The organism is Halomonas sp. 72 (assembly GCF_052379785.1).
In the GTDB taxonomy this organism is placed as follows: domain Bacteria; phylum Pseudomonadota; class Gammaproteobacteria; order Pseudomonadales; family Halomonadaceae; genus Vreelandella; species Vreelandella citrativorans.
Genome location: NZ_JBQSYY010000006.1, coordinates 113,075 through 160,012, shown reverse-complemented (window position 1 = coordinate 160,012; position 46,938 = coordinate 113,075). Strand labels below are relative to the sequence as shown.

General features: G+C 52.8%; 44 protein-coding genes, 1 tRNA gene and 1 pseudogene (1 of these 46 running past the window's edge). 20 read left to right on the top strand and 26 right to left on the bottom strand.

What is annotated here, in order from left to right:
• Positions 1 to 120: 120 nt before the first annotated feature.
• Genes ACT3T6_RS08880 through ACT3T6_RS08865 form a run of 4 tightly spaced genes read left to right on the top strand, consistent with a single transcriptional unit; the run spans position 121 to position 4,235 of the window.
• Positions 121 to 1,797, top strand: coding sequence for a carbon starvation CstA family protein (locus ACT3T6_RS08880; RefSeq protein ID WP_193053477.1), 1,677 nt, complete (start codon positions 121 to 123; stop codon positions 1,795 to 1,797).
• Between the two features lie 16 nt (positions 1,798 to 1,813).
• Positions 1,814 to 2,092 (top strand): cory-CC-star protein, encoded by a 279-nt coding sequence (locus ACT3T6_RS08875; RefSeq protein ID WP_087105546.1) that lies wholly within the window; start codon positions 1,814 to 1,816, stop codon positions 2,090 to 2,092.
• Between the two features lie 33 nt (positions 2,093 to 2,125).
• On the top strand, positions 2,126 to 3,133 hold the full coding sequence (locus ACT3T6_RS08870) for an ArsA family ATPase (protein WP_193053478.1): 1,008 nt from the start codon (positions 2,126 to 2,128) through the stop codon (positions 3,131 to 3,133).
• A 28-nt stretch (positions 3,134 to 3,161) separates the two neighbouring features.
• Positions 3,162 to 4,235, top strand: coding sequence for a tRNA-queuosine alpha-mannosyltransferase domain-containing protein (locus tag ACT3T6_RS08865; RefSeq protein ID WP_193053479.1), 1,074 nt, complete (start codon positions 3,162 to 3,164; stop codon positions 4,233 to 4,235).
• Here ACT3T6_RS08865 and ACT3T6_RS08860 read toward each other — a convergent pair.
• The 12 genes from ACT3T6_RS08860 to ACT3T6_RS08805 form a co-directional block, all read right to left on the bottom strand.
• The gene (locus tag ACT3T6_RS08860) at positions 4,232 to 5,302 is read right to left on the bottom strand and encodes a carboxysome shell carbonic anhydrase (protein WP_193053480.1); all 1,071 of its coding nucleotides are present in this window, start codon (positions 5,300 to 5,302) and stop codon (positions 4,232 to 4,234) included. The genes ACT3T6_RS08865 and ACT3T6_RS08860 overlap by 4 nt on opposite strands.
• Before the next feature lie 22 nt (positions 5,303 to 5,324).
• Complete coding sequence (gene nth / locus ACT3T6_RS08855; RefSeq protein ID WP_193053481.1) at positions 5,325 to 5,963, bottom strand: endonuclease III; 639 nt, start codon at positions 5,961 to 5,963, stop codon at positions 5,325 to 5,327.
• A 15-nt stretch (positions 5,964 to 5,978) separates the two neighbouring features.
• Positions 5,979 to 6,680, bottom strand: a complete 702-nt coding sequence (locus ACT3T6_RS08850; protein WP_193053482.1) for an electron transport complex subunit E — start codon at positions 6,678 to 6,680, stop codon at positions 5,979 to 5,981.
• Positions 6,677 to 7,312 carry an electron transport complex subunit RsxG gene (gene rsxG, locus ACT3T6_RS08845; protein WP_193053483.1) on the bottom strand — a complete coding sequence of 212 codons (636 nt, stop codon included), beginning with the start codon at positions 7,310 to 7,312 and terminating at the stop codon, positions 6,677 to 6,679. Before rsxG ends, ACT3T6_RS08850 begins: the two co-directional genes overlap by 4 nt.
• A complete protein-coding gene (locus ACT3T6_RS08840; RefSeq protein ID WP_193053484.1) occupies positions 7,309 to 8,349 on the bottom strand; it encodes an RnfABCDGE type electron transport complex subunit D in 1,041 nt (346 codons plus the stop codon). Before ACT3T6_RS08840 ends, rsxG begins: the two co-directional genes overlap by 4 nt.
• On the bottom strand, positions 8,346 to 10,019 hold the full coding sequence (rsxC, locus tag ACT3T6_RS08835; protein ID WP_193053485.1) for an electron transport complex subunit RsxC: 1,674 nt from the start codon (positions 10,017 to 10,019) through the stop codon (positions 8,346 to 8,348). Before rsxC ends, ACT3T6_RS08840 begins: the two co-directional genes overlap by 4 nt.
• Complete coding sequence (rsxB, locus tag ACT3T6_RS08830; protein ID WP_193053486.1) at positions 10,003 to 10,611, bottom strand: electron transport complex subunit RsxB; 609 nt, start codon at positions 10,609 to 10,611, stop codon at positions 10,003 to 10,005. The genes rsxC and rsxB overlap by 17 nt, the downstream gene beginning before the upstream one ends.
• Before the next feature lie 9 nt (positions 10,612 to 10,620).
• Entirely contained in the window at positions 10,621 to 11,202 is a 582-nt protein-coding gene (gene rsxA / locus ACT3T6_RS08825) for an electron transport complex subunit RsxA (RefSeq protein ID WP_193053487.1), read from the bottom strand.
• Between the two features lie 308 nt (positions 11,203 to 11,510).
• Entirely contained in the window at positions 11,511 to 13,547 is a 2,037-nt protein-coding gene (gene metG, locus ACT3T6_RS08820; protein ID WP_193053488.1) for a methionine--tRNA ligase, read from the bottom strand.
• A gap of 128 nt (positions 13,548 to 13,675) precedes the next feature.
• Positions 13,676 to 13,957 carry a hypothetical protein gene (locus ACT3T6_RS08815; protein WP_087105533.1) on the bottom strand — a complete coding sequence of 94 codons (282 nt, stop codon included), beginning with the start codon at positions 13,955 to 13,957 and terminating at the stop codon, positions 13,676 to 13,678.
• Positions 13,958 to 14,078: 121 nt separating this feature from the next.
• Entirely contained in the window at positions 14,079 to 15,263 is a 1,185-nt protein-coding gene (locus ACT3T6_RS08810) for a 1-acyl-sn-glycerol-3-phosphate acyltransferase (protein WP_193053489.1), read from the bottom strand.
• A gap of 56 nt (positions 15,264 to 15,319) precedes the next feature.
• Positions 15,320 to 16,258, bottom strand: coding sequence for a recombination-associated protein RdgC (locus ACT3T6_RS08805; protein ID WP_193053490.1), 939 nt, complete (start codon positions 16,256 to 16,258; stop codon positions 15,320 to 15,322).
• Between the two features lie 166 nt (positions 16,259 to 16,424).
• On the opposite strand from ACT3T6_RS08805, the gene ACT3T6_RS08800 reads away from it, so the two are divergent.
• The 9 genes from ACT3T6_RS08800 to ACT3T6_RS08760 all read left to right on the top strand — a co-directional run bounded on the left by ACT3T6_RS08800 (position 16,425) and on the right by ACT3T6_RS08760 (position 28,818).
• Complete coding sequence (locus tag ACT3T6_RS08800) at positions 16,425 to 16,859, top strand: acyl-CoA thioesterase (protein WP_193053491.1); 435 nt, start codon at positions 16,425 to 16,427, stop codon at positions 16,857 to 16,859.
• A gap of 145 nt (positions 16,860 to 17,004) precedes the next feature.
• Positions 17,005 to 19,710, top strand: coding sequence for a DNA gyrase subunit A (gene gyrA / locus ACT3T6_RS08795; RefSeq protein WP_172116546.1), 2,706 nt, complete (start codon positions 17,005 to 17,007; stop codon positions 19,708 to 19,710).
• On the top strand, positions 19,694 to 20,797 hold the full coding sequence (gene serC / locus ACT3T6_RS08790; protein WP_193053492.1) for a 3-phosphoserine/phosphohydroxythreonine transaminase: 1,104 nt from the start codon (positions 19,694 to 19,696) through the stop codon (positions 20,795 to 20,797). The genes gyrA and serC overlap by 17 nt, the downstream gene beginning before the upstream one ends.
• Before the next feature lie 5 nt (positions 20,798 to 20,802).
• Positions 20,803 to 21,894 (top strand): prephenate dehydratase, encoded by a 1,092-nt coding sequence (pheA, locus tag ACT3T6_RS08785; protein WP_172116548.1) that lies wholly within the window; start codon positions 20,803 to 20,805, stop codon positions 21,892 to 21,894.
• Between the two features lie 5 nt (positions 21,895 to 21,899).
• Positions 21,900 to 24,179, top strand: a complete 2,280-nt coding sequence (locus ACT3T6_RS08780; protein ID WP_193053493.1) for a bifunctional prephenate dehydrogenase/3-phosphoshikimate 1-carboxyvinyltransferase — start codon at positions 21,900 to 21,902, stop codon at positions 24,177 to 24,179.
• Positions 24,172 to 24,861, top strand: a complete 690-nt coding sequence (gene cmk / locus ACT3T6_RS08775; protein WP_193053494.1) for a (d)CMP kinase — start codon at positions 24,172 to 24,174, stop codon at positions 24,859 to 24,861. The genes ACT3T6_RS08780 and cmk overlap by 8 nt, the downstream gene beginning before the upstream one ends.
• A 195-nt stretch (positions 24,862 to 25,056) precedes the next feature.
• Positions 25,057 to 26,733 (top strand): 30S ribosomal protein S1, encoded by a 1,677-nt coding sequence (gene rpsA / locus ACT3T6_RS08770; protein ID WP_172116551.1) that lies wholly within the window; start codon positions 25,057 to 25,059, stop codon positions 26,731 to 26,733.
• 293 nt (positions 26,734 to 27,026) lie between these two features.
• Positions 27,027 to 27,404, top strand: coding sequence for a histone-like nucleoid-structuring protein, MvaT/MvaU family (locus ACT3T6_RS08765; RefSeq protein WP_172116552.1), 378 nt, complete (start codon positions 27,027 to 27,029; stop codon positions 27,402 to 27,404).
• Positions 27,405 to 28,479: 1,075 nt separating this feature from the next.
• Positions 28,480 to 28,818 carry a hypothetical protein gene (locus tag ACT3T6_RS08760; RefSeq protein ID WP_193053495.1) on the top strand — a complete coding sequence of 113 codons (339 nt, stop codon included), beginning with the start codon at positions 28,480 to 28,482 and terminating at the stop codon, positions 28,816 to 28,818.
• A gap of 8 nt (positions 28,819 to 28,826) precedes the next feature.
• On the opposite strand, the gene ACT3T6_RS08755 is transcribed toward ACT3T6_RS08760, so the two are convergent.
• The 6 genes from ACT3T6_RS08755 to pilB form a co-directional block, all read right to left on the bottom strand.
• A complete protein-coding gene (locus ACT3T6_RS08755) occupies positions 28,827 to 29,702 on the bottom strand; it encodes a DNA replication terminus site-binding protein (RefSeq protein WP_193053496.1) in 876 nt (291 codons plus the stop codon).
• 33 nt (positions 29,703 to 29,735) lie between these two features.
• Positions 29,736 to 29,969: a DNA gyrase inhibitor YacG gene (yacG, locus tag ACT3T6_RS08750; RefSeq protein WP_172116555.1), complete on the bottom strand. Its 234-nt coding sequence runs from the start codon at positions 29,967 to 29,969 to the stop codon at positions 29,736 to 29,738.
• Positions 29,970 to 30,000: 31 nt separating this feature from the next.
• The gene (gene coaE, locus ACT3T6_RS08745; RefSeq protein ID WP_193053497.1) at positions 30,001 to 30,591 is read right to left on the bottom strand and encodes a dephospho-CoA kinase; all 591 of its coding nucleotides are present in this window, start codon (positions 30,589 to 30,591) and stop codon (positions 30,001 to 30,003) included.
• A gap of 131 nt (positions 30,592 to 30,722) precedes the next feature.
• Positions 30,723 to 31,583, bottom strand: a complete 861-nt coding sequence (locus ACT3T6_RS08740; RefSeq protein ID WP_193053498.1) for a prepilin peptidase — start codon at positions 31,581 to 31,583, stop codon at positions 30,723 to 30,725.
• Positions 31,584 to 31,600: 17 nt separating this feature from the next.
• Positions 31,601 to 32,833: a type II secretion system F family protein gene (locus ACT3T6_RS08735; RefSeq protein WP_193053499.1), complete on the bottom strand. Its 1,233-nt coding sequence runs from the start codon at positions 32,831 to 32,833 to the stop codon at positions 31,601 to 31,603.
• A gap of 3 nt (positions 32,834 to 32,836) precedes the next feature.
• Complete coding sequence (pilB, locus tag ACT3T6_RS08730; protein ID WP_193053500.1) at positions 32,837 to 34,531, bottom strand: type IV-A pilus assembly ATPase PilB; 1,695 nt, start codon at positions 34,529 to 34,531, stop codon at positions 32,837 to 32,839.
• A gap of 228 nt (positions 34,532 to 34,759) precedes the next feature.
• Between pilB and ACT3T6_RS08725 the strand changes: the two genes are divergently transcribed.
• From ACT3T6_RS08725 to ACT3T6_RS08710, 4 genes are all read left to right on the top strand, one after another.
• Positions 34,760 to 35,161: a pilin gene (locus ACT3T6_RS08725; RefSeq protein ID WP_287076489.1), complete on the top strand. Its 402-nt coding sequence runs from the start codon at positions 34,760 to 34,762 to the stop codon at positions 35,159 to 35,161.
• A 125-nt stretch (positions 35,162 to 35,286) separates the two neighbouring features.
• Complete coding sequence (locus ACT3T6_RS08720; protein WP_193053501.1) at positions 35,287 to 35,739, top strand: anti-virulence regulator CigR family protein; 453 nt, start codon at positions 35,287 to 35,289, stop codon at positions 35,737 to 35,739.
• Between the two features lie 94 nt (positions 35,740 to 35,833).
• Entirely contained in the window at positions 35,834 to 36,643 is an 810-nt protein-coding gene (locus tag ACT3T6_RS08715) for an inositol monophosphatase family protein (RefSeq protein ID WP_193053502.1), read from the top strand.
• A gap of 95 nt (positions 36,644 to 36,738) precedes the next feature.
• Positions 36,739 to 36,815, top strand: a tRNA-Pro gene (locus ACT3T6_RS08710).
• Positions 36,816 to 37,682: 867 nt separating this feature from the next.
• Here the strand turns inward: ACT3T6_RS08710 and ACT3T6_RS08705 are convergent.
• From ACT3T6_RS08705 to ACT3T6_RS08680, 6 genes are all read right to left on the bottom strand, one after another.
• Positions 37,683 to 38,144, bottom strand: coding sequence for a YgaP family membrane protein (locus ACT3T6_RS08705; protein WP_193053503.1), 462 nt, complete (start codon positions 38,142 to 38,144; stop codon positions 37,683 to 37,685).
• 136 nt (positions 38,145 to 38,280) lie between these two features.
• The gene (locus tag ACT3T6_RS08700; protein WP_039857564.1) at positions 38,281 to 38,694 is read right to left on the bottom strand and encodes a DUF6691 family protein; all 414 of its coding nucleotides are present in this window, start codon (positions 38,692 to 38,694) and stop codon (positions 38,281 to 38,283) included.
• Entirely contained in the window at positions 38,691 to 39,152 is a 462-nt protein-coding gene (locus ACT3T6_RS08695) for a YeeE/YedE family protein (RefSeq protein ID WP_039857566.1), read from the bottom strand. Before ACT3T6_RS08695 ends, ACT3T6_RS08700 begins: the two co-directional genes overlap by 4 nt.
• Positions 39,153 to 39,157: 5 nt before the next feature.
• Positions 39,158 to 40,924: a SulP family inorganic anion transporter gene (locus ACT3T6_RS08690; RefSeq protein ID WP_193053504.1), complete on the bottom strand. Its 1,767-nt coding sequence runs from the start codon at positions 40,922 to 40,924 to the stop codon at positions 39,158 to 39,160.
• Positions 40,925 to 40,931: 7 nt separating this feature from the next.
• Positions 40,932 to 41,378 (bottom strand): TIGR01244 family sulfur transferase, encoded by a 447-nt coding sequence (locus tag ACT3T6_RS08685; protein ID WP_193053505.1) that lies wholly within the window; start codon positions 41,376 to 41,378, stop codon positions 40,932 to 40,934.
• Positions 41,379 to 41,398: 20 nt separating this feature from the next.
• A complete protein-coding gene (locus ACT3T6_RS08680) occupies positions 41,399 to 42,313 on the bottom strand; it encodes an MBL fold metallo-hydrolase (RefSeq protein ID WP_193053506.1) in 915 nt (304 codons plus the stop codon).
• Between the two features lie 167 nt (positions 42,314 to 42,480).
• On the opposite strand from ACT3T6_RS08680, the pseudogene ACT3T6_RS08675 reads away from it, so the two are divergent.
• Positions 42,481 to 42,699, top strand: a pseudogene (locus ACT3T6_RS08675) (transposase); the annotation flags it as partial.
• 701 nt (positions 42,700 to 43,400) lie between these two features.
• Here the strand turns inward: ACT3T6_RS08675 and ACT3T6_RS08670 are convergent.
• Entirely contained in the window at positions 43,401 to 44,306 is a 906-nt protein-coding gene (locus ACT3T6_RS08670; RefSeq protein WP_226912021.1) for a L,D-transpeptidase family protein, read from the bottom strand.
• Positions 44,307 to 44,595: 289 nt separating this feature from the next.
• Between ACT3T6_RS08670 and ACT3T6_RS08665 the strand changes: the two genes are divergently transcribed.
• Together ACT3T6_RS08665 and ACT3T6_RS08660 are read left to right on the top strand one after the other, a co-directional pair.
• Positions 44,596 to 45,273: a response regulator gene (locus ACT3T6_RS08665; protein WP_087108432.1), complete on the top strand. Its 678-nt coding sequence runs from the start codon at positions 44,596 to 44,598 to the stop codon at positions 45,271 to 45,273.
• On the top strand, positions 45,270 to 46,577 hold the full coding sequence (locus ACT3T6_RS08660) for an ATP-binding protein (RefSeq protein ID WP_193053508.1): 1,308 nt from the start codon (positions 45,270 to 45,272) through the stop codon (positions 46,575 to 46,577). Before ACT3T6_RS08665 ends, ACT3T6_RS08660 begins: the two co-directional genes overlap by 4 nt.
• Before the next feature lie 11 nt (positions 46,578 to 46,588).
• Here ACT3T6_RS08660 and dsbG read toward each other — a convergent pair whose 3' ends face one another.
• Positions 46,589 to 46,938, bottom strand: partial view of a thiol:disulfide interchange protein DsbG gene (gene dsbG, locus ACT3T6_RS08655; RefSeq protein WP_226911995.1) — the end only. The gene runs 433 nt beyond the window's last position; the window shows 350 of its 783 coding nt (coding positions 434-783); its start codon lies beyond the right edge, outside the window; it ends in the stop codon at positions 46,589 to 46,591.

Sequence of the window (46,938 nt, the reverse complement as noted above, 5' to 3'; positions counted from 1 at the left end):
TAAAGAGATTTAGACATAGACGTAATCAAGAAGCCGTACCAACATATAAACAGAAACACCTAACCTATACGTGCCTTGGTTTTAATAATAAAGAACAATCTTGCCAAAGGAGCCGCGCATATGAGTGCTGTTATCTTGCTGTTAATCGGACTTGGGGCAATGGCGTTAGGATACGTGTTGTATTCTAAATTTATTGCTCAAAAGATCTATCAGTTAGACCCTGATTTCAAAACCCCTGCCCATGAGTTTGAGGATGGCATCGACTATGTGCCGACCAACCGTTTTGTGCTCTGGGGGCATCACTTTACCTCAGTAGCGGGAGCGGCACCCATAGTAGGGCCTGCCATTGCGGTGATATGGGGCTGGGCACCTGCTTTTTTATGGGTGGTGTTCGGCACCATCTTTTTTGCCGGTGTACACGATTTTGGCGCTATATGGGCCAGCGTACGTAATAAGGCCAAGTCGGTAGGCGCTTTAACGGGCGATGTAGTCGGCAAACGGGCACGCAGCATTTTTATGATCGTTATTTTCCTTGTGCTGCTCATGGTTAATGCCGTGTTTGCCGTGGTGATTGCCGGATTAATGATGAACTTTCCTAGTGCAGTGGTACCGGTCTGGGGAGCGATTTTTGTGGCACTGATCATTGGCCAACTGATCTACCGGCGGATACTGAGCCTAACTGTGGTATCGGTATTAGGCGTCATTGCTCTTTATGCGCTGATTGGTATTGGCCCGATGGTGCCTGTTCAAATGCCTGCTGAAGTCGCTGGGCTGTCGGGTAACGCTATCTGGATTGTGATTTTGTTTGGCTATGCAGCCATTGCTTCGCTATTGCCCGTATGGATGCTGCTGCAGCCACGAGACTATATCAATGGTTTACAGCTATTTATCGGTCTGCTGATTCTTTATGGAGCGCTGGTGCTGCTTAACCCAACGCTGGTCGCGCCTGCCTTTAACAGCAATGTACCTGCCGGCACGCCTTCGATGATTCCGCTGCTTTTTGTAACGATTGCCTGTGGGGCAATATCGGGTTTCCACGGGCTGGTATCTTCCGGTACTACCTCCAAACAGCTTAATAAAGAAACCGATGCGCGGTTCGTGGGCTACTTTGGGGCGGTAGGCGAGGGGATGCTAGCACTAGCGGCTATTTTGGCCGCGACGGCAGGGTTTGCGACATTTGGCGATTGGCAGGCCATGTACAGCGCCTTTGGCCAGGGCGGCGTTAACGCCTTTGTGGAAGGGGGCGCATTTATTATTCATAACGGTATTGGGCTGCCTGAGGCTACTGCCGCGACGCTGCTTACGGTCATGGCCGCGCTTTTTGCAGGTACCACCATGGATACTGGCTTACGCTTGCAGCGTTATATTTTCCAGGAGTGGGGTGATATTTATAACCAGCCGTGGATGAAAAAACCGGCACTTGCGACAGGTCTGGCGGTGGGAACCTGCCTGTTGTTGGCGTTCGGGGCGGGTGGTGCGGATGGTTCTGGCGGTTTGATTATCTGGCCGCTTTTTGGCACCACCAACCAGTTGCTTGCCGGGTTAACGCTGCTGATTATTACTGTCATGCTGGTACGTCTGCGGCGGCCCATGTGGTACACCCTGGCGCCCCTGTGCTTTTTGCTGGTAATGACCATATTGGCATTACTCATTCAGCTTCGCACTTTCTGGGACCAAGGCAACATGTTCCTGCTGGTGATGGATATTGTGGTGCTGATGGCGGCCATTCTCGTCGCGATGGAGTGTGCCGCGGCGCTTAAACGCTCGCGTGCCGAAATGGCAGCCCAAGGTGACTAAATAAGAGGGCATCATAATGTCATCCAAGCGTGATACGTTGCGGGCCTGGCTAGGCCAGGCCCGCTTTTTTACCGAAGAGGTCTATAGCGCGCGCTATCGAGGGGCGATTGCGCGGGCGCGCCGTGATGAAGATGACCTGTTCATGCTGCTGGTTTTTTCAGAAATGATGGGTGTACCCAACCCCGCCGCCTATTACACACTGGAATTGCAGCCGCTGCTGCTTGAACGTTTTCATGACTGGCATACGCGAATGGGCATGGAGCATTCGCCGCTGGACCATTTTCGCTGTTGCTAGCCCCCTAAATAAGCCCATGGATAGGTGTAACCTATGCAATCAGTTCTCAACCGCCGCCTGCTGTGGGTAGGCGGTAAAGGCGGCGTGGGTAAAACAACCGTCGCGGCCTCTTTGGCAATTCTTGCGGCCAAGCGTAACAAGCGCGTGCTGGTGGTTTCAACTGACCCCGCCCATAGCCTGGGCGATGTGTTTGATCAAACGTTAGGCGATACGCCGTGTCGCTTGCTGCCTAATCTGGATGCCATGGAGATTGATCCTGATAGTGAGGTTGAGGCGCATTTAGATAGAGTCACCCAGCAAATGCGCCGCTTCGCCGCGCCTGAAATGATGCAGGAGCTAGAGCGGCAAATGCGCCTGACGCGTCAATCCCCTGGCACTCAGGAAGCGGCCCTGCTTGAGCGGCTGGCGCGGCTGATTCTGGATGACGATGCGCCTTATGACTTGGTGATTATCGATACGGCGCCCACTGGACATACGCTGCGCCTTTTAACCCTGCCCGAAGCCATGGCGGCCTGGACGGATGGGCTGCTGGCACATAATCGCAAATCGGCTGAATTGAGCGGTGTGCTTAAGCATCTCACTCCATCACGTGGGCAGGATGTGGCTACTCCCTTTGATAACCCCACAGAAGATGCGCTTTCCGGTCTGGATGAGCGTACCCGCGAGGTGGCGGAAACGCTGATCAACCGTCGGCGGCTGTTTCACCAGGCACGGCGTCGTATAGAGGATGCCAAGGCGTGCAGCTTTTTATTCGTCATGACGCCGGAGCGACTGCCTATCCTTGAGACGCAGCGAGCCGTCAGCGCCTTGGAAGAGGTTAATATCAACGTGGCGGGCGTACTGGTTAACCGGGTGATACCTAAAGAAGCGGACGGTGCCTTTTTGCAGGCACGACGTGTGCAGGAGGCCACTTATCTTGAACGCATTGATACGTTATTTAAGCAATTTCCCCGCCCCACGCTGCCGTGGTTAGCGACCGATGTACAAGGGATCGACGTGTTAGAATCGCTGGCTGATAAGCTGGAGTACCAGGGTTTTTAATGTCAGAGCTTTTAAAACAAGGGTTTTAATGCGCGTTTTATTACTTTCAGCGTACGAAGCGGTGAGCCACCGTTACTGGGCAGACAGTTTAATGGCCCATCTCCCTGAGATAACGTGGCAAACATTAAATTTACCGCCGCGTCACTTTGCCTGGCGAATTCGCGGAAACCCGCTTAGCTGGTGGCTAAAAGAGCATGACACACTTAGCCAAGCCTATGACGTTGTATTGGCAACGTCGATGGTGGATTTGGCGACGCTTCTGGGGCTTTTCCCTCATTTGGGTCAGGCCAGAAAAATTGTCTATTTTCACGAAAACCAGTTCGCCTATCCGGAATCGATTGACCAGATGCCTCAGGTAGAGGCAAAAATGGTCAATCTCTATGCAGCGCTTGCCGCCGATACCGTTGTTTTTAACACCGCCTATAACCGCGACTCGTTTTTTACCGGCGTGCGGGCATTCTTAAAGAAAATGCCCGAAAACCTGCCCGCGGCCAAGCCGCTTGAGGCATTACGCTCACGTGCTCGCGTACTGCCCGTACCGATTTCACCGCTGGCCGAAACGCATACTGATGGTCGGGTTTCACGGCGTATTGTGTGGAACCATCGCTGGGAGTATGACAAAAACCCGGATGACTTTTTCAATACGTTAATAGCGCTAAGCGAGCAGGGCATTGATTTTGAGTTAGCCGTATTGGGTCAGCGTTTTCGGCAAACACCGCCTATTTTTGATGTCGCCCAGGAGAAACTAGCTGCGCATAGTGTGGCCTGGGGCCCGCAGCCGGAACCGCAATACCGCGAGCTGTTGGCGACCGCCGGGATTGTAGTCTCGACGACCTGGCATGAGTTTCAGGGCTTGGCCATTATGGAAGCTGCCCAGCGCGGAGCATTACCGCTAGTGCCTGATAGACTCTGTTTTCCTGAGCTATATCCAGATGCTTACCGTTATGATGGTACGCCAGATGGCCTTTATAAGCGTTTGCATGCGTGGCTTAGCACACCCGATTCACGGCCTGGGGAGATAAACACGCAGGCCTGGGAGTGGCCCGCCTGGCGTGATGCGTACCGCGCACTATTACAGCCAGGCTTATCGCTACCGCGCTAGTCCAGTGAATCCAGCCGTCGGGTTGGCCAGTGAACGACAGCCGTATGGCGGCGCATTTTTTGGGCAAGGTGCGGATGCTCCCGCCGAATGACGTGCTCGGCGAACTCGGATAAAAAACGCGACTTCAGCATCGCCCGGGCACGATCCACACCGCTATGCTGATACGGCGTTGAGGCAAGCAGCATAAAACCATCATCGGGGATCTTGCCGGCCTGCATATTGGCTTCAATAATCGTGGCGGCCGTACCAATCGGTTCAGCCAGGTCGGGCCCGTAAGGCCCAATAATCAGTGCTGTATTAGGCAAGTGCAAAAAGTCGAACCCACGCCCAATACAGATTGCCCACTCGCGATGCTCGATATCCAGTTCGCGTTCAACGCCCTGAAGGTCATTGACATGCGCCAGGTTACCTTTCAATAAAGGCAGTAAATCCCGGCGTATGTCCGCAGGCATATCAGGGAAAATAGCCTGTAGATGCGCGGTGAGCGCTTCTATAGGCTGCCCAACCCATTCGCGCACATCCAATACTGCGTCGTCCTGACCGTGAAGGATGAGAGCGTCGCTATCCGTTTCAAAGCCACACACTAACGGGTACACCTGCTGATGATCTTCACCAAATAGCTGACCGGCCTGGTGGGCAATCGTATGCGCGTGTGCTTTGGCGGCTTGGGTGTCGCAAGCGAATCCGGCGCATCCCCGCGCTGGGTTGCCCTCGGAAAAGTGGTAAGTAATCAATAAAAGCGTGGCTCGCCCCGCGTTGGCGGCTTCAATAACGGTGTCGGTAAGTAACTCACCCAAATACGGCCAACCCAAATCGAAAATCCCCCCAAGGTTACGAAATGGGGTAATAATGCCGAGCGGTGTGCGGGTGGCGTGTGGGATATGAATACGTCCATCCATACATTTCATAACCACAATCGACGTAGGGTGTTGCGCCAGGTAGCGTTGGCGTGAAAGCCAGGCGCCTGCACTGCCAAAGTGGTCAGCGTGCTGGCGGGAGAGCGCAAATAGCGCGTCAATACGCTGCTCAATGGGTTGGTCATGTAGCAAAGTGGCAGGCATCGGCATAGGAGTCTCCTGTTAACGTAAGCTAGGCGAGTTCGATTTTGTCGGGGTACTCGCACAGGTCTTCTATAATACAGCTTCCGCAACGAGGTTTGCGCGCAATGCAGGTGTATCGACCGTGGAGAATCAACCAGTGGTGAGCATCCTGCTTAAACTCCTTGGGCACATGGCGTATTAACTTCTGCTCGACTTCAACGACATTTTTGCCTTTGGCGATGCCGGTACGGTTCGATACACGAAAGATATGCGTATCGACGGCAATGGTTGGCTGCCCGAACGCCGTATTCAGAATTACATTGGCGGTTTTACGCCCAACCCCTGGCAGTGCTTCTAACGCACTGCGCGTGTCGGGCACGACGCCGCCGTGCTGGTTGACCAGAATATGGCAAGTCTTCATCAAGTTCTCTGCTTTGGTGTTATACAGGCCGATGGTCTTGATATGCGCTTTAAGCTGATCAATCCCCAAGTCAATAATAGCCTGGGGCGTATTGGCAACGGGGTAGAGCCGTGCGGTGGCTTTATTGACACCGACATCGGTGGCTTGTGCGGAAAGTAAAACCGCCGCAAGCAGCTCAAAAGGGGTCGTCCAGTTGAGCTCTGTTGTCGGGTGCGGGTCTGCTGCCTGAAGGCGAGCAAAAATTTCATGACGCTTTTGGGCATTCATAGCGTGTCTCTACGGTTACTTGATGATGCCGGTGACCCGGACGCGGCGCTCTGTTCGTGGGGTGGCCGCTGAAGGCAAGGCGCGTGCGGCGCGTCGCTGGTCTATCACGTTTTTTAGCGCGATCAGCATCCCGGCCACAAAAAATGCGCCAGGTGGCAACACAAAAAACAGAAATTGATAGTCGTCTACCAGAGTGAGTTGCCAATTGGCCGCGATAGGACCAAGCAGCAGCGCCATATCACTAAACAGCGTGCCTTGGCCCAATAGCTCACGCAGCCCGCCAAGCAGCACTAAAACGCTACCGAAACCAACGCCCATCATCAGGCCATCAAGCGCTGCAAGTCCTACCGGTTGGCGGGAGGCAAACGCATCGGCACGCCCTAAAATGGCGCAGTTGGTGACGATTAGCGGAATAAAAATACCCAGCAGTTGATAGAGCGGGTAGGCAAAGGCGGCCATCAATAGTTCAGCACAGGTAACAAACGCCGCGATGATCATGACAAAGGCCGGTAGCCGAACGGCATTCGGCACCTGGTGACGCACAAGCGATACGGCGGTGCTGGCGCCTACCATGACAAACAGCGTGGCGATGGCTAACCCTAGTGAGTTAACCACGGTTGTGCTGATGGCCAGCAGTGGACATAACCCCAGCAATTGTACTAATGCCGGATTATTGCTCCAAAGCCCGTCACGGGTCAGCGCTTGCCATTGGCTCATCGAATCGGCTCCTCAATGTTACCCGGTAGCGGCGTATCGGCGGCGTACTCTAAAGCGTTATGAACGGCCTCAATAACGGCGCGAGGTGTAATGGTTGCGCCGGTAAAACCATCAAACTGGCCGCCCTCTTTTTTAACGGCCCAGGCATTTGGTGGCAGTTCATCAAGACTTAATCCGTTAAAGCGGGTAATCCAGTCGCTGCGCTGGCGCTCAATCTTGTCACCGAGGCCTGGGGTTTCCTGATGGTAGGTCACGCGCACACCGCTAATACGCTGCTGCTCATTTATCCCTACCAGTAAATCAATTTCTCCACTGTAACCCTGGCGCGTGATCACTGGCAGAACAGTAACGCGGTGATCCCCACGACTGATTTGCCAGCCTGTCACTGGCGTTCGGTGGCCCAGGGCGGCGGCATTGGGTAAGTTGAAGGCACTGTTTAGCACTTGATCCGTCGGTGTATCAGCTAATGCTTGAGGCAGTACCGCTTGCAGCTGGCGGAGCTGGTAGGTTTGCTGATGCTGGGTAATGCGTTCAGAGGTCAAGGCCCGGGTAACCGCGACGCTGCCTGCCGTAACGAGCGCGAAGATACCCAGCGTTAAAGCGCCACGCCGCATGGCGATAATGGGCGTCATCGTAATGCTCCTGGCGCGCCTTTTGAGTGGCCTTGAGGGCGTGGCACGGTGTACAGGTCAATCAATGGGACGCACAGGTTCATCAACAAAACGGCAAAAGCCACCGCATCCGGATAGCCCCCCAAGTTGCGAATCACCACGATCAGCACCCCCATGCCCATGCCGTACAGCAATTTTCCGCGCTGGCTGGTCGCCGCGGATACCGGGTCGGTGGCAATAAAGAAAGCCCCAAACAGCGCCGCACCGGTTAGCAGGTGAAAAAGAGGCGATGCAAAACGGTTAGGATCAAGTAGATGAAACAGTGTTGCCAACGCTACCAGACTACCTAACAGGGCGATGGGGATGTGCCAACTAATAATCCGTTTAAACAGCAGCAGTACCCCGCCCGCAAGCCAAGCCAGGCTGATACTGTACCAGGCAGCAAGCGTTTGTTCGGGTAGCGGTGCGCTTAACCAGAACTGCTCGGCAGAGAGCCCTTCGGCTTTATGTTTGAACGCATCCAATGGCGTTGCACCGCTAAGCGCATCAAGCTGTGACGTAGGCAGTGTCCCAAGAATTTGCGCCCAAAGCGTATCGCTAATGAGAGGCTGAGGCGGCGCCCATAGCGTCATGTACGTAGGGAATGAGACCAGCAATAGCGCATAGCCCACCATGGCCGGATTAAACGGATTATGCCCTAGGCCACCATACAGCTGCTTGGCAATCACCACGGCGGCTATCATGCCGACCCCGATTAGCCACCAAGGGCTTGCCGGAGGGAGCGAGGCACCCAGCAGTACGCCAGTAAGTAGGGCGCTGGTATCCGTTAAGGCTGGCGCGATGGGGCGGCGGCGAAGGCGCAGCATGCCCGCCTCCAGAAACATGCCCATAATGGCCGCCAAGGCAATATTGCTGAGTACGCCCAACCCAAAGTAATACGTCATGGCCAACACGCCAGGCAGTGTGGCGACCACCACCCAGCGCATTAATGACGCCGTTGCTGGTGTTGTTGACTTGGCAGAGGAGGCGCTTACTTGTGATGCGTGAAACATACTCATGGGGTGTCCTCCGCGGTCGGTGCTTTAGCACTTTCACGCGCTTGCGCCAGCTGCAAATCGGCGGCCTTAAGGTTTTCCTGGGCGGTCGCCAACAGCGTTTCCAGGTCTTCATGGGAGTGCTGTGGCTCTTGCTGAGCTGCCCGTGTGAGTACTTTCTCGGCTTTTCTAACCGCTGCCTTGGCCGCCGTTTGGGCAATACGCAGGCTGCGCAAGTCGGCTGGAGGCGCGCTGGTGCTCTCGTTACTGGCGTTGCCGTCGGTGGGCTTGTTGTGCGCTAGCCGGGCCTGGCGGCGCGCTTGTTTTTCTGTCTCTTCTCGGGCCAGGCGTGCCTGGCGAAACTCGAAGCGATGCTTGGCATGTTCGGCCTTGGCTGCTTCAATTTGTTGGTAGCGAAGGCGACGTTTGGCGTCGCGGTAATCATCGACCAGCGAAATATGGCTAGGGCAAACATAGCTACAGGCGCCACATTCGATGCAGTCAAACAGGTGGTGGCTCGTTAGCTTGTCGTCGTCCTGGGCGCGGGCGTACCAGTGCAACTGCTGAGGAAGCAGCTGGGCGGGGCATACGCTTTCACACGCTCCGCAGCGGATACAAGGGGATTCCCTCGGCGCAGACGGCAATTCGTCAGGCGTTGCCGCAATCAGGCAGTTCGTCGTTTTGATCACGGGCGCTGTGAGCGACTCAAGCGAGCTGCCCATCATCGGGCCGCCCTGAACAACGCGACCAAGCTTGGCATTATCAAGGCCTGCATGAACCAGCAGGTTCTCAATGGACGTTCCTAAGCGCACCCAGTAGTTGCCCGGTTGGTTAATCGCTTCTCCGGTGAGCGTCACCACGCGCTCAACCAACGGTTGGCCATCACGCACTGCGTGAAGTGCTGCCAGTAGCGTGCCGGGGTTGTGGCAAAGCACCCCAACATCTGCCGGTAGGCCTTGGCTGGGTACGGTTCGGTTCAACAACTTTTTAATTAACTGTCGCTCGCTACCACTTGGGTAGCGAGTAGGGATAACGGCCAGCGTCACGCGGGCTGGCTGGCTGTCTGGAAGGATATGCTCCAAGGCGGCAATGGCCTCGGGCTTATTATCTTCAATGCCGATGATGATCTGTTGGGCACCGCATAAGGCAGAGATGAGCTGTGCGCCTTCCAGCACGTCGCCTGGATAATTCCGTAATGTGAGGTCATCGGCCGTAATGTAAGGCTCGCATTCGGCGGCGTTAATCACCAGCGTGTCGATAGCATGGCGCTCAGTCACGCGAGCCTTGATATGGGTCGGGAAACCGGCACCACCTAACCCGACCACACCGCTGTCATCCAGCCGCGTAAGCAGCGTTGGTGCATCCGTCGTGCGCCAATCGAGCGGGGGGAGATATTGCCAGGTATCCTGGCCATCGCTGTCTATGTGAATAGCGTCGCTATCCACTTGGCTAACCGTGCCACTCACTGTCGCGTGAACATCCGCAGATATCAAACCATCGCGCTTGGCGATTAGGCTGCCAACGCGAACATGATCGCCCCGGGCCACACAGGGGGTGGCGGGGCGGCCGCTATGCTGGCACAGCGGAAGGATGACCTGCGACGGTAACGGGGCACGTCGCAACGGTGATTGCGTTGAACGGTCCTTTCGCTCCGGTGGGTAGATGCCGCCTGGGAAATCAAATGGGTGTGCCATCTGGCCCCCTTGTTGCTGGTGTACGGTCGCTTGCAATGACGCCAGTGGGTAAAACAACGGGCTGCCACTGGCCAAGCGGCGTGCTCCGGGGCAGCATGTCGATACAGTCTACCGGGCATGGGTCAACGCATAAGTCACAGCCTGTGCACTCATCTTCAATCACGGTGTGCATCTGTTTGGCCGCGCCAATAATGGCATCCACTGGGCACGCCTGAATGCACTTGGTGCAGCCAATGCACTCGACTTCGCGGATATACGCCACGTTGGCTTCGCTGGGCGCTTCGCCATCAAGTGGCTCAGGCTCACGGCCGAGTAGATCTGCCAAGGCATGAATGGTGGCCTCGCCACCGGGCGGGCACTTGTTGAGTGCGTCGCCCTCATTAATCGCTTCGGCGTAAGGGCGGCAGCCTGGGTAACCGCATTGGCCGCACTGAGTTTGGGGCAGCAGCGCATCAATTTGCTCAACAAGAGGGTGCTCGTCCCCCTTAAAACGTTCACTAACCGCCCCCAGTAGGGCGCCAAAACCGATGCCAAGCCCCGTCAAGATGCCAATTGAACTGACAATCCCCCAGAGAGAAAAACCATCACTCATGGTAGAAAATTACCCTTGAGTTAAACCAGAAAAACCAAGAAAGGCGAGCGACATAAGGCTGGCAGTGACCATGGCAATAGCGGCCCCTTTGAAAGGCCTGGGGACATCCGCGCCAGCCAAGCGCTCGCGCATGGCGGCAAACAGGACCAACACCAGCGAGAAGCCGAGCGCTGCCCCCAGCCCATAGAGTGTGGTATGAAAAAAGCCAAGCTCACGGTTGAGCGAGAGCAGAGCAACACCCAGTACGGCACAGTTGGTCGTAATCAGGGGCAGAAAGATGCCCAGCACTTGATGTAGCAACGGGCTTAAATGGCGCACCATGATTTCGGTGAATTGCACGACGGCAGCAATCACCACTATAAAGCTGATGGTGCGCAGGTAAGTAACATCCAAAGGCACCAACAAGCCATAATAAACGACGTAGCTTGCTGCAGAGGCGAGGGTTAATACGAACGTCGTTGCCAGCGACATGCCCATGGCAGATTCCAGCTTATTGGAAACCCCCATAAACGGACAGAGCCCCAAAAACTGCACCAAGACAAAATTATTGACCAGCGCGGTGCTGATCAAAATGATGAATAACTCACTCATAGCGACGTATCGTGGCTGACAACAGAAAAATCAGCGTTAGGCAGTGTGAATATCTTGACCTGATGATGTACTGCCGCTTTGGCATTATAAAGCACTTGATCGGCGATGCTCATCATGACTAACGAGCATAGTGCGAGCAAGAGCACACCACTCAACGCTACTAAAAATTGAAAACGCAGTGATTGAGAGAAGTGCCGACGCATAATCAGGCCTAAACGGAGAGTCTTATAAAAGGTTTATTAAGCAATCCACGTAAGAAGGGGGTAGAGCTTGGTCGTCTCTACCCCCCGGAAGTGCTTGAAGGTCGGCTACATTACACGTTGGCCGGGTTCGGCACCAGCGTCAGGTGAAAGCAGATAAATGCCGTCTTTATTGGCAGAGGCAAGTACCATGCCTTCGGAAAGGCCAAAACGCATTTTACGCGGCGCAAGGTTGGCTGCCATGACGGTAAGACGTCCCTCAAGCGCCTCAGGCGCATAGGCGCTGCGAATGCCGGAGAAAACGTTGCGGGTTTCACCGCCTAAATCCAGCGTTAACTGCAGCAGCTTGTCCGCGCCCTCTACGTACTGTGCCTTGGTGATCCGGGCAATGCGCAGGTCTACCTTGGCAAAGTCGTCAAAGCTAATTTCGGCGGCAATGGGGTCATCTGCTAGAGGCCCTTTGGGAGCTTCTTTAAGCTTTTGCTCTTCCACCAGATCCTCCTTGGAGGCTTCAATCATGGCGTCAATTTTGTCACGCTCTACGCGGGTCATAAGAGGTTTGAATTTCTCCACCTCATGATTAACCAGCACATTATGGCGGCTTTCCCAGTTAAGTGAATCAAGCTTCAAGAAGGCTTGTGCCTGAGTGGCCATGGTGGGTACCACGGGGGCTAAGTACACCATCAACTGGCGGAAGAGGTTGATGCCGACTGAACAAATCTCGAGCACTTCTTGGTCACGGCCATCTTGCTTAGCGAGCGCCCAAGGCTCTTTCTCGGCAATATAGGTATTGGCTTCATCCGCCAGCTCCATGATTTTACGCATGGCACGGCTAAATTCGCGTGCTTCAAAATCATCGGCAATGTCATCGCCCGCGGCGATAAATCGGGCGACCATCTGCGGTTCGGCGCAGTGCGCTGAAAGGGTGCCGCCACCTAACTTTTTAACGAACCCGGCGCAGCGGCTGGCAATGTTAACCACTTTGCCCACGAGGTCTGAATTAACCCGTGCGGCAAAATCATCCAGGTTGAGGTCCAGGTCGTCCACTTTGGACGTCAGTTTGGCAGCGAAGTAATAGCGCAAGTACTCGGGATTCAAGTAATCGGCATAGGTCGAAGCCTTGATAAAGGTGCCGCGTGACTTCGACATTTTGGCACCATCTACGGTCAGAAAGCCGTGGCAATTTACCGCGGTGGGCGTGCGTAAATCAGCGCCATGCAGCATGGCTGGCCAGAAAAGTGCGTGGAAATAGACAATGTCTTTCCCAATAAAGTGGTAGACCTCGGCGTTGGAGTCTTTATTCCAGTAGCTATCGAAATCAATGCCGTCACGGTCACACAAATTCTTGAAGCTGGCTAAGTAACCGATAGGGGCATCAAGCCATACATAAAAGTATTTGCCCGGCGCGTCGGGGATTTCAAACCCGAAATAGGGCGCATCACGGGAGATATCCCATTCGTTAAAGCCTGATTCAAACCACTCCATCAGCTTGTTACGAATCTGTGGCTGTACGTGGCCATCGTTGATCCAGCGCTGCAGGAACTCGGCAAAGTCCGGCAATTTAAAGAAGTAATGGGTTGAAGAGCGTACTTCCGGGATTGCGCCGGAAATGGCGGATACCGGGTTGATCAAGTCAGCAGGGGTGTAAGTGGCACCACACTTTTCGCAATTATCACCGTACTGGTCGTCGGTGCCGCATTTCGGGCAGGTGCCTTTGATGAAACGGTCCGCCAGGAACAGGCCTTTTTGCGGGTCGTACATCTGCTCTATATCGCGGGTGGCGATATGGCCTTTATCACGCAGACGCTTATAGATAACCTCACTGAGGTGCCGGTTCTCTTCCGAATGCGTGGAATGGTAGTTGTCAAAGTCAACGTTGAAGCGAGCGAAGTCTTCCTGGTGATCGCGTGAGACGCGGTCAATCAAAGCTTCAGGCGTAATACCTTCCTGCTCGGCACGCAGCATGATGGCCGTACCATGAGCGTCGTCGGCGCAAACGTAGTAGCACTGCTGGCCACGGCTTTTCTGAAAACGTACCCAGATATCGGTTTGGATATATTCAAGTAAGTGACCGAGGTGGATCGCTCCGTTAGCGTAGGGGAGCGCGCTGGTCACCAGAATATTGCGCGTGGCAGAGTTAGACATGGTGAATGATAATTCCGGTTAGACGATAACAATAAAACGGCGAAGTTAGCCGGCAGCTGGCCGGTAACAAGGTACGATGCAGGCGTTTAAATTGACGTTAAAGCGCGTGCAGTCTTGATGTCGGGTGGTTAGTAAAGTGCCTGCTCTTCTTGAACGACCTCTTTTAAAAGCTCTAAAAACAGTTTGTCAGCCTCTGAATGCTCGGCAGGATCTTCCGGAATGTGGACACTGGTAGTGCCAGATATCTCATTGGCGATTCGCGCCATTACTGCCGGGCTGCTGCCTTCGCTTAATTGCTGACGCGCGATTACCAGCGACTGACCAAGAATGTCAGGATCTTGAAGCAGTTTGCGTATGAAACCGCGCAGTTCATTAATAATACGTGTTTTTTGAATTTCTGATGCAGACATAAGAGTCTCCTTAACGCGGCGCTTGAGCTGATTATCAAGCGAAGCCAGTCCATGCATTGACCATAGCATTTTTAGTGCAGCGAGTATGGCTTGTCTACGTTTAGACCAGTGATTTAGCCTACTACGTTAACGTTAAACGGCCTGCTTTGTGTTTTACCGGATTGGCATACTGAGCCAGCCAGTAAGGACGCAGATTCTCCGGCACCGCCGCCATTCGCGCCTGGAAGCGTTCGCGGTCCTGGCGAGTGATGGTTTTACGGGCAACCAACTCCGGCGCTTCACCGAGTGCTTCCAGGGCTAAATAGTGGCTTGGGAAGAGGCGGTAACCACCGATAACCTGACGATCAATCTCAGCGGCTACTTCATCGGGAGTCGCCATGTCGGCGCCTACCGGGGAGCCAAAACGCAGCTGTACTCTGCCTTTATCACCGGTAATGCCAGCAACGATAGAGCGAATATCTTCAAATTCACTTTTAGCATAGCTACCTTCTGTTGCCACGTCGTGTAGCTCCTGCGCTTTTTGCACGTCGCAAGGGTCATATTCATAGCTAATCGAGACAGGCACCAGCTTGAGTTCGGCTACCGCTTCACCAAACATCATGTCTCGCTCGGCATTACGCTTGGCCATGGTCAGCATCTTGATAATAGCGGGGTCGGTGCGGTCAATGCCGTTTTTGGCGCGGCCTTCACGCTGAGCCATCCAGATGGAGTGCTGGTCATCGGTAATTGAGTAACGAATATAAGCAGAAAGCTGTTGGTACGCTGCCAGCATCGCACGCTTTCCGCGCGCACTTCTGGGGACGATAAAGCTTTTATTGAGCCGCATTAGATCGGTGACATAGGGCTTTTTAAGCAGGTTGTCGCCAATGGCAATGCGCACCGTATCGCGGCCCGCCTGGTAGAGTGCGTAGTTAACGAACGCGGGGTCGAGCGAAATATCCCGGTGGTTACCAATAAACAGATAAGCACTATTTGGGTCGAGCTTGTCCAAGCCTGCCACTTCAAACGCGTCGGTAGTGGTGCGGATCATGCGATCCATGTAGCTTGCGATGCGCATTTGAAAATCGCGCACCGTTGCCACACCTTTTACTTCACGCTGTATCGCGTGGCTTGCAAGCTTTCGGGCAAGCGGCGGAACCCAGCGCGCCATGCGGGGAAGGCGAAAACGAGTAAGCGCATCAAGAAGCTCGCTATCGCGGGCTAGGTGCGCGAGAACATCGGCCACTTCGTTGTCTGTATAAGGGCGTATATCCGCCCATGGGTCAGCGGCGTTCAGTGCGTTGGGTGCGTCGTTGTGATGAGTCATGCGATCCGTTGGATGATAAACAATAAAGAACAATTCATAGCAGCGCGATCAACCCTTTAGTTACCTAACGGGGCAGCAGGTTCCTGCTTGTTTTCACCACCCAGCCACTCTATCAGACGAACAATGTCATTGGATAACGCTTGGGCCATCAAAATAAAGTCGGTTTCAAGCCGGGCCAGAGCGTCATCGCCGTCGTCAGCATGGTCGGCCTCTTCAATCAAGGCATCACCAAAACGCAACGATTTCAGAGCCAGGTCATCATGCAGAACGAAGCTTAATCGGCCTTCAAGGCTCATGGCGAGCTTGCTTGCCTGGCGTCCGCTCTCAAGTAGCTGCTGTATCTCATCGCTATCCAGGTCAACCTGGCGAGCGCGGAGAACGCCATCGTCGCCTTTGGCTTTAAGTTCCACCTGGTCACCCAGCTGCAAATCTGCCGGGCGGTTTGCAGGGTCGCCAAGCCATGTTGTCATCGCACGAATAGGCAGTGTTTGGGATGACAAGGGCGTTGCCTTGAGGCTGCCTAAGGTTTCTCGTAACAGGTCTAGCAAGTCTTCAGCACGGGTACGAGAGCTGGCATTGATGCCGATCAAGTGACGTCGTGTGTCCCACCAAAGGTCAATTTTTTGGCTGCGTACAAAGGCACGAGGCAGAAGCGCTTCCGTCACCTGCTCTTTAAGCGCGGTTTTCTCTTTGCGCGTCACCTTGCGACCTTCGCGCGCTTCTATATCAGCGACCTGCTCGTCGACTTCCTCTTTGACAACAGAGGCAGGTAGCAGGCGTTCTTGACGTAGCACGGATAACAGTCGGTGGCCCTGGATTTCATGTAGCAGTTGACCGCCGCCAAGGCGGCCTGCTGGTGCTGTCCAGCCTAGTCGGCGAGCATCCGCATTGCCGAGCGGTTTGGCCGCATGTGCTTGCAATGCGTCGGCAAGCGTTGAACTGTCGAGCTCAGGGGCGCCATGTAGGCGATATAAATGCAGGTGCTTAAACCACATGTCACCAGTCCTATCCAAAAGGTGGCACATTATGTCGAAAGCGGGGCGTTCCTGCCAGCACCTTGCCGCTTAGGTATAAGTTGTATGTGTTTTAAACCTGTGTTTGATTGAGGTAGTGGCTAATGAGCCTGTTGGCTTGCGCTTGTGTTTATTAAAAGGAGTTGTTATGTCGGTATTACCTTCTCGCGTTCAGCTGCGTGTACGTGGCTACCACTTGGACGGCTACGGGCATGTCAATAATGCACGCTATCTTGAGTTTATGGAGGAGGGGCGCTGGGCGTTTTTTGATGAGCACCCAGCGATGATTAGCGAGCTTCATCAGGCGGGGCAGGCGTTTGTGGTGGTGAACCTGAATATTGACTACCGCGCCGCCGCCGTTCAGGGCGATGACCTGACTATTCTGACGGGGATCGTCGAGGTAGGAGAACGCCGTGCGCTGTGTCATCATCGCATCTATCGCAGCGATGGCGTATTAGTTGCACAGGCCGATCTTACGTTTGTGCTTCTCGATATGCGGGCGAATAAAGCCTCGGTGATTGAAAATGAGCTTGCCGAGCGGCTGAATGCATTACTACTTACCAAAGAGCAGTTTACGCCTTAATAATCAAGGGGAGTGTCCTGGCTGCCCTTGGTGCGGATGCAGTGGTATGATGTAGCAGTATCTGCGCATCGTCTTTTTTTAAAGGCGGTACTTTTAGCGCTTTCAACTCTCGCAGTGCCAATGCAGTGCAAAGGATCTGACTTTCATGGGTGACATCGCCAGAGAAATCTTGCCCGTCAATATTGAAGACGAGCTCAAACAGTCGTATCTCGACTATGCGATGAGTGTCATTATCGGCCGCGCGCTACCCGATGTGCGTGACGGTTTGAAACCTGTTCATAGGCGTGTGCTCTTCGCCATGCATGAACTGGGGAATGACTGGAATAAACCGTACAAGAAATCGGCGCGTGTTGTCGGCGATGTCATCGGTAAATATCACCCGCATGGTGATAGTGCGGTTTACGACACTATCGTACGTATGGCGCAGCACTTCTCAATGCGCCACGTTCTGGTCGATGGCCAGGGTAACTTCGGTTCTATCGACGGCGATAACGCTGCTGCCATGCGTTATACCGAAGTGCGCATGTCGCGTCTGTCGCACGAGCTTCTTGCCGATCTTGAGAAAGATACCGTCGATTGGGTCGATAACTACGACGGCACCGAACGCATCCCTGCCGTTTTGCCTACTAAAGTTCCCAACCTGCTGATTAACGGCTCGTCGGGCATTGCCGTGGGCATGGCAACCAATATTCCGCCGCATAATATGCGCGAAGTGATTGACGGCTGTTTAGCGCTGATTGATGACTACACGCTGTCGGTGGATGACTTGATGGCGTACATTCCTGGCCCTGATTTCCCCACGGCGGGGATTATCAACGGCCGCGCTGGCATTTTAGATGCGTATCGCACCGGGCGTGGCCGCATCCATGTGCGCGCTAGCCATACAATTGAGCACCATGATAAAACCGGCCGTGACCACATCATCATTACCGAGCTGCCTTATCAGGTGAACAAGGCGCGCTTGATTGAAAAAATCGCCGAGCTGGTTAAAGAGAAAAAGATCGAAGGCATTGCCGAACTGCGCGACGAGTCGGACAAGGACGGCTTGCGCGTGGTTATTGAGATTAAGCGTGGCGAATCGGGTGAAGTCGTCGTTAATAATCTCTTTGCTCAGACTCAGCTTCAAAACGTGTTTGGTATCAACATGGTGGCGTTGGAAAATGGCCAGCCCCGCACGTTGAACCTAAAAGAGATGTTAGAGGCATTTATTCGTCACCGCCGTGAGGTAGTGACGCGCCGGACGCTGTTTGAGCTTAAAAAAGCCCGTGAGCGTGGCCACCTTCTTGAAGGTCTGGCGGTGGCTATCTCGAACATTGACGACATCATCGAGATGATCAAAGCCTCGCCCAGCGCAGCCGAGGCGAAAGAGAAGCTGCTGGCGAAAACATGGCAACCGGGGCAGGTTACCGGCATGCTTGAGCGTGCAGGTGCTACCTCGTGCAAGCCCGAAGAGCTGGATGAAAGCTTTGGCCTTAATCCTTCCGCGACCGAATACCGCCTATCGCCTGCTCAAGCGCAAGCTATCCTTGAGCTGCGCCTACATCGTCTGACCGGTCTTGAGACTGAGAAGCTGCTCAATGAGTACCTCTCTATTCTTGAGAAAATTGCAGAACTCACCGAAATTCTTGCCTCGGCCGACCGGCTAATGGAAGTGATTCGTGAAGAGCTGCATGCCGTGCGCGACCAGTATGGTAATGACCGGCGTACAGAGATTCAGGCAAGCCATCTGGATCTCTCAATCGAAGATTTGATCGCCGAAGAAGACATGGTGGTGACCGTGTCGCGTTCCGGCTATGCCAAAACTCAGCCGCTTTCGGATTACCAGGCGCAGCGGCGTGGTGGGCGCGGTAAGTCGGCAACATCGATGAAAGATGAGGATGTGATTGAGCATCTGCTCGTTGCGTCGACCCATGACACCGTTCTGCTGTTCTCCAACCGCGGTAAAGTGTACTGGCTGAAAGTTTACGAGATGCCTTCAGCGAGCCGTGGTTCGCGCGGTAAACCGCTGGTCAATATGCTGCCGCTTGAAGAGGGTGAGTCGGTTAACGCCATCTTGCCGGTGCGTGACTACGACCCCGAGCACTATATTTTCTTCGCGACCGCCAATGGTACGGTGAAACGCACCAGCCTGGAGCAGTTCTCGCGTCCGCGCAGCGTTGGCCTGATTGCCATTGACCTTGAAGAGGGCGACCGCCTGGTGGGTGCTGCTATTACGTCAGGCGCTGACCACGCCATGATGCTCTCTTCTAACGGTAAAGCGATCCGTTTTGAAGAGGGTAATGTTCGCGCAATGGGCCGTACCGCTCGAGGTGTGCGTGGCATGCGCTTGGCAGAGGGTGCTGAGGTTATCAGTCTGATCATTCCCAAGAGCCAGCAGATTGATGCTGAGGCTGATACGGATGTTGATGAGGCAGAAGAAACCGTTGCTGAAAGCACCCAGGCAGAAGGCCAGATCTACATTCTAACGGCCAGCGAAAATGGTTATGGCAAGCGCACACGCCTGGAAGAGTTTCCGCTGCGCGGGCGTGGTGGCCAAGGGGTTATCGCCATGCAGACCAGCGAGCGTAACGGTGCCCTTGTGGCGGCCATGCAGGTTTATGACAGCGATGAGATGATGCTGATTACAGACCGCGGGACGATGGTACGTACGCGTGTGGAAGAGGTGTCTACCACCTCACGCAACACCCAGGGCGTTATGCTGATTCGTCTGGGTAAAGAAGAAAAACTGGTTAAAACAGTTCGTGTTGATGAGCCTGGTGACAGTGAACTTGAAGCACTGGATGAAGAGGGTGAGCCAGACAACGCGGGCGACAGCGCACAGGATACGGCGACTGATGACACGTCACTATAACTTTTGTGCAGGGCCAGCGGCCCTGCCTGTTGCGGTGCTCGAAAGAGCCCGCAACGAGCTGGTAGATTACCAAGGGCGTGGCTTATCCGTTATGGAGATGAGCCATCGCAGTGATGAATTTATAGCCATTGCTGAGCAGGCGGAAGCCGATTTCCGTCAGCTGCTAAGTGTGCCCGACAACTATAAGGTGCTGTTCCTGCAGGGGGGCGCCAGCATGCAGTTTGCCATGCTGCCGATGAACCTGCTGGGCCAGGGCGGTAGTGCCAACTTTATCCAAACGGGCATTTGGGGCAAAAAAGCGATTAGCGAAGTCAAGCGACTTGGCTATGCGTGCCACTTGGCTGGAAACAGTGAGGCGGGTGGGTATGTGAATGTACCTTCCCAGGATGCGTTGACGCTAAGTGCGGATGCGGCCTATCTGCACTATACCTCCAATGAGACGATTGGCGGGCTTGAATTTGACTATACGCCGCAGGTTGTACGCGAAGATGGCCAGCATGTGCCGTTGGTCTGCGATATGTCCTCCAATATTTTGTCCAAGCCCATTAATGTTGCAGACTTTGGCGTTATCTTTGCTGGGGCCCAAAAAAATATTGGGCCGGCAGGTCTAACCCTTGCCGTAGTGCGTGATGATTTGCTCGGCCGGGCGGTCCCCAATACTCCGTCGCTGTTTGATTACCAAATGCTCGCAGACGCTGGGTCAATGGTGAATACGCCGCCAACCTATGCGTGGTACCTGGCAGGGCTTGTATTCCAGTGGTTACGTGATGATGTCGGTGGCCTGGTGGCTATGGATGCCATTAATCAGCGTAAAGCAGAAAAGCTTTATGGCGCGATTGATGCCAGCGATTTCTATAGCAACCCCATTGCAGTGGCTAATCGATCGCGTATGAACGTGCCGTTTGTGCTGGCTGATTCAGCCCTCGATAAAGCGTTCTTGCAAGAGGCCGACCAAGCGGGGCTACTGAATCTAAAGGGGCACCGTAGCGTGGGCGGTATGCGTGCCAGCTTGTATAACGCAGTACCCGAAGAAGCCGTTGATGCGCTGGTTGCTTTTATGGCTGATTTTGAACAGCGAAGAGGCTAATAATCATGTCCGACTCGTCGATCAATCTGGACGACCTGCGCCAACGTATCGATCAACTTGATGGCGATATACTACGCCTGATCAGTGAGCGCGCTGACTGTGCTCAAAAAGTGGCGCATGTAAAGCTGGCTCACGATAAGGATGCGGTGTTTTATCGTCCTGAGCGTGAAGCGCAAGTGCTGCGACGGATTATGTCGCTTAACAAGGGGCCGCTGGATTCTGAAGAAATGGCGCGGCTGTTTCGAGAAATCATGTCGGCTTGTTTGGCGCTTGAGCAGCCGATCAAAGTCGCTTATCTGGGTCCTGAAGGGACGTTTACTCAGCAGGCGGCACTAAAGCACTTTGGCGAAAGCGCCATTAGCCTACCCATGGCAGCTATCGATGAAGTGTTTCGTGAAGTAGAAGCGGGTGCCGTTAACTATGGCGTAGTGCCTGTTGAAAATTCAACAGAAGGCGTTGTAAATCATACCCTCGATACGTTTATGGATTCGTCTATCCATATTTGTGGCGAGGTGGTGCTACGCATTCACCATCACCTGCTGATTAGTGATACGACGCGTCGCGATAAAATCTCCCGCATTTATTCGCATCCCCAGTCGTTTGGCCAATGCCGAAAGTGGCTGGATGCACATTACCCACACGCCGAACGGGTTCCTGTTTCCTCGAATGCAGAGGCTGCCAAGCTGGTCAAAACTGAATGGCACAGTGCGGCCATTGCAGGCGATATGGCGGCCAAACTGTATGGGCTTGAGCGCGTAGCTGACAAAATTGAAGACCGCCCGGATAACTCGACCCGGTTTTTGATTATTGGTAGTGAGCGTGTGCCAATGGCAGGGGATGATAAAACCTCCATTGTCGTGGCCATGCGTAACCAACCTGGCGCACTGCACGACCTGCTTGAGCCTTTCCATCGGCATCATATTGATTTAACGCGCATCGAGACGCGCCCATCACGTACGGGCGTATGGAACTATGTCTTCTTTATCGATTTTAAGGGCCACGCTGACGAACCGCGCGTTGCTGCCGTGTTGGAAGAGGTAAGGTTACGCGCCTCGGAACTTCGCGTTTTAGGTTCCTATCCGCAGGGCGTGCTGTGACCGCTATGGCATCATCGGTCGTTGAAGCACCTTCCTGTAATGAACAGCGGCTATTGATCGTTGGTCTCGGCTTGATTGGAGGGTCACTCGCAGCAGCGCTGCGCGTCTCAGGGTTTAATGGCGTGATTGTGGCTTGCGACCCAAGCGAAGATGAAATCGCTCGCGGTGTCGAGATGGGGTTAATCGATACGGGGGGCGTCACTCTCGCTGACCAGGTGGCAGACGCGACCATGATCGTCCTCGCGGTGCCCGTGCTTGCCATGGAGCCGGTGATGGCATCGTTGGCAGGCGTGCTTTCGCAAGCGGCGGCCAATGTGGTGCTAACCGATGTGGGCAGTACCAAAGCCACTATTCGTGACTGCGCCGAGCGTGTGTTTGGTGCGGTGCCAGCCAATATGGTGTTGGGGCATCCTATTGCAGGGTCGGAAAAGAGCGGTGTGGCGGCGGCTAATCCGCGCCTTTTTGCTGATCACAACGTTATTTTGACGCCTGAACCAGAGGTTGATTGTGATGCGTTGGCGCGCGTGCGTGCGTTGTGGCAGGTCTGCGGCGCGAATGTGTTGGAGATGGACGTTGAGCGCCATGATCAGGTCCTTGCACGCACTAGTCATTTACCCCACTTACTGGCTTTTTCTCTGGTGGATACGCTAGCCCGTCAGGATGAGCGGCTTGAGATTTTCCGTTATGCCGCCGGTGGTTTTCGCGACTTTACGCGTATAGCAGGCAGCGACCCGGTCATGTGGCGGGATATTTTTACGGCTAACCGTGAGGCGGTTCTGGCATCTTTAGATGATTTTGAAGAAGGCCTGGCCCAGTTACGTCACGCGATTGAGCGAGGCGATAGCGATGCCCTGATTGCGACCTTTGATCGTGCCAGCCACGCACGCCATTACTTTGATACGTTATTGAATAAAACCAGCTACCAAGCGGAATACAATATGCAACCACAAGGCAAGGTAACCTACCGAGTTCGGCCCGGCGGCCAAGCGAAAGGCCATTTGCGCGTACCGGGTGACAAATCGATGTCACACCGCTCTATTATGCTAGGAGCGCTGGCTCAAGGCGTCACCGAGGTCAAAGGGTTTCTTGAAGGTGAAGATAGCCTGGCGACGCTGCAAGCGTTTCGTGAGATGGGCGTTGCGATTGAGGGGCCTCACCAGGGGTGTGTCACTATCCATGGCGTGGGAATGAAGGGGCTTAAGGCTCCGGCCGGACCACTCTATGTGGGCAACTCAGGAACGGCGATGCGCCTGTTCTCGGGGCTTTTAGCCGGGCAGGCATTTGATAGCGAGCTTACCGGCGATGAGTCGCTAACCAAACGCCCCATGGGACGCGTGGCGGACCCGTTGCGGTTGATGGGTGCCTCCATTGAGACGGCTGAAGGTGGTCGGCCGCCGCTTAAAATTAAAGGTGGCGCGGCGCTCAAAGGTATTTTCTACGACATGCCTATGGCAAGTGCTCAAGTGAAATCATGCCTGCTGTTGGCTGGGCTTTATGCTGAAGGTGAGACGCGGGTGCGTGAGCCGGCACCAACGCGTGACCATACCGAGCGTATGCTTAATGGTTTTGGTTATTCTGTGTCACGCGAAGGGGACACCTGTTGGTTGCAAGGTGGCGGTGCCTTGAGCGCTGGCCCCATTGACGTTCCTTCTGATATTTCATCGGCAACGTTCTTTATGGTGGCGGCTGCAATAACGCCGGGTGCTGACATCACTCTGGAGCATGTCGGTATAAACCCGACTCGCGTTGGTGTTATTAATATTCTTACGTTAATGGGCGCCAACCTTGAACTTCTTAACGAAGCGGAAGTGGGTGGCGAGCCGGTTGCTGATATTCGTATCCGCTATGCACCCTTGAAAGGTATTGATATCCCGGTTGATCAAGTGCCCTTGGCGATTGACGAGTTCCCTGCGCTGTTTATTGCGGCGGCAAATGCTGCTGGCACCACGCGTCTTCGTGGTGCAGAAGAGCTGCGTGTCAAAGAGTCTGACCGTATTCAGGCCATGGCTGATGGGCTGGCGATTTTGGGCGTTGAACATACCGTGGTTGACGACGGAATCGATATTATCGGTAACGCCAATGCCGAGGTTGCAAGCTACGGTGGTGGGCGCGTTAATAGTTTAGGTGACCATCGTATCGCTATGGCCTTTGCCATTGCCGCACTACGCGCAAGTGATGACATTATTATTGATGACTGCGCCAATGTCGCTACGTCGTTCCCCACCTTCGTTGAGCTTGCCAATAAAATCGGCATGGGGGTTAACGTGGAGGGCGAGAATGACTAAGCCTATCCCTGTTCTGACCATTGACGGGCCAGGTGGGGCAGGCAAGGGAACCATCAGCAGTTTGGTTGCCGAGCGTTTAGGCTGGCATTTGCTCGACAGCGGAGCGTTATACAGGCTAACCGCCACCGCGGCGGTTAAGCATGGTATTGCGCTTGATGACGAAGCGGCTGTTGCTGCATTAGCCGAATCGCTGGATGTGGCATTTCCCATTGAAAATGGTAAGCCCCGCACACTGCTTGAAGGTGATGAGGTAAGCCAGGCAATCCGGACTGAGCACACTGGCGAGTTGGCATCCCAGGTGGCAGCGCTTCCCGCTGTGCGCGCGGCTCTGCTTCAGCGGCAAAGAGATTTTCAGAAGGCGCCAGGCCTTGTTGCAGATGGCCGTGATATGGGCACCGTCGTATTTGTAGACGCGCCGCTAAAGATATTTCTAACTGCTAGTGCTGAGGAGCGAGCGCGTCGCCGCCATCTTCAGTTGCAGGAAGCGGGTATGAATGCTAGTCTTTCGAGTCTTTTGAAGGAGATTCAGGCACGCGATGCACGCGACACGCAGCGCAGCGTGGCACCTCTCAAGCCGGCAGATGATGCCATTACGCTTGATACCACGCGTCTGAGCATACCGGAAGTGGTTGAACGGTTGGCGGAATTGCTTGCCCAAAAAGGGTTAGCATCCGGCACCTGATTCTCCCTTGCGGCGTTTTTGGAAAGGTGTCATGACATGGCAGGGCGGCAGTTCATATGATCGTTCATATCAGAGAGCCCGGTCAGGTCTAACCAGCGTTAACACCTCCAAAGGCAGAGTGACATTAGGCCCGTACTCGCTGGTGGTACGGAGAAGGCATTTATGCCTCAACAACGTTGATCACGTAGGAAAACCATGAGCGAAAGCTTTGCTGAACTGTTTGAACAGTCCCTTAACGACATTAACATGGAGCCAGGCGCTATCGTCGCGGCTCAAGTTGTCGACATCGATGGCGACTGGGTTACCGTCAATGCTGGTCTGAAATCTGAAGGCCAGATCCCGGCGGCACAATTCCGCGATGAAAATGGCGAGTTAAACATCGCTATCGGTGACGACGTTCACGTTGCACTAGAAGCCGTAGAAGATGGCTTCGGTGAAACGCGTCTGTCCCGTGAAAAAGCCAAGCGCGCAGAAGCTTGGAAGATTCTGGAAGCCGCCTTCGAGAAAGACGAAATCATCAAAGGCGTGATCAACGGTAAAGTCAAAGGCGGCTTCACTGTCGATGTCGACTCTATCCGTGCCTTCCTGCCGGGTTCTTTGGTCGACGTACGTCCGGTTCGCGATACTGCGCATTTGGAAAATAAAGAGCTGGACTTTAAAGTCATCAAGCTTGATCCGAAGCGTAATAACGTTGTTGTTTCTCGTCGTGCTGTACTTGAAGCTGAAAACAGTGCCGAGCGCGAAGCGCTGCTGGCAACGCTGCAAGAAGGCCAGCAGATCAAAGGTATCGTTAAGAACCTGACAGACTACGGCGCGTTCGTAGATCTGGGTGGTGTTGACGGCCTGCTGCACATTACCGATATGGCGTGGAAGCGTATTAAGCACCCGTCTGAAATCGTTGCTGTTGGCGACGAAATCAACGTTAAAGTGCTTAAGTTTGACCGTGAGCGCAACCGCGTTTCACTGGGTCTGAAGCAATTGGGCGAAGATCCGTGGGTCAACATTAAGCAGCGTTACCCGGAAGGCACCAAAGTACACGCTGTGGTCACTAACCTGACCGATTACGGCTGCTTTGCTGAGCTGGAAGAGGGCGTTGAAGGTCTGGTTCACGTTTCTGAAATGGACTGGACCAACAAAAACATCCATCCGTCTAAAGTTGTCCAAGTGGGCGACGATGTTGACGTCATGGTGTTGGATATCGACGAAGAGCGTCGTCGTATTTCTCTGGGTATCAAGCAGTGTACTGCTAACCCGTGGGAAACGTTCAACGCTGAATACAACAAGGGCGACCGTGTTTCAGGTACCATTAAGTCAATCACTGACTTCGGTATCTTCATCGGCCTTGAAGGTGGTATCGATGGTCTGGTTCACCTGTCCGACATTTCCTGGACAGAAACTGGCGAAGAAGCGGTTCGTAACTTCAAGAAAGGTGATGAAGCCGAAGCCGTTATTCTGTCTATCGATCCTGAGCGTGAGCGCATCTCTTTAGGTATCAAGCAAATGGATTCCGATCCTGTTGCTGAATACCTGTCTGTTAACGATAAGGGCAGCATGGTGACTGGCCGTATTGTTGAAGTAGACGCAAAAGAAGCACACGTTGAGCTGGCAACCGATGTTATTGCCATCCTCAAAGCCTCTGAAATCAGTGCTGACCGTGTTGAAGACGCGCGCAATGTGCTGAATGAAGGCGACAGCGTTGAAGCGCGTATCATCAATGTCGATCGCAAGAGCCGTCAGATTAATCTGTCGATCAAAGCGAAAGAGCAGGACGATACTCGTCAGAACCTGAAGAAACTGCGTGACCAGGAACCCGAAGCTGGTGGCCCGACCACCATCGGTGACCTGATCAAGCAGCAGATGGGCCAAGACTAAGCTATTTAGTCGCTGGTTCTAAGAAGCGTCGCCCTATGGGCGGCGCTTTTTTGCTTATTAACAAGCTGTTTTCTAAGCCAGTTAGTTGTATTAAATTAGATTTACCAACCTGCTTAAAAACTTTTAAATGTACGCTATTCGCTTAAAAAACCTCTTAGTAATTGAATGAAAGTACACTAGACTATTGTCAATTAGTGCTTTTAAAGTAATAATGAGCGCGCATTCTGAACTAATGGATATGATGAGTGTCAATTCAATATCCAGAAGATAAATCTGAAGTATAAGGACTCCCCATGTCACTTCTAAACGAATATATCCAAAAAGAGCAGCAACTTAAGCAGTTGCAAGAAGACTTGCAGCGTCTTGAAGGAGACCAGCGTTTAAAAAGCGAGTTGGAATTCAAGGCTAAGCTTGAAGCGCTAATGAATGAATTTGGTAAGCGTCCTGCAGATGTTATCGCCCTGCTGGATCCGACAAACGATCAACGTGGCACCAAAGCTTCTGGCAGCAATAATGCTAGTCGCCGTAAGCGTCGCCTAAAAACGTATAAAAACCCCAATACGGGCGAAATTATCGAAACCCGTGGTGGTAACCATAAAGGTTTGCGTAGCTGGAAGGATGAATACGGTGACGAAACTGTTGAGTCCTGGCTGGAAAGCATGGAAGATTAATTAGCAACTACCGGCACTTCTCTTAAGAAATGCCGGTTTTGCTTTAACAAGAGGCAGATTTCCGGTGCGCGGCTCACAATGGGCCCGATAGCTATTCAATATTAAAAAAATATCTCCCGTTAGCTTAGCGCCACAAAAGTTAGTGCTGCACTCTTTGCCAGCTTGAAATTATTTAGCGTGTTTGGTAATCGTGTCGCTGATATGGCCGTGTCGTTGCTGTGACATAGCTTGCAGGAAGGATAGCGTCGCCCTATAGCATGTATGGCGCTTGGCGAGCTAGGCTAGACGGTTGGCGAGGCTGTAAGTGCCTTCATGGGCTATTTGATGCAGCATACGGTGAGTGCCATTGCTATTTCCAGGTATACGCCCAATACTGGCTATCCGTTGAGCCCATCGCGTCGCCTTTCTGGCAATACGGTTTTGTATGGATATGCTAAGTAGCCTGTAGCCGTTCCTTGTCTAGCTCAGTGGCATATTCAACTGCTTCTATCAGCTCGGCAGTAGACCGGTCACGCTGCTGCTCTGTGCTGGTAAGAGCAAAGGGTGGAGAGTACTCTGTTGTGGAGAGTATTCTGTTTGTACACTACGCTCTTTTATGGTTTATTAAAAACAGGCTTGACCTGATTTGATATCACTATTGAAAGGCGGGCGCTGTCCGGGAATATCGAGTTGCTGTCTGACATACATGGGTCGCTTGTGCATATAGCTTGCCCCATCGTATCGTGTTGACTATTGTTTGATTTTTTTTGTGTACGATTCTGTGGCTGCTCGTCTTGCCTTTAAAACGCTATTGGATAGCTATGCCTTTAATAGCGTTTCCGGGGATGTGAGTTAGTCGGCATATAGGCTTTGTCGTTTACGTCCTATACGTTTTTAGTGAATGATATGTTGAACCTTTTCTCGTAAGGCTATTGGCATTGGCCGATAACCTGTTGTCATCGCTTGGTGGTAATTCCACTGCACCGAGATGCACGGCAGACTTCCAGGCTGGCTGTGCGGCATTGGGTATCTCTTGTGGAAATACCTGTTGTGGCGGTACTTCGACCATTTCAAGTAAGGTATGAATGAAACATCAATGAAATATCACAAAACTCCAAAACAGTCGGATGAACGTGACAAGCTGCGTAAGTTTCGTGAGTTGGATGATGCATTTGCGCAAGCTTTGCGCCAGTTGGAAGATCCTAAGAGTGACTTCGATATTCCAACCGGGCCACCGGTACGCTCATTGGCAGCGTTAGAAGAAGATGACGCAGTAAAACGCTCACAAGAACGAGAGCGCTTGTTTAGAGAGCGCTTGAAAGCGTTAATGGATGAGTACAACCAATCGGACCAGGAGCTGCACGAACTCATTTCAACGCTGTTGTTTTATGAGCTCTGGCCACAACATCAAGCGCCTGATCTCACTGGTGGTTAGGCCTTTGATCAGGATCGGTAGCGATAAATACGCAAGCTGGGTAAAAACGCTTCGTGCTCAAGCTTTTCATCGCGCCTTCTTGCCCGTGTGCGTTCCGTAGGAGGGTGTAGCGGCGGCAAGTTGATATGGGGCAGGCGTTGGTCAGGAGCGGGCACAAACAGCGGCATGGCAATATTGAGCGCCCGCCGTGAGTGCCCGTCGAGTAAAGGCTCAGTAAAAAAAAGGTTCGCCCGCATCAAAGGCGCCTGCGCTTGTACTTGTGCCAACGCTTCGTCGCTAGGAAGGCCAGCCAGCTTGCGCAGTTGAATACGTATATGCGGCGCTTCGGTATCCAGTTGCATGAGCTTTTTCTCCGCTTCCTGCACGCTGAGACGTTTGATAGAGCGCCCGCTGCTGTACCAGGCAAGCCGTATACGCGAAACCGGCGCTTCAGCAATCGGTATTTGTCGCCAACACTGTTTCAGGTGGAGTTTGGCAAGCCCGGTACGGCGCAATACATTATCTACTTGAGGGTGGCGTTGTGGCAGGCGTTGCTTGATTTCTCCGAATGCTTTTGGAGAGAGCTCTTTTATCCTATGGATTAACTCGCTAATTGCTGTTTTAGCATGGTTAATAGTGCCAACTGCCTCAATAAGGGGAGTGCCAGCGGCAATCACTCCTATGTAATTACGCGTTTCACGACCGTCTTGGCCTTCCTGGTGCCACATATCCAGCAGTGCGTTTCGCAGCCAGTTTAATTCGACGGACGGCTGATGCATGACCCACGCCGCCGGGCGCTGCCTTTCGTAAAGCACCAGCGCCGCTTCAATAGCGCAAACCAGATTATCAAATCGATGATCAAGCTCATGCAATAAGTGATAAGCGGTTACATCGGGCTCTTGCATGACCAATATTTACCTCACCGTGAAAACCATTCGTTAAGAAAGAGGCGCATCTTTATCCGCTTGTGCCAGAAGGGTATCCAAGTCAGCCTCATCCATGGCTGGCTCGCCTGCGATACGGTGAGACTCTTCAGCCCATGCGCCAAAATCAATTAATTGACAGCGCTTGCTGCAAAAAGGACGGTAGGTGCTCTCTGGTGCCCAAGCCACTTTTTGGCCGCAGTGGGGGCAGTTAACTTCCATGGGAGTATCATTAGCAGGGTGAGTCATAATAATCCTGAAATATATAGATAAAATTGAATTAACGAGTGCGATAAATACTGTCCAGACGCTCAACCTGACGCATCATAAAGTCATAATCTCCGCTGTTATCTATCACATCGTCGGCGTTAGCCAAGCGCTCTTCACGAGACATTTGCGCTGCAAGAATGGCACGTACCTGTTTAGGGCTTACGTCATCACGAGCGAGTGTTCTGGAAAGCTGAACATCGGTGGGCACGTCAACCACAATTGTTCGGGTGACCAGCATGTTTTGTCCTGACTCAAAAAGTAACGGTGAAACGAGAAGTACATAGGGTGAATCGTGGGATAGAGAGGTTAAATGCGCAACTAACCGCTCTCTGATAACCGGATGAGTAAGCGACTCTAGCCATTCACGCTTGGGTGGATCTTCAAAGATAATTGAACGCAAAGCGGCTCTATCAAGCGTTCCATCTTGCTTGACAATATCTGAACCAAAATAATCAATAATAGCGCTTAAGGCAGGCTCACCTGGTGCCACAATTTCGCGGGCAACGGTATCTGCATCTACCCAGCTGGCCCCTAGCGATTCAAACGCGCGCGCTACGGTTGATTTACCCGAACCAATGCCCCCGGTTAAGCCAATAATCATAGCTACCCTTTATTGCGTTCTTTAAAACGCTATTTTACGTGTTTTTACGTAGAAAGTCGGTACCTATAGCGCATTACGCCCATGTAGGCGCCGCTTTGGGCATGAGATGCAATATACCTTCTTGGTTTGTATTAAACCCCAGGGAAAAAGGACAAATAAAGGGCGATAAGGTCATGTCCTGCCAGGAGGCATGCCCAGCCTGCTAGCGCGAGAAAAGGCCCAAAAGGAAGCGGTGCGCCACGTAAGTGTGGAAAGCGTGTCTGTGCCACAACGCCTACAACAGCACCTATTCCGGCTGAGAGCAGTAAGAGCAGGGGCAGGAAGCTCCAGCCCAACCAAGCGCCAAGAGCGGCTAGAAGCTTAAAATCACCATACCCCATGCCCTCTTTTCCAGTGGTTAGTTTAAATAGCCAGTAAAAACTCCAAAGGATCAGGTAACCCACCATCGCACCAACGACGGCATTGGTTAATAAGTAGGGCTGAAATAAGAGTTGATAGACAAGGCCAGCCCACAGCAAGGGAAGGGTGAGAACATCCGGTAACAAGTAGGTGCGAAGATCGATCACGGCCAGTACGAGAAGGGTTACGCAGGCTGCATAAATAAACAGGCTGGAGAGGTTTATGCCCTGCAGCAGTGCAACTGTTAGGGCCAGTACACCGCTGCTTAATTCTACAAGGGGATACTGCAAGCTAATGCGGGTGTGGCAGTTTGCACAGCGGCCGCGTCGTTTAACCCAGCCGATTAAGGGAATATTATCGTGCCAGGCGATGGAGCTCTCGCAGCGTGGGCATTGTGAGCGAGGTGTCGCAATATTAAAGCGAGGTGCTTGTTCCATAGGCAGCTCAAGAGCCGCACGAGCCGCACGAGCCTCAAGCCGCCAGTGACGCATTAGCATGACAGGAAGACGAGTGATAACAACGTTTGCAAAGCTACCCAAGCAGAGGCCCAGCAAACAAACCACCAGGCCGGTGCTCAGCGTAAGAGAACTCATAATGCTCCTCAGAATACCTAGATGACGGTACCCAGATTAAAAATAGGTAAATACATAGAAACGACGATTCCCCCCACCAAAATGCCCAGCACAATGATAATGAGGGGCTCCATTAAAGACGTCAGCGCATCCACCTGGTTATCGACGTCTTCTTCGTAGTAACTGGCTACACGGTGGAGCATGGTATCAAGGGCACCGGCTTCTTCACCAATGCTTACCATCTGGATCGCTAAAGCAGGGAAACGGTTGGTCATTCGCATTGAAAAATGCAGCTGCTGACCTGTTGCTACCTCCTTTTGTGTCTGGAGTGCCGCTTGTTCATATACCTTATTGCCCGTTGAGCCAGCCGCAGTTGCAAGCCCTTCTACCAGAGGAATGCCGGATGCATACGTCGTGGCCAAGGTACGGGAAAATCGTGCAACAGCCGCTTTATCAATGATGTTGCCGATAACAGGAATACGTAGCAAAAGGCGATGAAGCAGGTAGACAAGCGCTGGAGAGCGGCGCGTCAGCCATCGCAGCAATAGAATCACTGTTGTGGCTGTTCCCAGTAAAGGTAGCCATAGTTGTTGGGCCAGCATCGATAAGTCGACGGTTAGCTGTGTCACCGCCGGTAGCTCAGCGTCAAAGCTTTGAAACATGCTTTCAAACTGAGGTACCACTTTAATAAGTAATAGCAGTGTAATCGCGATGCCGGTCAGCAAAACGGTCGTCGGATACCACAACGCCTTTTTGACACGCCCCTTTAGGGACTCTAGTTTTTCCTTATAAACCGCGTTTTGCTCTAACATTTTGTCAAGTGTGCCGGACTGTTCGCCTGCATCAACCAGATTAATAAACAAACGATCAAAATATTGAGGGTGGTATCGTAAGGCGTCAGAAAAGCTTGTCCCTGATGCTACGTCATTGGTTAGCTGATGAATAAGCGCCACCATCGACGGTTTTTTCAGACTTTCAGCCACTACCTGAAAAGCCTGTAATAGGGGGATGCCCGCTTGAATCATCGTTGCCAGCTGGCGTGAAAAAATCATGATATCGCGAGGTTTTATACGTCCTTGGCTACTCAGGTCGCTTTTTTTAGCGACACGCCGCACGTCAATATTTTGTTTGCGTAGCTCGGCGGTAACGGCGACCTTGCTATGGCCGATAATTTCACCATGTAGTAAACGTGTTTGGCCCACCGTCCCTGTCCATTTCCAGCGATACAAGCGGGGTGACTTGGCTTTACGTTTAACGGCATATCGAGTCAAGCGTTACTCCTTAATGACACGATTAATTTCCTCCAGGCTGGTAATGCCTTGGATAACATAATAAAAGCCGCTTTGGCGAAGGCTGGCATGTCCTTCCTTTCTGATCTGCTCGTTAATCTCAAGTGCGGACGCGTTGTGCATAATGAGCTGCCGAATCGTTTCGGAAACGGGAACCACTTCATAGATGCCCACCCGGCCTTTATATCCATGTGTGCATTTTTTGCATCCTTCAGCACGATAAAAGGTTGCTTGTTGAAGGATATCTTCATTGGTAACTTCGCTGGAGATGGCGTCCATGGGGATGTTCGTAGGCTGTTTGCAATGACTGCATAATTTTCGAGCTAAGCGTTGCGCAATAATCAGACTCACCGAGCTTGCAATATTAAATGCCGATACTCCCATGTTGCATAAGCGCGTAAGGGTATCTGCCGCAGAATTGGTATGCACGGTTGAAAGTACAAGATGACCTGTTTGTGCTGCTTTTATTGCAATCTCCGCAGTTTCAAGATCGCGTATTTCACCTACCATCACTACGTCAGGATCCTGACGGAGAAAGGCGCGCAGTGCATTGGCAAAATCCAGTCCAATGTGGGGTAGCACGTTCACTTGATTAATACCTGCTACCTTGATTTCAACAGGATCTTCTGCCGTGCAGATATTCCGCTCTACTTGATTGAGTAGTGCGATGCCCGTATAGAGTGAGACCGTTTTACCACTGCCAGTAGGGCCTGTGACTAAAATCATTCCCTGGGGCTGTTTGAGTGCTTTTTCATAGAGCCCCCTCTGGGTATCTGAAAAGCCCAATTGGTCAATGCCAAGCTGAAGAGAGGTAGGATCAAGCAGACGTAATACGACCTTCTCGCCGTAAACGGTCGGCAATGAATTGATACGCAAATCTAACGTTTGATGGCGTTTTGCCGAGAATTTAATGGCTCCATCTTGTGGAAGGCGACGCTCCGAGATATCAAGGCGAGCCATGATCTTCAAGCGTGCTGCTATCTGATTTCGCATTGTCAGTGGTGGCTGAGCAACTTCAATAAGCACGCCGTCAATCCTGAATCGAATACGGTAGCGTTGCTCATAGGGCTCGAAGTGAATGTCTGAAGCACCCCGATCAATAGCGTCCAGCAGTACTTTATTAACGAATTCAACGACAGGCCCGTCTTCTATGCTTTGGGCCATGTCCTCAAGCTGAAAATCGTCATCTTCAGAGGCCAATTTATAATCAGGCAGATGCTTGATGGAACCTAAAGAGGCATATTTATGATGGGTGAGGTAGCTATTTAATACGGTCTCAAGCTGATCGAACGGGGCCAAAATTCCTTCAATGCTAACGACATCTAGAGAGAATGTTAGCTCATCAAGTTGAGACAGGACTGATGGGCAGAAAATGGCGACCGTGAGATGACGCCCCCGTTGAGCCAGAGGCAGGACTTTTAAGGATGTTAAAAGATGGACAGGAAAGCTGGTAGCTGTGGGCAGCGCTTCTAGCTGAAGAGTCTCTAAATCAATCACTGGAAAGCCATATTCCCAGGCAGCTGCAGAAGCGGCGGCGCTAGCGTCCACGAGTCTTTGTTCAGCTACATAGCGTAATAATGATACTCCCAAGGCGAGTGACGCTGTTTCTGCTTTTTCGGCCTGGTCGATGCTTAGCAGCTCGCTGTTAATTAAACGCTTGGCTAATCCTTCAAATTCCATCAATAATCTCGAAAAAGATGATCTCTTAAGCTTTTGATATTAGAGTATTAATTGTTGCTCATGAAAGATTGCTAACAAACAATAATTCGCCTGCTCTCATAAATTAAAACGCTATTTTTCGGCTAATAAATTGATTAATTATGATTAGTATTGTATCTGTGATACTGCTGTAAGACTAGTTAGTAATTTCAATAAAAATGTGCGTGATGTCGATAAACAGGGGGCAGCTTGGATAAGCATAGCGGCAAGATCAAAGGGGACGAAGATGGCTTTACTCTGATAGAGCTCATGATCGTCATTGCTATCGTGGGCGTTTTGATGGCAGTGGCAGTGCCCCAGTATGGGAATTACCTTGATAAAGCGTCTTTAACCGCCTGCGAGGGGGAGCTGGCTTCCTATCGGAGTATGGCATTGGTAAATTATTCGCTGTCCGAAACAGCTCAAGCAGACTCAGCTATTTCTGATGATTTCAGCTTTCAAGCCTGTGATAGCGGCACTGATAGCCGTAAACAAGAGCTGCTTGACGCGTTTACGAGCAGTAACACAAGTGGGGATGGAATCGAAATTCAGTCAGCACGCGGGGGCATTATTAATATTGAAGCAGGAAAAATCGTGGTCAAAGGCTCTTAGTATCCGATAGGGAGTGGATGTTAAAAGACCCCGTATGATCTTTATATTTCCATACTCTGTGCGTATTTCCTCACTACACTACAAGCTAACCGTGTTAGCCAATATGTTTAGTGAGAGGTTTTCAAATGAAGCGAACGAGTCTAGCCGTGTTGGTAAGTTGTCTGGGAGGATTGATAGTTGCCAGCAACACGTTTGCACAGCCGCCTGCCCACGCGCCAGCCCATGGCGCACGCGATAATGGGCAAGAGCAGCGGTATCAGCAAGGAAGCTCACGTTCGATGCGTGAAAGCCACAATAAGCAATATGTGGATTTGCCACGCGTCAATGAGCGCGAGCTACTGCGCTTGCTACGCCAGTTTAATGCACCCGCTGCTGAATCACTGCCCCCCGGCATTCAACGACAAATTCAGCGTGGCAAACCGCTACCACCCGGTATAGCAAAGCGCTTTGACGGCTCATTGGCCGGTCATTTGCCGCGCTATCCTGGCTACGAATGGGAACGAGTAGGCGCTGATGTAGTGCTGATTGAGGCGGCCACGCGTGTAGTCGTCGACATTCTGGTGGGTGCACTGCGTTAATTTTCCTGCTTTTATTGCATCATCGTGACTTAAAAAGTCATATTGTGTGACTATGCTCAAACTCCTCGCAATGCGTAGAAGGAAAAGCAGAGCAATGCATACATTGAAAGAGCGTCTGGATGTAGCCGTTTCTATTGCCCATGAGGCAGGAGAGCTCATTCGTCAGGCACGCGCAGACCAGTCATTTTCACAACGGCTTAAAGCGGGTGATGAGTTAGTCACGGATGTTGACGTGGCCGTCGATCAGTTAATAAGAGAACGATTAAACACTTCCTTCCCTGATGAAGGGCTCCTCAGTGAAGAACTATCCCCCGCGCATGCGTTAAATGCCGATGTTTCTAAACTTTGGGTGGTAGACCCCATTGATGGCACCGTCAATTTTGCGCAAGGGTTACGGCATGTTGCGGTGTCCATTGGGTGGATGGAAGAGGGGATAGCCAAGGTGGGTGTGGTCTATGCGCCTTTCCTGGATGAAACCTTCAGTGCGGCAGAAGGACAGGGCGCTTATTGCAATCAGCAACCGATCCAGGCCAGTAAGGTGATGAGGCTAGCTGAAACCCTGGTAGGTACAGGCTTTCCTTATCAAAAAGAGGCCCGCCAAAAACTACTAGCACGCTTGAATGGAGTACTGGCGCATTGTCGAGATGTACGACGCAATGGAGCAGCAGCGTTGGACTTATGTGATGTGGCCTGCGGACGCTTGGGTGCTTATTATGAAAGCGTTTCGCCTTGGGACTTTGTTGCTGGCTGGGTTGTTGCCCGTGAAGCTGGGGCAAGCGTAGGGCACTTGGGTATCGTTCCAGAAGGCGTGCCTGCGGACCTGTATCCTAATGAACTGCTGGTGACTGCGCCCGGTGTGTATGAAGCGATGCATCGCCTGTTGCTGGATGCAGACCATGCCTAATGCCAAATACTTGAAAAGAAAGCGCAAAAATAACTTTTCATTTGGCGCATAAAGCGATAGTATACGCACCGTCTTGAGGGAAATGCACAAGACATCGGAGTGTGGCGCAGCTTGGTAGCGCGTTGCAATGGGGTTGCAAAGGTCGCAGGTTCGAATCCTGTCACTCCGACCAAAAAAGACATATAAAACGGTCACTTAGCTAATTGCTACAGTGGCCGTTTTTGTTTTGTTAGATGTCAGGTAGCAAATAGGTAGCACTCGTCGGAAACAAGAAGGCGCAGCTGGCAACAATGATTCGCCTTTCTCACCACACCGTATCTCTCACCAGTACCAAAAAACCACTCCATATAAAAATAAGGGAACTTCGGTTCAGATGGTTCTGCTATGCGTTACCTCCATCCATCTTGATGGATTAAAGGTAGTCACCTGAAATTCAGGCAACGCAGTTAGGCAATTTTTTTGAGATAAATAAAATATGACGCTATCCATTTGGTGTTTTGTTGATATTTTAACCTGTGAAGAGGCTTAGCTTATTTATAACGGGGCTGATCCAGAGGATTTCGAAATGCGACGGCTATTTATCGACGTGGGCGGCGGTTAATTTGCGTTAGCCGATGATCTTCTCAAACTTGGCTATCAGAATTTTAGTGTTCTAGGTATTTCAAACGAAGCAATCCAAGCAACCAAGCAACGTTTCGAGACAGTCTCAAACACTGTGGAATAATTGTTCGTGGATATTACCACTCATACAACTCTGCCCAAACAGCGCTACGTTGTTTGGCATGATTGCACAGTATTCCACTTTCTAGTTGTGCTAGGAACAGCTGTTTTAGCACGTAAACATAAACCTTGAGCAGGGTAAGTACATTACTCAGCGGACTGAAAGTCGCTGGGGGGAGGTGTAGCGCGCAGAAATAAACTCCGCTCTCTTAACAAAGGAGAGCAGAGAGTTGATTTGGCATGTACATTTCGGCCCTGCCCACTGAGGGTAGGACTTGCTTGGCCTGATGAGCATTCGCTTAGATAAGCGAATGCGTTCTTAACGTTCTACTCTGTCCAGCACTTCGTATATACGATCACGTGGGCTGGCTGGCGGAGTACTTTCTAGGTGGGAAAAGTCTCCACGTAATGCTTTAAGCGCATAGCGTTCTTGATCGATTTCTTTTGAAGTGCGTACACCACGTTTTCGAAAGATAATGATGGGTGGGCACCACCCCTGCAATGCGTGTTGCAGAAGAAAACCGGTAACCGCCGCAGGCAACAGGAGCCAACGCTTATCGACCAAGCCCCCAAGAGCCACACCAGCCAGGCTCAGGGCTGACGCGTTCGCTTCCAGAGTGCGTTCAATGTCCCACTCATTGTCGAGCTCTTGTAGACGGCGTTCAATTTCATGGCGATGTTGGGCAAAGTACGCGATGTTGTCTTCGGTGCGCCGCCGGATATGCTGATTGATGCTGTCGGCAGTGTTCTGCTCAACGCGTGAAGTCGTTGAAGGGAGCATGTGACCTCCTTTTCCTAATTTAATTTGTCCAACGTCATCCTTTCTTCAGACACTAGTTATCTTTCGTTAACCTAAAACTACACTTCGAAACCTGTACTTCAATCGTAGCAAACAATGGTTTAAGCTCAAGCGCTGGTCAGCGGCTGCCTGAGAACCGCTTTGCTAACCACCACCCGCCAATCATTGCCACAAGCATCGCGACGAGAGGCGTGCTCAGTCCGACGACCGAGGCGATGGCAGGACCTGGACAGTAGCCCGAAAGCCCCCAGCCAATGCCAAAGAGCGCCGCCCCACCGAGCAAGCGGCTATCGAGTTCACGCTTGGTTGGTAGGTGGAATTTATCACCAAAAAAAGGGCTGCTCCGACGCAATACCAACCGGTAGCCGATGAAGGTAGTGATGACGGCCCCGCCCAGTACGAAGGCCAAGGTAGGGTCCCATTCGCCGGCGATATCCAGAAAGCCGAGAACACGCGCCGGATCGGTCATGCCTGAAATGGCGAGGCCGAGTCCGAACAAGAGCCCTGCGGCGTAAGCCATTAAGGTTCTCATGCCCCACCTCCTATCACATGTCGGGTGATATAGACGGTTGCCATGGCACTCAGCAAAAACGTGACGGTAGCCGCCATCGAACGCGGCGATAGACGTGACAGGCCACATACCCCATGACCACTGGTACAGCCGCTGCCGAGCCCTGTCCCGACACCCACCAACAGCCCCGCAATCAACATCAGCATCACGCCACCGGCGGGATCACCAATAACCTCATTGGGCTGTCCCACCACGTTTCCCAGACCGCCTCCCACCAGAACGAGCACAACAGGCCCGGTGACCAGGCCAACCAGGAACGCGGCCCGCCAAGCACTGTCGCCCTTTGGACGCGTCGTCACCAGCGTGCCGGCGATGCCGCTGATACCGGTGATACGTCCTAGCGTGGCCATCAACCAGGTAGCGGAAATGCCGATGAGTATACCGCCGGCCAGTCCTTGCAGATTTGAAGTCCAATCCACTTCGTTTACTCCTTAGTTTGCTGAACCCGTTGGGTGTTGGTTGCCTGAGCCAACGACGTTTTCTCTTGATGCAGGCTGCGCCAAGCATCGTAGGTACTGAGGAAGACCTCGCCGCCGAGCGCTTTCATGAAATCGGAGCCACGAAGCTTGTCCATAACCGGCCCCTTGACCTCGGCCAGATGCAGCGCCACGTCGGCATCCTTCAACCGAGCGTTGATCTCCTCTAGGCTTTCCAAGGCCGAGGCGTCGATGGTATTAACTGCCTGACACGCCAGCACGATATGCTGCAATTCGAAGTCACGGGAAATCAAGGCCATCACGGTATCCTCAAGGTAACGGGCGTTGGCGAAATAAAGGCTTTCGTCGATGCGGAGTAGGACCAGACGCTTATCGGTCTCAACGTCGTGGCGCAGGACATTTCGGAAATGCTCGCTGCCCGGAACTCGGCCAACCACGGCGCTATGGGGACGGCTGGTACGGTAGAGATGCAAGGCGAGCGACAGCCCTACGCCAGCCAGGATGCCGCTTTCCACCCCATGGCCCAGGGTGGCGATGATGGTTACCAACATGGCTACGCCATCACTACGGGAATAGGCCCAGTTTTTTTGCACCGCGCCGAGATCCACCAATGACAGGACGGCGACGATAATGGTTGCGGCGAGCGTGACGATGGGGAGATAGGCGATCAACGGTGTCAGCAGCAACGCGGCCAGTGTGATGCCTATGGCCGTGAACGCACCTGCCGCCGGAGTCTGAGCGCCGGCATCGAAATTGACCACCGAACGGGCAAAGCCACCCGTCACCGGCATGCCGCCAAAGAAGGAAGCCGCGATATTCGAAGTGCCAAGACCGATCAGTTCCTGGTTTGGCTCGATGCGTTGCCGACGCTTGGCGGCCAAGGTCTGACCTACCGATACTGACTCCACGAAACCGACCACGCTTATCAGCAAGGCAGCTACTAACAGTTCACGCCATAGCCCAAGGTCCACACCTGGTAAGGTAAGCGGAGGTAGGCTGGCCGGTACTTCGCCCACGACGGCTACGCCGTGCTGGTCGAGCTGCCAGGCCCAGCTCGCTAGGGTGGTCAGCGCCACGGCAAGAATCGGTGCTGCCTTGGACAGCATATCCGCTGAGCGTGACGGCAGGCCTAGCGACAGGAGCCCTGGCTTTAACCAACGCCGGGCAGCATAAAGAAAGACCAGCACACCTAAACCGATGGCAAGAGTAATGCCATGGAGGCTTCCTACGTTTCCCCACAGGTCGCCCAGCAATTCGATCATGTTGTGACCCGAGGCTTCCACCCCCAGCAAGTGTCGGGCCTGACCGGTCGCGATGAGCAGCCCCGAGGCGGTGATGAATCCGGAGGTCACGGGATGACTGAGGAAATTGGCTAAGAAGCCCAGTCGCGCCACCCCCATGAGGATGAGAAGCAAACCAGACATCAGTGCCAGTAACAGTGCAGCACCCAGGTATTCCGGCGACCCTTGCGGGGCGATACGACCGATGGCCACCGCTGTCATCAGTGAGACTACTGCCACTGGCCCTACGGCAAGGGTGCGGCTGGTCCCGAAAATCGCATAAACGAACAGCGGGGCGATGCTTGAATAAAGCCCCACCTCGGGGGGAAGGCCCGCCAGCATGGCGTATGCCAGCGACTGCGGGATCAGCATGACGGTCACGATTACCGCTGCCAACAGGTCACTGGCCAACGTATCGCGTCCATAGCCGGGCAGCCACTGGAGGATGGGCAGATAATGCTTCAGGCTGGCCATAGCACGCTCACGACCCAGAATCACCCTTTGCCTGATGGGCTTGTTGTTCAAGCCTGTCGCGCAAGGGCTCCAAGTCATAGCCAGCCGCTTTGGCTGAGGCGATCAGCTCGGATACCGGACGCTGCGGGGCGAGTGATAATGCCCACAGATGGGCCACGCGTTTTCCCGTTCGGCAGAAGCCGAGCACGGGGGCCTTTGCAGAATGCAGCACATCTGAATAGGCATCGATGTCCGCCTTTGCGTATTCCCCAGGCTTTACGGGAACTTCATGCCAGGCCATGCCCAGTGATTTGGCCTTAGCCTTGAGGGCATCGGGATCCGGCTGGTCATCACTTTCCCCGCGCGGGCGATTGGAGATAATGGTGCGGAACCCTTGTTCGGCAAGCTGTTCAAGTTCGTCGAGGCGAGGTTGTGCTGCCACGTAAAGGCGATCATCGAGTGGTTTGATATCCATAGGTTACCTCCTTGGTCGCTTTAGGAACGCGCCTCATCATCCCAGGCGGCCCCCGGTAGAGCATCGAGGGGAATCTTCAGGTAACGACGACCATTATCCTCTGGCTCTGGCAGGTCGCCGCCCCGGATATTGACTTGCAAAGCGTGCAGGATCAGTTTCGGCATGGGCAGCTTGGCGTCACGTTCGTTACGCAAAGCGATGAAGCTTTCCGCTGTCGGGCTGTCTTGGAGATGAATATTGGTTTCGCGCTGGACACTCACCGTGCTTTCCCACTCTGGCTCGCGATCGCCGGGCATGTAGTCGTGACCGGTAAAGAGCCGAGTGTCGTCCGGCAGTGCCAGGATGGCCTGAATGGAATCCCAGAGTTTGTGAGCATTGCCCCCAGGGAAATCGGCACGGGCCGTACCGCCATCCGGCTGAAACAGCGTGTCGTGCACGAACGCCGCATCGCCGATGACGTAGGTGATCGACGCCTTGGTATGGCCGGGCGAGAACATAATCCGGCCTTCTATCTCGCCCACGTGGAAAGTATCGCCCTCTACAAAAAGGTGGTCCCACTGGCCGCCGTCATCCGGAAAGTCGGGCCAGTTGTATATATCCTTCCATAGCGCTTGCACTTGCGTAACGTAAGCTCCTATAGCCGTTGGTGCCCCTGTCTTTTCCTTAAGATACTGTGCTGCCGAAAAATGGTCGGCGTGTGGATGCGTATCGAGTATCCAGTCAACGATGAGCCCCTCCCGTGCGACGTAATCTAGTAACTCATCAGCATGGTGGGTTGCAGTGGTCCCTGACTTCTCATCAAAGTCCAAGACAGGGTCAAGGATGGCACAGCGCCGTGTCGCAGGGTCACTGATAATATATTGAACGCTTGAGGTTCTTTGATCGTAAAAGCCGGCCACGTCCGGCCTGCCTGGTGAGTGTCGGAAATTACGCATATTCTTCCTCATTCTCCATTTTAGTTACAAGCCTAGACCATATTGGAATAACAAGAAAACAATGAAACATGTTTATACAAACATCAAGTAAAAGTGACATCTCCCCCTCTGATTGGGTTGCGCTACACTTTAGATTTCGATCCTACTAGCAAGGAGAACGGACATGCATGCGCGTTAGCACACAACAGTTCATAGGTCTCTTGGGTGAAGCAGATGCGGGGCTGCCTATTGATGAGCCATACCGTCGGCATGGTTTCTCGGAAGCAAGTTATTACTTATGGTGCAGCGAATTGGGTGGAATGAGCTAGCCAGGTTCCAAGCGACTCAACGAACTCGAAGTCGCGGAGACAAGATTAAAGAAGCTTTTCGCTGAATCGCTACTGGAGAGGGTGGGTCACTTGCGAGGCGTTGAGAAAAGTGGGAGTACGCCGAGACGTGATGCGTTTTTATGATGTCGCGTGGACTGAGTGATCGTCGACCGCTCCGCGTCTCTCTCGTGCCGCCAATCAGGTCAAATCAATGGATTGTGTATTTGACCTTACCGCTGAAGGACGAATGATAAAGAACCTAATCGCAGTTGATTACGGTACTCATTAAGCAGTGTCCATCGTGCCCGAGTGAGCTATTGCTGAGCTGGCTACTGCGACGCCTCTAAGGCTTTCCAGCGTGCGGCTCGTCCAAGGTGTCGTTCAAAAACTGGCCATCCATAGCCCAGAGTTTGCCGATCCTTTCAAACCTCCTAAATCAAAAAATGAGAGTGGACCTTGTGAAGCCTTCGTGCTTAATGCATTTAGCAAAGTTGGGATTATATGCGATGACCTGGCTTAAAACCTGGGTTTAACTAACCAACTGCAAAGAGTTTCGCGCTGGTTACCGCCCGACTATAGCGCTGAATATTGCTTACCACTATACTTTATTCCCTTTGTATGCTCCATTTATCCCTTAAGAGCGCCGTAAACGATGACTTGCATGGAGGACTGGGGAATAGGGCGCAATTCACCTGGAGATGGACATGACGGCATCACTCGTGAAAGTACTTGGCCACATTTGAGCCCATCACAACCGCTAGATTTTACTAAAAAGCGGGCTAAATTAACGGCTCTATACGTCCACTACCCCTTTTAAGCGCTTTCTGCATCACTTCATAATCAATGTTTGAGCGCGTTGTTTCCGGCAATTCGTCAGCATTATCAACGATACCCAGCAAGTCGCTCATGCTTGTTTCTTGTTCATTAAGCGACGTAAATGCCTGCAAGTGCGGCAAGTGGTCGATGTCCCAGCCAAGCTTGATCGGCTCATCGATAATATTGACCTGGGTACCGTTGGGTATTTGCTCAAATACGGCTTTAATATCGTCGGGGTGCATACGGATACAACCTCGACTGGCGCGCATACCAATGCCATCTGGTTGATTAGTGCCGTGGATTAAATAGCCAGGAATATCCAATAAAATGGCGTGCTGACCGAGGGGGTTGTCGGGCCCTGGCGGAACAACGTCAGGCGGTGGATCGCCGCGTTCAGCAGCTTCCTGGCGAATGGATTCGGGAGGATACCAAGCGGGGTCCTCAAGGCGCATGGTGGTTTTGGTAATCCCCAATGGTGTATCGAATCCATCGCGGCCGATGCCAATGGGGTAGGTTTCGACGCGAGGTGTTTCTCCATCTTGCACCTCGGGATAGTAGTAAAGCCGCAGCTCCGCGATATTGATAACCACTCCTTTACGCTCTACATCCGGCAGTATGTGCTGCGCTGGAATTTGAACCTGCGTCCCTTTACCGGGAACCCAAAGACTGGTGTCAGGATTGGCCCGTCGAATTTCCTCATATCCGACACCGTGCGCGTGAGCAATATCGAGCAAGGTATCCTCTTCGTTCTCTACTTGAACGGTATAAGCTTCACCCACGATATTGCCGGTTTCAGGCAATAGATAATGTCCTGGCGGCCGTGAGGTCTCGCCAAAAGCCGAAAATGAAGCAAGCCACAATGCCACCATGAATACGCAGCGAAGCAGTCGACCACTGACTGCAGGTTTTACAAAGCAAGAGTTCATAAGAAACGTTACTCACTATACGACCAAAAGCTCATTAGGCATGATGAACATTAACTGTAAATGAAGCGTGGATGTGGATAATGGCGGCTTTTGGCATTACATAATGCTGTTTAGTTGTTGGTTTGGATGGTTTCGATCTATCGGCTGCAAAATGGGGCTGCCTCATATTAACTTCATCCCCTAATGGCATACTGCTGATAGAAACCATTTTCTATGACCTTGAGGAGTAAGTATGCGGGTATTACTGGTCGAGGATGATGCCCCGGTAGCGGCTGGCGTCGAAGCAGGATTGGCACTGAGCGGCTTTGTGGTTGATACCGTCACCACCTTGGATACTGCGAAAGGCGCGCTAGCCACCATTAACTACGATGCTGTTATTCTCGACCGTCGATTGCCCGATGGAGATGGTTTGACGTTATTGAAGCATTGGCGTCATGCGAGCGTGGCGACGCCAGTGCTGATGCTAACGGCTCGAGATGCGGTAGCGAGCCGCGTCGAGGGCCTTCAGGGAGGCGCAGACGACTATTTGGTCAAGCCGTTTGATCTTGACGAGTTAACAGCCCGGCTCCAATCGTTATTACGCCGTACGGCAGGGCAAGTGGATCACGCCATTCGTCACGGCAGCCTGGCATTAGACCCCGTCACACGTAGCGTCACGTTGGATGGAGAACCCGTCGTCCTGTTGCGACGCGAATTAATGCTGCTGGAAGCATTAATTCGAGCTCGCGGGCGAATTCTGAGCGCCGATCAATTGAAGGACTGCCTTTACGGTATTGATGATGAGATCGAAAGCAATGCGCTTAATGTGCACATCTACCAACTGCGTCGCAAGCTGGGACGCAACGTGATCGAAACCGTGCGAGGTTTGGGTTATCGACTTGGCAAATACAACAGTGATGCGACCTCATGAATCTGCGCTTACGTCTGGTTGCTACACTTGGAATTACTCTCGTGCTGCTATGGAGTATCACTGCCATATGGTCAATGCGCGACCTGTCGGCGCAGTTGGAAGAGTCTCTGGATCAGCGTCTGGCTCAATCGGCGCGAATGGTGGCTGGTTTGTTGGATCGCGTGCCAGCAACGTCTTGGAAAGGTACAGAAGATGAAACGCCAACGATTCCTTCGCTGGATGGTATCGCTTGTCGAGTATCATCGCTTCGTGGTCAAGTGGTGGCGGGTACGCATCCGGAAATGAACGACGTGCTTGCCGTTGAGGCTGAGGGGTATCGTTATCGCGAGCACAACGGGCAGCGCTGGCGAGTTTACACGTTAGTTGATAACGACAAGCGTATTACGGTGGCTGATCGTCTGAAAGAGAGAGAAGCACTGCTGCTGCAGGTTCGCCGGGCCGCGCTTTACCCATTTCTACTGGCGCTGGTGGGCAGTCTTGTTGCGCTATGGTGGGGGGTAACACGAGGACTTGCGCCGCTTGCCAAGTTACAACAACGACTTATTCTGCGCGAACACAATGACCTTTCGGCACTACCTCTTCATGGATTGCCTGGTGAAATTCGCCCGCTGATCGATAGTTTCAATACGCTACTGGCACGAACGCGACGTATGCTTGAATTGGAGCAGCGCTTTACCGACGATGCTGCCCACGAACTTCGTACACCGTTAACTGCCGTTCGCACACATCTGCAAATCGCGAGGCGTGTTGACGGTCACCAGCAGTACGAAGCGATGCAGCAAGCTGAAGCTGGGGTAGATCGACTAACGAAAACGCTTGGTCAGCTTTTGCTATTGGCGCGAATGGAAAGTGAGGACATCACACGTGCCCGTCGTCCTGATCCTACTCCTCTTGGGGGGGCACTGGTGGCTGCGATGACAGAAACCGGTAGCCGTGATCATTGTCATTATCCCCAAGGCGTTAACCAAGTACATGTCGCCCTATCTGAGCCGCTTCTCGTGACGGTTCTACGCAACCTGCTCGAAAATGCGATGCGTCACGGCGCACCCGGTGCGCCGATAGAGATTTCCGTACAGGAATCAAAGGGAATGACAGTCATCGATATCACTAGTCAGGGTGAAACCATTGCTGCCGAACACCTCTCCCGACTGACGGAGCGCTTTCATCGGGGAGATCATCCTAAAGGTAGTGGCTTGGGTCTTTCGATCGTCGAGGCGATTGTCACCCGGGCAGGAGGCCGAGTGACGTTCGCATCTGGCAATGGTGTTGGGCTACGAGTGACGCTTCAATTGACTTCGGGTTGAACCCGTTTAGATTAAGGTGAATCACTCCCCATAATGGCTCGAAGCTTATCGGGCGAGGGAGCACCCATCACACTGTGCACGTCACCGTTGTCATCCTGATAAAAGGTCGCTGGCGTTGCGAAGAGTTGGCCATCGCGCATTAGCTGGGTGTTTTCGCTAACCCACTGCTCGCTTTGGTCATCCCCTTGATTTTCGGGCATGGCATCGTTGCGGTAATGCTCAGCCAGCGCTTCGCCAGGATTATCCGCATTGAGTATCGCGGCTGCCTTTTCAGGGCTGTCTGCTTTGAGAATACCTACCATCAAATGACGAACCTGAACGTCGCCACTTTCAACCCAGGGTTGGGCGTCTTCCCACAGTT

Excerpts from the sequence above, each read along its gene's own strand:
- ACT3T6_RS08880 (WP_193053477.1), top strand. The coding sequence starts at position 121 with ATGAGTGCTGTTATCTTGCTGTTAATCGGACTTGGGGCAATGGCGTTA.
- ACT3T6_RS08875 (WP_087105546.1), top strand. The coding sequence starts at position 1,814 with ATGTCATCCAAGCGTGATACGTTGCGGGCCTGGCTAGGCCAGGCCCGC.
- ACT3T6_RS08870 (WP_193053478.1), top strand. The coding sequence starts at position 2,126 with ATGCAATCAGTTCTCAACCGCCGCCTGCTGTGGGTAGGCGGTAAAGGC.
- ACT3T6_RS08865 (WP_193053479.1), top strand. The coding sequence starts at position 3,162 with ATGCGCGTTTTATTACTTTCAGCGTACGAAGCGGTGAGCCACCGTTAC.
- ACT3T6_RS08860 (WP_193053480.1), bottom strand. The coding sequence starts at position 5,302 with ATGCCGATGCCTGCCACTTTGCTACATGACCAACCCATTGAGCAGCGT.
- nth (WP_193053481.1), bottom strand. The coding sequence starts at position 5,963 with ATGAATGCCCAAAAGCGTCATGAAATTTTTGCTCGCCTTCAGGCAGCA.
- ACT3T6_RS08850 (WP_193053482.1), bottom strand. The coding sequence starts at position 6,680 with ATGAGCCAATGGCAAGCGCTGACCCGTGACGGGCTTTGGAGCAATAAT.
- rsxG (WP_193053483.1), bottom strand. The coding sequence starts at position 7,312 with ATGACGCCCATTATCGCCATGCGGCGTGGCGCTTTAACGCTGGGTATC.
- ACT3T6_RS08840 (WP_193053484.1), bottom strand. The coding sequence starts at position 8,349 with ATGAGTATGTTTCACGCATCACAAGTAAGCGCCTCCTCTGCCAAGTCA.
- rsxC (WP_193053485.1), bottom strand. The coding sequence starts at position 10,019 with ATGGCACACCCATTTGATTTCCCAGGCGGCATCTACCCACCGGAGCGA.
- rsxB (WP_193053486.1), bottom strand. The coding sequence starts at position 10,611 with ATGAGTGATGGTTTTTCTCTCTGGGGGATTGTCAGTTCAATTGGCATC.
- rsxA (WP_193053487.1), bottom strand. The coding sequence starts at position 11,202 with ATGAGTGAGTTATTCATCATTTTGATCAGCACCGCGCTGGTCAATAAT.
- metG (WP_193053488.1), bottom strand. The coding sequence starts at position 13,547 with ATGTCTAACTCTGCCACGCGCAATATTCTGGTGACCAGCGCGCTCCCC.
- ACT3T6_RS08815 (WP_087105533.1), bottom strand. The coding sequence starts at position 13,957 with ATGTCTGCATCAGAAATTCAAAAAACACGTATTATTAATGAACTGCGC.
- ACT3T6_RS08810 (WP_193053489.1), bottom strand. The coding sequence starts at position 15,263 with ATGACTCATCACAACGACGCACCCAACGCACTGAACGCCGCTGACCCA.
- ACT3T6_RS08805 (WP_193053490.1), bottom strand. The coding sequence starts at position 16,258 with ATGTGGTTTAAGCACCTGCATTTATATCGCCTACATGGCGCCCCTGAG.
- ACT3T6_RS08800 (WP_193053491.1), top strand. The coding sequence starts at position 16,425 with ATGTCGGTATTACCTTCTCGCGTTCAGCTGCGTGTACGTGGCTACCAC.
- gyrA (WP_172116546.1), top strand. The coding sequence starts at position 17,005 with ATGGGTGACATCGCCAGAGAAATCTTGCCCGTCAATATTGAAGACGAG.
- serC (WP_193053492.1), top strand. The coding sequence starts at position 19,694 with ATGACACGTCACTATAACTTTTGTGCAGGGCCAGCGGCCCTGCCTGTT.
- pheA (WP_172116548.1), top strand. The coding sequence starts at position 20,803 with ATGTCCGACTCGTCGATCAATCTGGACGACCTGCGCCAACGTATCGAT.
- ACT3T6_RS08780 (WP_193053493.1), top strand. The coding sequence starts at position 21,900 with ATGGCATCATCGGTCGTTGAAGCACCTTCCTGTAATGAACAGCGGCTA.
- cmk (WP_193053494.1), top strand. The coding sequence starts at position 24,172 with ATGACTAAGCCTATCCCTGTTCTGACCATTGACGGGCCAGGTGGGGCA.
- rpsA (WP_172116551.1), top strand. The coding sequence starts at position 25,057 with ATGAGCGAAAGCTTTGCTGAACTGTTTGAACAGTCCCTTAACGACATT.
- ACT3T6_RS08765 (WP_172116552.1), top strand. The coding sequence starts at position 27,027 with ATGTCACTTCTAAACGAATATATCCAAAAAGAGCAGCAACTTAAGCAG.
- ACT3T6_RS08760 (WP_193053495.1), top strand. The coding sequence starts at position 28,480 with ATGAAATATCACAAAACTCCAAAACAGTCGGATGAACGTGACAAGCTG.
- ACT3T6_RS08755 (WP_193053496.1), bottom strand. The coding sequence starts at position 29,702 with ATGCAAGAGCCCGATGTAACCGCTTATCACTTATTGCATGAGCTTGAT.
- yacG (WP_172116555.1), bottom strand. The coding sequence starts at position 29,969 with ATGACTCACCCTGCTAATGATACTCCCATGGAAGTTAACTGCCCCCAC.
- coaE (WP_193053497.1), bottom strand. The coding sequence starts at position 30,591 with ATGATTATTGGCTTAACCGGGGGCATTGGTTCGGGTAAATCAACCGTA.
- ACT3T6_RS08740 (WP_193053498.1), bottom strand. The coding sequence starts at position 31,583 with ATGAGTTCTCTTACGCTGAGCACCGGCCTGGTGGTTTGTTTGCTGGGC.
- pilB (WP_193053500.1), bottom strand. The coding sequence starts at position 34,531 with ATGGAATTTGAAGGATTAGCCAAGCGTTTAATTAACAGCGAGCTGCTA.
- ACT3T6_RS08720 (WP_193053501.1), top strand. The coding sequence starts at position 35,287 with ATGAAGCGAACGAGTCTAGCCGTGTTGGTAAGTTGTCTGGGAGGATTG.
- ACT3T6_RS08715 (WP_193053502.1), top strand. The coding sequence starts at position 35,834 with ATGCATACATTGAAAGAGCGTCTGGATGTAGCCGTTTCTATTGCCCAT.
- ACT3T6_RS08705 (WP_193053503.1), bottom strand. The coding sequence starts at position 38,144 with ATGCTCCCTTCAACGACTTCACGCGTTGAGCAGAACACTGCCGACAGC.
- ACT3T6_RS08700 (WP_039857564.1), bottom strand. The coding sequence starts at position 38,694 with ATGAGAACCTTAATGGCTTACGCCGCAGGGCTCTTGTTCGGACTCGGC.
- ACT3T6_RS08690 (WP_193053504.1), bottom strand. The coding sequence starts at position 40,924 with ATGGCCAGCCTGAAGCATTATCTGCCCATCCTCCAGTGGCTGCCCGGC.
- ACT3T6_RS08685 (WP_193053505.1), bottom strand. The coding sequence starts at position 41,378 with ATGGATATCAAACCACTCGATGATCGCCTTTACGTGGCAGCACAACCT.
- ACT3T6_RS08680 (WP_193053506.1), bottom strand. The coding sequence starts at position 42,313 with ATGCGTAATTTCCGACACTCACCAGGCAGGCCGGACGTGGCCGGCTTT.
- ACT3T6_RS08670 (WP_226912021.1), bottom strand. The coding sequence starts at position 44,306 with ATGGTGGCATTGTGGCTTGCTTCATTTTCGGCTTTTGGCGAGACCTCA.
- ACT3T6_RS08665 (WP_087108432.1), top strand. The coding sequence starts at position 44,596 with ATGCGGGTATTACTGGTCGAGGATGATGCCCCGGTAGCGGCTGGCGTC.
- ACT3T6_RS08660 (WP_193053508.1), top strand. The coding sequence starts at position 45,270 with ATGAATCTGCGCTTACGTCTGGTTGCTACACTTGGAATTACTCTCGTG.